This is a genomic window from Aliivibrio sp. S10_S31 (genome assembly GCF_014694495.1).
Classification (GTDB): domain Bacteria; phylum Pseudomonadota; class Gammaproteobacteria; order Enterobacterales; family Vibrionaceae; genus Aliivibrio; species Aliivibrio fischeri.
On record NZ_JAAUWR010000004.1, the window covers coordinates 1 to 57,671 of the forward strand.

General features: G+C 38.2%; 52 protein-coding genes and 2 tRNA genes (1 of these 54 running past the window's edge). 17 read left to right on the forward strand and 37 right to left on the reverse strand.

The genetic code is table 11. The features are described from left to right. The first annotated feature begins 50 nt into the window (after positions 1–50). The 4 genes from HC728_RS04340 to HC728_RS04355 all read left to right on the forward strand — a co-directional run bounded on the left by HC728_RS04340 (position 51) and on the right by HC728_RS04355 (position 4,034). Positions 51–127: transfer RNA gene (locus HC728_RS04340), tRNA-Asp, on the forward strand. Between the two features lie 636 nt (positions 128–763). Then, positions 764–1,471 (forward strand): carbonic anhydrase, encoded by a 708-nt coding sequence (locus tag HC728_RS04345; protein ID WP_017019001.1) that lies wholly within the window; start codon positions 764–766, stop codon positions 1,469–1,471. A gap of 111 nt (positions 1,472–1,582) precedes the next feature. Further along, positions 1,583–1,673, forward strand: a tRNA-Ser gene (locus tag HC728_RS04350). 474 nt (positions 1,674–2,147) lie between these two features. Next, positions 2,148–4,034 (forward strand): methyl-accepting chemotaxis protein, encoded by a 1,887-nt coding sequence (locus HC728_RS04355; protein WP_017018345.1) that lies wholly within the window; start codon positions 2,148–2,150, stop codon positions 4,032–4,034. A gap of 71 nt (positions 4,035–4,105) precedes the next feature. Here the strand turns inward: HC728_RS04355 and HC728_RS04360 are convergent, their stop codons facing one another. Both HC728_RS04360 and HC728_RS04365 read right to left on the reverse strand, forming a co-directional pair. Further along, positions 4,106–4,921, reverse strand: coding sequence for a 5'-methylthioadenosine/S-adenosylhomocysteine nucleosidase (locus tag HC728_RS04360; RefSeq protein WP_190395147.1), 816 nt, complete (start codon positions 4,919–4,921; stop codon positions 4,106–4,108). An 80-nt stretch (positions 4,922–5,001) separates the two neighbouring features. Further along, complete coding sequence (locus tag HC728_RS04365) at positions 5,002–5,502, reverse strand: GNAT family N-acetyltransferase (protein WP_017018343.1); 501 nt, start codon at positions 5,500–5,502, stop codon at positions 5,002–5,004. 320 nt (positions 5,503–5,822) lie between these two features. Between HC728_RS04365 and HC728_RS04370 the strand changes: the two genes are divergently transcribed. Both HC728_RS04370 and HC728_RS04375 read left to right on the forward strand, forming a co-directional pair. Beyond that, on the forward strand, positions 5,823–8,177 hold the full coding sequence (locus tag HC728_RS04370; protein ID WP_017018342.1) for an ATP-binding protein: 2,355 nt from the start codon (positions 5,823–5,825) through the stop codon (positions 8,175–8,177). Position 8,178: 1 nt separating this feature from the next. Further along, positions 8,179–9,060, forward strand: coding sequence for a mechanosensitive ion channel family protein (locus tag HC728_RS04375; protein ID WP_017018341.1), 882 nt, complete (start codon positions 8,179–8,181; stop codon positions 9,058–9,060). A gap of 61 nt (positions 9,061–9,121) precedes the next feature. Here HC728_RS04375 and HC728_RS04380 read toward each other — a convergent pair whose 3' ends face one another. Beyond that, complete coding sequence (locus HC728_RS04380; RefSeq protein ID WP_017018340.1) at positions 9,122–9,961, reverse strand: 2OG-Fe(II) oxygenase family protein; 840 nt, start codon at positions 9,959–9,961, stop codon at positions 9,122–9,124. A gap of 203 nt (positions 9,962–10,164) precedes the next feature. Between HC728_RS04380 and HC728_RS04385 the strand changes: the two genes are divergently transcribed. Next, the gene (locus tag HC728_RS04385) at positions 10,165–10,857 is read left to right on the forward strand and encodes an SDR family oxidoreductase (protein ID WP_017018339.1); all 693 of its coding nucleotides are present in this window, start codon (positions 10,165–10,167) and stop codon (positions 10,855–10,857) included. On the opposite strand, the gene HC728_RS04390 is transcribed toward HC728_RS04385, so the two are convergent. Beyond that, positions 10,846–11,145 (reverse strand): hypothetical protein, encoded by a 300-nt coding sequence (locus HC728_RS04390; protein WP_012533410.1) that lies wholly within the window; start codon positions 11,143–11,145, stop codon positions 10,846–10,848. The two genes, HC728_RS04385 and HC728_RS04390, sit on opposite strands and share 12 nt — an antisense overlap. Continuing rightward, positions 11,145–11,585: a YcgN family cysteine cluster protein gene (locus HC728_RS04395; protein ID WP_005419963.1), complete on the reverse strand. Its 441-nt coding sequence runs from the start codon at positions 11,583–11,585 to the stop codon at positions 11,145–11,147. Before HC728_RS04395 ends, HC728_RS04390 begins: the two co-directional genes overlap by 1 nt. A 122-nt stretch (positions 11,586–11,707) precedes the next feature. Between HC728_RS04395 and HC728_RS04400 the strand changes: the two genes are divergently transcribed. Further along, positions 11,708–11,959, forward strand: a complete 252-nt coding sequence (locus HC728_RS04400) for a YkgJ family cysteine cluster protein (RefSeq protein WP_005419964.1) — start codon at positions 11,708–11,710, stop codon at positions 11,957–11,959. Between the two features lie 21 nt (positions 11,960–11,980). Here HC728_RS04400 and HC728_RS04405 read toward each other — a convergent pair whose 3' ends face one another. Together HC728_RS04405 and HC728_RS04410 are read right to left on the reverse strand one after the other, a co-directional pair. Continuing rightward, positions 11,981–12,211, reverse strand: a complete 231-nt coding sequence (locus HC728_RS04405; protein ID WP_005419965.1) for a TIGR02647 family protein — start codon at positions 12,209–12,211, stop codon at positions 11,981–11,983. Positions 12,212–12,357: 146 nt separating this feature from the next. Then, on the reverse strand, positions 12,358–13,251 hold the full coding sequence (locus HC728_RS04410; RefSeq protein ID WP_005419966.1) for a Tim44 domain-containing protein: 894 nt from the start codon (positions 13,249–13,251) through the stop codon (positions 12,358–12,360). A 222-nt stretch (positions 13,252–13,473) separates the two neighbouring features. On the opposite strand from HC728_RS04410, the gene HC728_RS04415 reads away from it, so the two are divergent. Both HC728_RS04415 and HC728_RS04420 read left to right on the forward strand, forming a co-directional pair. Next, positions 13,474–14,073, forward strand: a complete 600-nt coding sequence (locus HC728_RS04415; protein WP_026029226.1) for a TetR/AcrR family transcriptional regulator — start codon at positions 13,474–13,476, stop codon at positions 14,071–14,073. Between the two features lie 29 nt (positions 14,074–14,102). Further along, complete coding sequence (locus HC728_RS04420; RefSeq protein ID WP_190395148.1) at positions 14,103–15,971, forward strand: MFS transporter; 1,869 nt, start codon at positions 14,103–14,105, stop codon at positions 15,969–15,971. A gap of 7 nt (positions 15,972–15,978) precedes the next feature. Here HC728_RS04420 and HC728_RS04425 read toward each other — a convergent pair whose 3' ends face one another. The 4 genes from HC728_RS04425 to HC728_RS04440 are packed head-to-tail and all read right to left on the reverse strand — an operon-like array spanning position 15,979 to position 22,405. Further along, complete coding sequence (locus tag HC728_RS04425) at positions 15,979–16,572, reverse strand: fructose PTS transporter subunit IIA (RefSeq protein WP_065604702.1); 594 nt, start codon at positions 16,570–16,572, stop codon at positions 15,979–15,981. A gap of 10 nt (positions 16,573–16,582) precedes the next feature. Further along, positions 16,583–18,277, reverse strand: coding sequence for a sugar phosphorylase (locus HC728_RS04430; RefSeq protein ID WP_017018336.1), 1,695 nt, complete (start codon positions 18,275–18,277; stop codon positions 16,583–16,585). A gap of 14 nt (positions 18,278–18,291) precedes the next feature. After that, entirely contained in the window at positions 18,292–20,940 is a 2,649-nt protein-coding gene (locus HC728_RS04435) for a glycosyl hydrolase-related protein (RefSeq protein WP_017018335.1), read from the reverse strand. Positions 20,941–20,998: 58 nt separating this feature from the next. Next, complete coding sequence (locus HC728_RS04440; RefSeq protein WP_017018334.1) at positions 20,999–22,405, reverse strand: PTS fructose transporter subunit IIC; 1,407 nt, start codon at positions 22,403–22,405, stop codon at positions 20,999–21,001. 174 nt (positions 22,406–22,579) lie between these two features. On the opposite strand from HC728_RS04440, the gene HC728_RS04445 reads away from it, so the two are divergent. Next, positions 22,580–23,227: a MurR/RpiR family transcriptional regulator gene (locus tag HC728_RS04445; protein ID WP_017018333.1), complete on the forward strand. Its 648-nt coding sequence runs from the start codon at positions 22,580–22,582 to the stop codon at positions 23,225–23,227. A gap of 140 nt (positions 23,228–23,367) precedes the next feature. Here HC728_RS04445 and HC728_RS04450 read toward each other — a convergent pair whose 3' ends face one another. The 7 genes from HC728_RS04450 to HC728_RS04480 all read right to left on the reverse strand — a co-directional run bounded on the left by HC728_RS04450 (position 23,368) and on the right by HC728_RS04480 (position 31,461). After that, a complete protein-coding gene (locus tag HC728_RS04450) occupies positions 23,368–24,111 on the reverse strand; it encodes an oligogalacturonate-specific porin KdgM family protein (RefSeq protein WP_017018332.1) in 744 nt (247 codons plus the stop codon). Positions 24,112–24,335: 224 nt separating this feature from the next. After that, positions 24,336–25,721, reverse strand: coding sequence for an o-succinylbenzoate--CoA ligase (gene menE / locus HC728_RS04455; protein WP_190395149.1), 1,386 nt, complete (start codon positions 25,719–25,721; stop codon positions 24,336–24,338). After that, entirely contained in the window at positions 25,709–26,683 is a 975-nt protein-coding gene (menC, locus tag HC728_RS04460; RefSeq protein ID WP_190395150.1) for an o-succinylbenzoate synthase, read from the reverse strand. The genes menE and menC overlap by 13 nt, the downstream gene beginning before the upstream one ends. Before the next feature lie 75 nt (positions 26,684–26,758). Then, a complete protein-coding gene (menB, locus tag HC728_RS04465) occupies positions 26,759–27,625 on the reverse strand; it encodes a 1,4-dihydroxy-2-naphthoyl-CoA synthase (RefSeq protein WP_012533733.1) in 867 nt (288 codons plus the stop codon). Between the two features lie 5 nt (positions 27,626–27,630). Beyond that, the gene (gene menH / locus HC728_RS04470) at positions 27,631–28,425 is read right to left on the reverse strand and encodes a 2-succinyl-6-hydroxy-2,4-cyclohexadiene-1-carboxylate synthase (protein WP_017018329.1); all 795 of its coding nucleotides are present in this window, start codon (positions 28,423–28,425) and stop codon (positions 27,631–27,633) included. Next, on the reverse strand, positions 28,409–30,142 hold the full coding sequence (gene menD / locus HC728_RS04475) for a 2-succinyl-5-enolpyruvyl-6-hydroxy-3-cyclohexene-1-carboxylic-acid synthase (RefSeq protein WP_190395151.1): 1,734 nt from the start codon (positions 30,140–30,142) through the stop codon (positions 28,409–28,411). Before menD ends, menH begins: the two co-directional genes overlap by 17 nt. Further along, positions 30,139–31,461: an isochorismate synthase MenF gene (locus tag HC728_RS04480; protein WP_190395152.1), complete on the reverse strand. Its 1,323-nt coding sequence runs from the start codon at positions 31,459–31,461 to the stop codon at positions 30,139–30,141. Before HC728_RS04480 ends, menD begins: the two co-directional genes overlap by 4 nt. A gap of 383 nt (positions 31,462–31,844) precedes the next feature. On the opposite strand from HC728_RS04480, the gene HC728_RS04485 reads away from it, so the two are divergent. Then, positions 31,845–33,059, forward strand: coding sequence for a pyridoxal phosphate-dependent aminotransferase (locus HC728_RS04485; RefSeq protein WP_005419982.1), 1,215 nt, complete (start codon positions 31,845–31,847; stop codon positions 33,057–33,059). A 62-nt stretch (positions 33,060–33,121) separates the two neighbouring features. Here HC728_RS04485 and HC728_RS04490 read toward each other — a convergent pair whose 3' ends face one another. Further along, positions 33,122–33,655 (reverse strand): dihydrofolate reductase family protein, encoded by a 534-nt coding sequence (locus HC728_RS04490; RefSeq protein WP_190395153.1) that lies wholly within the window; start codon positions 33,653–33,655, stop codon positions 33,122–33,124. A gap of 111 nt (positions 33,656–33,766) precedes the next feature. Between HC728_RS04490 and HC728_RS04495 the strand changes: the two genes are divergently transcribed. Next, a complete protein-coding gene (locus HC728_RS04495; protein WP_011262231.1) occupies positions 33,767–34,330 on the forward strand; it encodes a TetR/AcrR family transcriptional regulator in 564 nt (187 codons plus the stop codon). On the opposite strand, the gene HC728_RS04500 is transcribed toward HC728_RS04495, so the two are convergent. Beyond that, a complete protein-coding gene (locus HC728_RS04500) occupies positions 34,327–35,211 on the reverse strand; it encodes an AraC family transcriptional regulator (protein WP_011262232.1) in 885 nt (294 codons plus the stop codon). The genes HC728_RS04495 and HC728_RS04500 overlap by 4 nt on opposite strands. A 191-nt stretch (positions 35,212–35,402) precedes the next feature. Between HC728_RS04500 and HC728_RS04505 the strand changes: the two genes are divergently transcribed. Next, the gene (locus HC728_RS04505; protein ID WP_190395154.1) at positions 35,403–36,551 is read left to right on the forward strand and encodes an iron-containing alcohol dehydrogenase; all 1,149 of its coding nucleotides are present in this window, start codon (positions 35,403–35,405) and stop codon (positions 36,549–36,551) included. A 59-nt stretch (positions 36,552–36,610) separates the two neighbouring features. Here HC728_RS04505 and HC728_RS04510 read toward each other — a convergent pair whose 3' ends face one another. The 3 genes from HC728_RS04510 to HC728_RS04520 all read right to left on the reverse strand — a co-directional run bounded on the left by HC728_RS04510 (position 36,611) and on the right by HC728_RS04520 (position 40,457). Continuing rightward, positions 36,611–37,915: a hypothetical protein gene (locus HC728_RS04510; protein ID WP_190395155.1), complete on the reverse strand. Its 1,305-nt coding sequence runs from the start codon at positions 37,913–37,915 to the stop codon at positions 36,611–36,613. 177 nt (positions 37,916–38,092) lie between these two features. After that, positions 38,093–38,965 (reverse strand): DMT family transporter, encoded by an 873-nt coding sequence (locus tag HC728_RS04515; protein ID WP_005419994.1) that lies wholly within the window; start codon positions 38,963–38,965, stop codon positions 38,093–38,095. 94 nt (positions 38,966–39,059) lie between these two features. After that, positions 39,060–40,457 (reverse strand): coniferyl aldehyde dehydrogenase, encoded by a 1,398-nt coding sequence (locus HC728_RS04520; RefSeq protein WP_190395156.1) that lies wholly within the window; start codon positions 40,455–40,457, stop codon positions 39,060–39,062. 236 nt (positions 40,458–40,693) lie between these two features. Here HC728_RS04520 and HC728_RS04525 point away from each other — a divergent pair, with 236 nt between their 5' ends. After that, complete coding sequence (locus tag HC728_RS04525; RefSeq protein WP_190395157.1) at positions 40,694–42,040, forward strand: anti-phage deoxyguanosine triphosphatase; 1,347 nt, start codon at positions 40,694–40,696, stop codon at positions 42,038–42,040. A gap of 60 nt (positions 42,041–42,100) precedes the next feature. Here the strand turns inward: HC728_RS04525 and HC728_RS04530 are convergent, their stop codons facing one another. Further along, positions 42,101–42,724: a DTW domain-containing protein gene (locus HC728_RS04530; protein WP_190395158.1), complete on the reverse strand. Its 624-nt coding sequence runs from the start codon at positions 42,722–42,724 to the stop codon at positions 42,101–42,103. 13 nt (positions 42,725–42,737) lie between these two features. Between HC728_RS04530 and rrtA the strand changes: the two genes are divergently transcribed. Beyond that, on the forward strand, positions 42,738–43,301 hold the full coding sequence (gene rrtA / locus HC728_RS04535) for a rhombosortase (protein WP_069582477.1): 564 nt from the start codon (positions 42,738–42,740) through the stop codon (positions 43,299–43,301). Here the strand turns inward: rrtA and recR are convergent. The 6 genes from recR to HC728_RS04565 form a co-directional block, all read right to left on the reverse strand. Next, positions 43,273–43,875: a recombination mediator RecR gene (gene recR, locus HC728_RS04540; RefSeq protein WP_011262239.1), complete on the reverse strand. Its 603-nt coding sequence runs from the start codon at positions 43,873–43,875 to the stop codon at positions 43,273–43,275. The two genes, rrtA and recR, sit on opposite strands and share 29 nt — an antisense overlap. A 101-nt stretch (positions 43,876–43,976) precedes the next feature. Next, complete coding sequence (locus HC728_RS04545) at positions 43,977–44,312, reverse strand: YbaB/EbfC family nucleoid-associated protein (RefSeq protein ID WP_005420010.1); 336 nt, start codon at positions 44,310–44,312, stop codon at positions 43,977–43,979. Positions 44,313–44,417: 105 nt separating this feature from the next. Further along, complete coding sequence (gene dnaX / locus HC728_RS04550) at positions 44,418–46,553, reverse strand: DNA polymerase III subunit gamma/tau (protein WP_190395159.1); 2,136 nt, start codon at positions 46,551–46,553, stop codon at positions 44,418–44,420. A gap of 103 nt (positions 46,554–46,656) precedes the next feature. Next, positions 46,657–47,202, reverse strand: a complete 546-nt coding sequence (gene apt / locus HC728_RS04555) for an adenine phosphoribosyltransferase (protein WP_005420014.1) — start codon at positions 47,200–47,202, stop codon at positions 46,657–46,659. 197 nt (positions 47,203–47,399) lie between these two features. Next, positions 47,400–47,723 (reverse strand): DUF454 family protein, encoded by a 324-nt coding sequence (locus tag HC728_RS04560; protein ID WP_190395160.1) that lies wholly within the window; start codon positions 47,721–47,723, stop codon positions 47,400–47,402. Positions 47,724–47,785: 62 nt separating this feature from the next. Further along, positions 47,786–48,898 (reverse strand): response regulator, encoded by a 1,113-nt coding sequence (locus tag HC728_RS04565; RefSeq protein ID WP_155662946.1) that lies wholly within the window; start codon positions 48,896–48,898, stop codon positions 47,786–47,788. Positions 48,899–49,139: 241 nt separating this feature from the next. Between HC728_RS04565 and HC728_RS04570 the strand changes: the two genes are divergently transcribed. Continuing rightward, positions 49,140–50,015: a LysR family transcriptional regulator gene (locus tag HC728_RS04570; protein WP_005420019.1), complete on the forward strand. Its 876-nt coding sequence runs from the start codon at positions 49,140–49,142 to the stop codon at positions 50,013–50,015. A 59-nt stretch (positions 50,016–50,074) separates the two neighbouring features. On the opposite strand, the gene purF is transcribed toward HC728_RS04570, so the two are convergent. The 7 genes from purF to HC728_RS04605 all read right to left on the reverse strand — a co-directional run. Further along, positions 50,075–51,589 (reverse strand): amidophosphoribosyltransferase, encoded by a 1,515-nt coding sequence (gene purF, locus HC728_RS04575; RefSeq protein WP_012533916.1) that lies wholly within the window; start codon positions 51,587–51,589, stop codon positions 50,075–50,077. Between the two features lie 34 nt (positions 51,590–51,623). Then, positions 51,624–52,115, reverse strand: a complete 492-nt coding sequence (cvpA, locus tag HC728_RS04580; RefSeq protein ID WP_005420022.1) for a colicin V production protein — start codon at positions 52,113–52,115, stop codon at positions 51,624–51,626. 61 nt (positions 52,116–52,176) lie between these two features. Beyond that, positions 52,177–52,734, reverse strand: coding sequence for an SPOR domain-containing protein (locus HC728_RS04585; RefSeq protein WP_072055585.1), 558 nt, complete (start codon positions 52,732–52,734; stop codon positions 52,177–52,179). A gap of 9 nt (positions 52,735–52,743) precedes the next feature. Next, complete coding sequence (gene folC, locus HC728_RS04590; protein ID WP_190395161.1) at positions 52,744–54,024, reverse strand: bifunctional tetrahydrofolate synthase/dihydrofolate synthase; 1,281 nt, start codon at positions 54,022–54,024, stop codon at positions 52,744–52,746. 100 nt (positions 54,025–54,124) lie between these two features. Next, the gene (accD, locus tag HC728_RS04595) at positions 54,125–55,009 is read right to left on the reverse strand and encodes an acetyl-CoA carboxylase, carboxyltransferase subunit beta (RefSeq protein WP_005420025.1); all 885 of its coding nucleotides are present in this window, start codon (positions 55,007–55,009) and stop codon (positions 54,125–54,127) included. 152 nt (positions 55,010–55,161) lie between these two features. After that, positions 55,162–55,950 (reverse strand): tRNA pseudouridine(38-40) synthase TruA, encoded by a 789-nt coding sequence (gene truA / locus HC728_RS04600; protein WP_005420027.1) that lies wholly within the window; start codon positions 55,948–55,950, stop codon positions 55,162–55,164. A gap of 86 nt (positions 55,951–56,036) precedes the next feature. Further along, positions 56,037–57,671, reverse strand: partial view of a FimV/HubP family polar landmark protein gene (locus HC728_RS04605; protein ID WP_190395162.1) — the 3' end only. Its footprint extends 2,436 nt past the window's final position; the window shows 1,635 of its 4,071 coding nt (coding positions 2,437–4,071); its start codon lies beyond the right edge, outside the window — the gene reads right to left on this strand; the stop codon is at positions 56,037–56,039.

The window sequence follows — 57,671 nt, forward strand, 5'->3', positions numbered from 1 at the left end:
ATCCCTCCGCCACTTTCGAGATTCAGATAGAGTCTGGGTTTCAAAAAATTGGAGCGGTAGTTCAGTTGGTTAGAATACCGGCCTGTCACGCCGGGGGTCGCGGGTTCGAGTCCCGTCCGCTCCGCCAATACAACGAAGGCATTGTCGAAAGACGATGCCTTTTTTGTATCTGTCGAAAATGAAAATACTTCCGAGATCCAGATAGAGTCTGGATTTCAAAAATTAGAGCGGTAGTTCACATCACTGCCGTTAATTATTTCTTTAGTCTATTACGCAGGAAAAATCTTTTATATCAAGGCAGAAATTGCAGAAGCTAGTGGGCCTAACTACAAAATTTCTAACACAGATAAAAAGATTTTAACCAGTAAGAGCAAAGAGATAATTAATGATAGTGATGTCAGTTTAGACTTTCTATTGGAGAGCTTAGCGGCCTGACACGCCGAGGGTCGTGCTGCTCTCAAGGTGAGATAGAAAGTCCCGTCCGCTCCGCCAACACAACGAAGCCTTGTCAGAAATGACGAGGCTTTTTTGTATCTGTCGAAAATGAAAATACTTCCGAGCTCCAGATAAAGTCTGAATTTCAAAAAATCCATCACATCCATTCTTTAATGCTCAAAATTTGCGTTAAAACTAAGACAATCAAACAAAGCATTTCAAAGAATTAGAAGCAGGTTGCGAAACTTCATTCAAACCATTATTAACCAAAGTACATTTGTATTAGCCTAAGCTCGATTTTATAAAATAATAAGGCTAGATAAATACCATGAAAAAATTATTTACTACATTAGCTGTTCTAAGTGCTCTTTCAGCAACACCATTCGCTTCTGCATCTGAATGGGGTTATACGGGAGATACTGGCCCTAATCACTGGCATGGCGTTTGCCAAACAGGCGTAAATCAATCTCCAATTGACATTACCAATGCCATTGAAAGCGAATTAGAGCCAATTACGTTTAATTATGGTCAGGCTGGTGAAAACATCGTTAATAATGGCCATACGGTGCAGGTAAACATAAAAAAACCACAATCAATTCAAGTTGAAGGTAAGACATTTAGCCTACTGCAACTGCACTTCCATGCTCCAAGCGAGAATTTAATTGCAGGGCACTCATATCCGTTAGAGATGCACTTAGTTCATGCTGATAAAGATGGAAACTTAGCGGTTGTTGGCGTGATGTTTAAAGAAGGTAAGGCAAATCCAGAACTTGCTAAAATCTGGTCGCAAATGCCTGAATCAGGAGAAGTCACTCTTGATAAGAAATTAACACTAACGAACTTATTACCAAATGATCAAGCCTACTATCGTTTTAATGGCTCATTAACGACACCACCTTGTTCTGAGGGGGTAACTTGGCTAGTAATGAAAAATCCTATTGAGATTTCATCTGAACAATTAGCTCAATTTAGAGAACTCTACAACGGTAATAACCGTCCAACCCAGGCAATTAATGCTCGCCCTATCTTAAAATGATAACGAAAATGCCGTAAATCCACACAAAATGCTCGAATTTACGGCAAACAGTACTTAATTTTAAAAGAGTGCTTTACATGAAGGTGGGGAACGCCTATTATTCACCGCGTTGGAGGGATGGCTGAGTGGTCGAAAGCACCGGTCTTGAAAACCGGCAAGGGTTAATAGCCCTTCTAGGGTTCAAATCCCTATCCCTCCGCCACTTTCGAAGCCCTAGCAGAAATGCTGGGGCTTTTTCGTATCTGACATTCAATCATCTATTTATTCGTGATTATCATCATTACCTAGCCCGTCCAAAGCAAAAGATAATAAGATTTTTCTCTACGTTATTACTTTACTCTTACTTATTTTCTTTAACCTAAATAATTTATATTCCAATCTTTATTTATATTACTTCCCTATAAATATAATTACTATCTATTAATTATCATATTTTCCATCAAAATAAGAAAACAATTAATAACATTCGCGAAATTCAGTTTTTAATAGTTATATATTCTTATATAGAACTTTTAAATTCTCTTACAAATTAAAAATTGATAACTTTAATTTAATTAGAGTACACTCGCGAAAATTAACATATGGAAAAAGAAAGATAAATAAAGTCAACAATTCTAGCTCAGTCATAAATAAATTAAATAGATATATTATTAATTCTACCTAAGATGATCACATCATGAATCTAACATTAAAAAATACCGTTTTTATATCTACATTCTCCCTGTTATTTATAATATCAATAGTTTTAACAGGAACAGGATATTTTACATTTAAAAATTACAACATTAGCTCTACTGAAGAACATAAAAAAAATATTGGCTCTTTATTAGCTATATCATTAGAAGAAAACATAAACAGCTATTTTACTGCTATGGAAGCCTTATCTATCGACTTTGATAGCAATGGAAATATCAGTGACATAAAACAAGCGACAACAAGTTTAGAATTATTACGTAAAAGTACGAATGTACCTTTAGTCTCTATTGGACTTAAGAATGGGTTAACGTTTGAAAATGGTGCTTTTATTCCTAATTTCAATGCAAAGGAAATGAAGAGAGAATGGTATCAGCGTACATTTAATGGTGAAACTAAAGTTATCACACAAGCTTATAACGATGCCGCGACTAACCGTACTGTTTTCGCCTTTTCAAGTCCCCTTTATAAAAACAATGAAATTATTGCTGCAGTAGTTATTACAATTGAATTAGATACAATTAAAGAATTCATTAGTAAACTTACACCTGAGAATCAGGTTTTTGTCTACGATAACAGTGGATATATTGTCTCTGCTCGTAGGGACCACTTAATCAGTAAAAATATATTTTCTGAACGTCCTGAATATAAAAGCTTTATTAATAATGAACTAAACTACAACATCGATAATCGATATGTATCAGCATACAAAACAGAAGTACCATCAATAAATTGGAATGTTGTAAGTTATGAATGGGACGATGTTATTGCTCAACCAAGTAAAGACATGTTGATTGATTCAATAATATTATTTGTTATCGTATTAAGTATAGCTCTTATTCTTGTTCACTTTTTATTAATAAGATTAATTTATGCACCAATAGGTGGAGAGCCCGCTTATATTTCTTCTATTCTATCAAATATCGCAAATGGTAACCTATCTGAAAAATTCACAATTACAGGTAAGGAAACAGGGATTTACGCATCCGCTATTGCCCTTAATCAAAAATTATCATCAATAATCAAAAATAGCTTATTACTTTCTGATAGCGTGTCTTCGGCTTCCGAAGAACTAACACTAGTGATGAATGATACTTCAAACAACTCTCAACAAGAGTTAACCCAAGTTGAAGCTATCTCAACAGCGATAAACGAACTTTCGAGTACATCCAAAGAAGTAAGTATCAATGCGCTGCATGCGGAAAATGAAACACAAAACGCAATCAATAATGTAACGAAAGGATTAGAGGTTCTTAACTCTTCGATTTCGCTAGCTGGCAATATCAATGATTCTGTTCAGCAAACTGCGGACATGATCTCAGAGCTTAAAATTAACTCTAACAATATTGGAGAAGTAACAACGGTTATCAGCTCTATTTCAGAACAAACTAACTTACTTGCACTAAACGCAGCAATCGAAGCTGCTCGTGCTGGAGAGCAAGGACGAGGCTTTGCTGTTGTCGCTGATGAAGTCCGAAATTTAGCGGCAAAAACTCAAGAATCGACAAAAAACATTCAAGAAATCATTCTTAAATTACAAGAGCAATCTGAAATTGCCAATACGAATATTGCTTCGAATGTTGTTGCTATTCAAGAGTATATAAATCTGTCTGAAGATGTAAAAACTTCATTTGATAACATCGTTCTTTCTGTTCAATCAATCTCTGATGTTAATACTCTTGTAGCAACAGCTTCACAAGAACAATTAGCGGTAACAGAAAATATTGCTCAAAATACAACAGCTACTTTTGATTTAGTACACCAAAACGTATCGGCAATAAACCAAACACAACAAGCTGCTGCTGAACTTTCGCAATTAGCTGTATCACAAAAAAATGAGTTATCTTTCTTTTTAATAGATGATAAATAATACAAAGAAGTGACAATAAGATATTTAAAGCCCTAACAGAGACACTAGGGCTTTTTTATATGTGCGGGTAATTATTTTTGCTTCGCAATCCACTGCTTAACAAAATCAATTACGTATTTTTGGTTAGTAATTGCCGTTGCAGGATCAAAATCTTGATTATGTAAATCTGTGTTCGATAAGATTCGAATACCGATAAATGGTACTTTATAAGCCTCTGCAACTAATGCTGCTGATGAGCTCTCCATCTCTTCTGCCGCAGTTTGGTAGGTTTTGTGTAGCCAATTAATTCGAGCAACTTCTCGGTTCCATTCATCAGCGGTACCAATCACGCCTTTAACCACTTTGCCTTGAGCCGGATGCTTTACATTCTTATAAGCAAAATCCACTAACTCTGGCGTTGAATAAAATGCGTCATGCTCAGCAAACTTATTATCTTCTCTTAATCGCATTGTTACTGTGAAGTTTTTCCATTTTTCAGGTTGAATCCCCTCTTCTACTTTAGAGAATTCAGAGCGATTTGCTCCCATATTGAAGCTCTTAACGGCTAAAACAATATCGCCACAGTAAAGCTCTGGATCATGACCACCAGAAGTTCCTTGGTTGATAATCATGCCTGGTGAAAACTTCTCAATAGCTAGAGTTGTTGATGCTGATGCATTAGCAATACCCACTTCCGTTCTTGATACAATGACTGGGTAATCATCAATAGTTCCAGTCCAAAACGTCCAAGAGCCAAAAGTTACCTCTTGTTTATTTTGTAACTGCTCAACCATATAGTTAACTTCAACATCCATGGCACCTTGTAAAACAATAGGCTTTGGTGCTGCTGCTAAAGAAAACGAAACAAGTGTAAATAAACTAGCAAGAAAATAACGAAGGTACTGCATGTATATATCCCTAATTAATATTTTTATGATTAAAAATTTTGGCGGATAATACAGGAACACCAACAAAAAGCAATCGTTTGCTATTTTATTTCACACTCTGTCAAATTCTTGAGCATCCAAACATCACATCCATTGTGTTCAGTTCCATCAAGAGGCTTAGATAAACGCTTAAAGCCTAAATCTTCATAAAGAAAGATCGCAGACTTCATACTGGATAGCGTATCTAGGTAACATTGGGTATACCCAACTTCTTTTGCAAACTTTAAGATTTTCCCCGCAATGGTTTTACCAAACCCACGTCCTCTTGCTTCTGGTAGGAGAAACAATTTTTTCAATTCACAGACCGTTTCACTGTTATTAAATGGCGATAAACCGCAACCTCCCACCACTCTGTCATTAAGTAGTAGGATAAGATATTTACTTTTTTCTTTTGGATTATAGTGAGCACTCATTTCTAACACTTCGTCATCACTAGGTCCAAATCCTTCTCCAACAGCACCGAATTCGACACCTACATTTTTAATGATGTAGCAAATGTCATTATCGTGCTCACTAGATATATCTACGATTCGATATTTCATTTTAATTCTCCGAAATCAGCTATTTTTCATTATAGAAAAATAAATAGAACATAATGCTGCCAAAAATTGATTGTGTGGGCTCAGTACAGATTTTGATCACAGAGAAAGTTATTTCTTTTCATTAATTACATATTTTATAAATCACGAAATTAATTACATTAAATCACAACTAAATGACGCTTTTTGTTTCCGATTTGGTGTGTTTTACAAAAAAATAGATAAATTGCCACATTGATCACATTTCTCCTAAACCAACGCATTACCTATCATCAACAATGACGTCTTATTTCGTCATAAATATTGAGACTTTTTCGTTACTTATGAATAATATTGTTACTCATTTGCTTTTAGCGTTTGCTCTATTCTGTTCCTCACAAGCTTCTGCTGAATGGGGTATTAATACCTATAACCCAGTATCAATCTCGGAATCTGCACAAAAGATTGCGGCCGATATTAAACAGCTACCCGAACAGCACTTTTTCTCAAATAACGAATATCGACAAGTAAAAGAGTTGATGTCTCGAACTCTGTTTGAACAAAATAAACAATTAAAAACATTAGAAGACTCTTTAGTTAACTATCGAAATGATGCGACAGACAAAAACTGGGCAAAGGTAGAACAAAATCATCGCTCACTGACATCATTAAACGTGAGCAAAGAGAAGTTATTGCTACTTAGTGATACAAAAACACGCGACCAGCTCACTGGATTTGGCCCTCGTGGTGTTACTCAGTTTTATTCTGAATTACGTATTACAAAGCAGAATATTCAATACTATATTCACTACCAACTGCGCAGTTTTAAAAAACTACTGAGTGATTTAGCTATTTCACCAGTGCCTATGATTAGCGTGCTGTTTAAAGTGTTGTGTGTCATGTTTATCTTTAATTGGTGGATGCGTAACAGCGATCGTCTAATTCACGACTTTAAAGTGTCTAAACTAAAGAGCACTTCAAATCCAAGTTTGCTGATCCGTACTATTTGGTATTGCAGTCGTGCGCATAAAGCCATTGCATACTTGCTACTAATTACAGCGACATTACGCATTATTTCAACGTTACCAAGCTTACAGCATCTGATTTTCTTAGAGATCTTCACATGGTGGATCCTTGGGGGTTCCATTGCGGTAAGTTTTATTCTTGAATTTGCTTTCCGTAATAGCAAACACAATAAAAAAGAAAACATTGCACTTCGCTTATCCACGATTCGCCGTTATGTATGGGGGATAATTGTCGCTGGTGTTATTTTACAGATTTCATCAAGAACATTAGGGCAAGGTACCATTTACGCATGGATTAACTCCTTTGTTGCTTTGTTCTTTATCTTACTGACGATCATCAGTTTAAAGCAATGGAACAGCACTATCTTTAGTCGTATTGATCGCTTCGAAACCTATCCTATTTCGGTTCAATGGGCTATTCGAAATAAAGATTCCATGTTTATGTCTATTCCTGCAACCGCTTGCTGCGCTGCGTGGTTAATAGGCAGAACACTGCAACATCTTGTGCTTTCGACTTTGTCACAATACGCTGCATTCAGTCATGCTCTTGCTTACCTATTTAGAATAGAAGTAGCAAAACAAACGGAAGTCTCGCGTGAACAATCAAATCTTGTACGTGTTAAAGGCCCATTAGCGTTTGACTATATTGCACCGGGCTCTGAGGAATCAGAACTTATTGAGGATTACGCTAAAGATGAAATCATCTCACTGTCACGCTATTTATTAACAGATAGTCCAGCAGTATGTGTATTATCTGGCGAACGTGGCGTAGGTACGACAACGGTACTTAAACGCATTCTGAATAAAACTAAAAACGCAGTACCCATTTACATTAACTGCCCTTACGACGGTTACGCTGCACTGTTACCAGAGTTAGCTCAATTACTAGGATTAGATGCAGAATCATCTGAAAAGGACATCCTACAACACCTAAGAAACAGCGAGCAGTGCTACCTAATCGCTTTTGATAACGCACAACGATTAGTAAAACCAAAAGTGAACGGGTTAGTTGAGCTAATGAAGTTAACCAACCTACTAAGACGTGCACGTAAGAGTCACCGAGTGGTTTTATCCATTGATAAATCAAGCTGGCGTTTTATTGACCGTGCTCGTGGCGAACGTCTATTGTTTGATCTTGTTACGTTTATGCCTAAATGGACAGAGAAAGAAATTGGTCAATTACTTGATTCTCGTATCGTAAAAGAAAATAACGTAAACACTATTTCGTTTGATGGGTTAGTGCTGCCTAGACAATGGGATGAAGATAATTTAAGTGATGAAGAACGCGCTAAAAATGGCTTCTACCGTATTTTATGGGATTACTCTGATGGTAACCCTACGGTTGCGCTGCGTTTCTTTAGATTGTCACTATTTAGAGATAAAGACACCGATGCCATTTTAGTTCGTCTATTTAGGGCTCCACAATCGGATGATTTAGAAACCATGCCAAAACCAATGTTGGCCGTGCTTCGCTCTATCGTACAGTTGGAAGTCGCTTCCCCTGAAGATCTGTGTGATTGTAGTCGCCTAAGCATTGCGGAAGTCATTAGTACACTACGCTACTTCCAAAGCCGTGGTTACATAGAATGGAATGATGAAAAAGCACGTATATCGGACCACTGGTATCGTCATATTACTAACGTATTACATCGTCAACACTTACTGGTGAAATAACATGATTCGTTTATTTGTACTTTGCTTATCACTGATGGTGAGCTCAACTGCATTGGCTGAAGATCCTCAATCAATCGATAATTTACAACAATTTGCCAGTTTGATCCGTTGGAGTGGTGTTGCTGCCTCCTTCTTTATTATCCTAGGTGCGTGGTTATTCTTACGTTTCATTCAATCAATTGTGGATGGGGTAAGTAGCCAATTTGCTCAACGCCGTATGTTGATGCAAAAGCTGCAATCGTTCTTTCAATTCTTTATCTACATGTCGACAGCCGTTGCGGTTTTCATGCTGAGCTTTCGAGTTGATGATCGAGTATTAGCTTTAATTGGTGGTACGATTGCGGTATCTGTGGGTTTTGCCTTAAAAGACCTTACCGCCTCTTTCATCGCGGGCTTAACCGTAATGATTGACCGTCCATTCCAAGTGGGCGACCGAGTGACGTTTGAAGGCCACTACGGTGATATTATCGCCATTGGTCTTCGCTCTGTTCGCATGCAAACCTTGAACGACGATATTATTACCATTCCAAATAACAAATTCTTAAATGAAGTGACCGTTAGTGGCAACTACGGTGGGTTAGATATGCAGGTGGTGATCCCTTTCTATATTGGAATGGATCAAGACATCAATAAAGCACGAGATATCATCCAAGAAGCGGCGTCTTCAAGTCGTTATATTCACTTACCAAAACCGGTTGTAGTATTAGTAAAGCAGACGATTACCGATAACTATTTGGCGATTCAACTGACATGTAAAGCTTATGTGGTCGATATTAAGTTTGAAAAACTCTTTGAAACAGACATTACGTTACGTGTGATGCAAGAGTTTAGGAAAGCCAATCTCATTCCACCAACCATCGCAATACAGAGCAAATTAGCGTAATAGAAAATAAAAAAGGTAGAGTTATTAGGCTCTACCTTTTTTTATTGGATGAGGTTCAGAACTAAATAACGCCTAACTCTCGTAAACGCTCCATTAAATAGCTATTTGCAGTATGACGCTCAGACAATACAACCTCTGGTTTTGGGTGTAAGAACAAAGGTAAAGAAATACGAGACTTCGTCTTATCAGCACCTTCAGGATTAATGACTCGGTGCGTTGTTGATGGGTAATAACCACCCGATGCTTCTTGTAACATATCACCGATATTAATGATCAGATTACCAAAATCACATGGAACATCTAACCAACCACCCTCTTTTGTCTTAACTTGTAAGCCCGGCTCATTTGCTGCTGGTAACACCGTCAGTAAATTAATATCTTCATGCGCTCCAGCACGAATCGCACCAAGCTCCTCATCCCCTTCTAGCGGTGGATAATGAAGAATACGCAATAATGTTTTTTCACTTCCCTCTATCATGCTAGATAAAGATTGTGAGTACAGTGCTGATACCTCTTCTGGTGAATGTTCTTCTACCCAAGACAACAACTCAATCGCTAATGTATTCGCGTTATCGTAGTACTCTTGAATTTGTGCTTTTAATTCAGCAGGACATTGGCCGGTAGGATAATAATGATAGTACTCTTTAATGTCTTTTTTAGTATGACCTTTGGCTACTTCTGATACTGAAGCAGGAAAAAAACCATCTTGAGTATCGACATTAAATTGAAAGTTTTCTTTCTCTTGGCTATTAAAAAACGCATACCAATTATCATAAATACTTTGTACTGATTCTTGTTGAATTGGATGATTTTTTAACACTCCAAATCCAGTTTCTCTTAGCGACTTTACAAACAGCTCTGCTGCATTTTCAGCAGTGTAATCAATGGCTTCTAATTTCATAATTGTATTCTTTTTATTGTTGAGCAAGGAGTGAACTCAATAGTCTTTATTCACCTTAAGAAAAGGCATTCTGCTATTTGAGTATACAAAGCGAATTGTATTAAGATGAGGCTATAGGCTCAAGGATTAACGTCTAAAATATAGAAACAATTTGTTTACATCTAAAAACACAACTTTTCCGTGCAACAACATAAGGGATATTCATGAAACACATTTTCATTACAGGTGCTAACCGCGGTATTGGTTTATCTTTTGTAAAATACTATTTGCAACAAGGGCATAAAGTCAGTGCGACTTATCGTGATACCTCAACGGCTCAAGAGCTTCTTCAACTTGAAAATGACAATCCTGAACTTTCCTTGTATCAATTAGAACTGACTAATTACACTGCCATACAAAATATAGCAAAAACGCTTTGCCATACTCCTATAGATATTCTAATTAATAATGCCGGTTACTATGGCCCTAAAGGTTATGGTTTTGGGCACTGTGATGTTGAGGAATGGAAGAAAGTATTTGAAATCAATGCTATTGCACCACAAAAGCTCGTAGAAGCGCTCTACCCTAACTTGCAATTAAGTCGTGATAAAACCATCGTATGTATCTCTTCTAAAGTCGGCAGTATGACAGAGAACACTTCAGGTGGAGGTTATATTTATCGTTCATCTAAGGCTGCATTAAACTCTGTAGTAAAAAGCTTAAGTAATGATTTAAAACCAGAAGGATTTACTATTATTGCTATGCACCCGGGCTGGGTTCAAACGGAAATGGGTGGACCAAATGCTTTAATTTCAACAGAAGAATCTGTGAAGGGATTAACGAAAGTCATTGCCCAACTATCCATTGAAAATAGTGGGCAATTTTTAAATTTTGATGGTACTGAATTACCTTGGTAGTGGTTCTAAAATTCCGTTTCTTACCAAGCCACGTCGTACGTTTTTACACAGTTTAGCAAACTTATCAATCTCAGAGAAATTGGGCGTTTCACCACGCTCAATATAGGATTCCCAATACAAGAGTTCACTTTCAACCAGTTCAATCAATTTTCGTGGACAACCTACACACGTATCACCACATATCTGCGCTTCTGGCGCATCAAATGGAAAGTCAGCTTTCACCAACTCAATGATGTTACGCATTGCAGTTTTGCGATCTGGCTTTTGTGTTTTTACTTTTTCAGACATTAGCTTCTATGCGGATGGTTAGTGATGTGATCTTCCCAGTTCTTCACGTCAATAGCATAAACCACTTTATTTCTTACACTTTCACCAGCAGCGTGCATTGCTGATTTTGAACCTGTGATCAGCGGGTGCCACTCAGGTAACGGCTTATCTTCCGCTAATAAACGGTACGCACAAGTCAGTGGCAACCAGTTAAATTCTGCGATGTTTTCACGGCTTAGTTTTAGACACTCTTCACCTGATGTGAAACGTTTAGGGTAATCTTTACATGCACATGTTTTGCTGTTTAACCAGCTACATGCCACGTTGGTGTAGTAAACTTCATCTGTATCTTCATCCATTAATTTGTGTAGACAGCACTTACCACAGCCGTCACAAAGAGATTCCCACTCTTGTTCTGTCATTTCTTCTAATTTTTTTTGTTGCCAAAATTGCTCTGTCATTGCTTTACACTCATTATGGGAAGAGGCCGTTTTATACCACTCTGTTCCAAAAAAGCAAGTTTTGACCTAAAGATAGAAGAGTGATACCTTGCGCATCCTTTATTTTTTGCGTGAGTTTAATTATGGAATGTCGATTAGGTTGCGGTGCATGTTGCATTGCTCCAAGTATTACGTCATTTATCCCGGGAATGCCAAATGGTAAGCCTGCTGGTGTTCGCTGTGTGCAATTAAATGAAGAGAATTTATGTAAGCTTTTTGGTAAGGCTGAACGCCCAAAGGTATGTCATCAATTTAGTGCTTGTCCTGATGTATGCGGTTCAACCTCAGAACAAGCTATTCAAACCATCACTGAACTAGAGTCAATGACGTTATAATTCTTTTATAGAAGAATACGCTTACGATAGTACACGAACAACGTTTTGTACTTGCTCTGCGATTTCAATACCGTGGCTTGTTAAATAGCCACCATCTTCTTGTGTTACCAATCCTTTACTGAAAAGACGCTTCATTGCTTCAATTGCTTCGGGTGCTGCGTCTGAGTGAACCTTTAAACCCGCTTGAGTGCTTTCTAGTGGGAATTGCTTGAGAAGGTTCATTTCTTCTACGATGTCTTTATTAAATGGCATATTTATATCTCTCTTATTTATTAACTGAATTCAGCATAGACTGTCTAAAAAATATTAAAACAGAGCTGGATCACACCTATAAAAAATCCCTATAGGATTACTCACTATAGGGATATTTTTTAATCAATTTTCAGCTAGTTAAGTGCTTAAGCTTGAATACCGATAATTAACCATGGCGCATTTGGTTGCGTTAAATCACGCTCAAGGTGCCAAATATCAGTAATGTCCTCTTCAATGCCTTCTACCGCATCACGGTAGCGACCAGAGAACTGAAGACTTAATTGAGCGCGGTTTGCATCGTGATCAGCACGAACCACTTCTGCATCCACATACATTACGTCTGTGTGCTGCTCACCTTCAAGGGTTGCACGCTCTTGTACAAGGTCATTGTACAGGCTGATTGAAACATATTCTTGAATCGTCTCAAGCTGGTTATGGTTCCAAGCACCTTGTAAAATACGGTAGTGTTCACGAGAACCATTAATGAATGATTGCATATCAAAACCCGGTGGGTAGTTATGCGGAACGTCATCAGCACTTGCTGCACCAAAACCACCAGTAGGTTGTGCTGTAGCTTGATCAGCTTGGAAGTATTGTTGATTATCACGGAAACTAGGCTGTGCGTCTTGCTGACCTTGTGGGCCTGCATAAGCTGCACCTTGTCTCTGATTCATACTACCCGCCTTGGCTGCCATCATTGAGCGGAATACCTTGAATAGAATGAATGCGATACCTGCCATGATAAGAATATCCATGAATTGGATACCTTCAAACGCACCACCACTAAATAGAGCAGCTAATAAACCACCAGCAAGTAGACCACCAAGCAAGCCGCCCATTAGGCCTTTTTTGCCTGATGCACTTTTTGTTGTGTCTTGCTTACCAATCGTATTGGTATTTTGTTGTTTTTGTTTTGGCGCAGGCGCCGTTTTAAAGCTTTTACCAAATGACTTACCGCCACCGAATTTCTTTGCTTCTGCATGCGGTGCTGAGACCACAAAAACAAACATAAGGGCAACAATAGATAAAAGACGTTTCATTACCTCTTCCTTATTTTTGGAATTAATTTGGATTGATAATAGCTTGCATTGAGGAACAATGGCAGCATTAATCTTCAATAGAATGTTTCAGAGTGTTAAAACAAACAGTTATCCGTCTCAAACATGTGCACTAACTCCTAATTGACATAACTCTTACTTGAAGATTATAGCCATACATTTAAAATTAAGAACAATGTACATAATTTTATAGCTCAGGTTAATATGGCGCGCAGAAACGACCATTCTCATCAAGAAATACGCGAAATGGCATTAGATAATGTTAAATTATTTCTTAATGAGCATAGTCATCACGAACTCAGTTTACGCAAACTGGCAAAAAGCATTGGTTATGTACCGAGTACATTAGTCAATATTTTTGGTAGCTATAACTTATTGCTACTTCGCTCTATCGCGCAAACCCTTGATGAATTGATGCTTCAAATCTCACAAGGTATTGAAAACAGTGCAACCCCTGAAGAGGCACTAAAAGCCATTGCTTATTGTTATTATGATTTTGCACAGCAACAACCTAATCGTTGGAAGTTGGTATTTCAACATAATATGAATGGTGAGGCGCTGCCTGAATGGCAAGAAAACCGCATTAATCAAATGATGTCGATCCTTGAAAGAATGATCTTCAGTATTAACAATACGAAAACTCACGAAGATATTGTAGAAACAAGTCGTGTGATTTGGGCTGGTGTTCATGGTATTACGCTACTAAGCCTTGATGATTTACTTTTTTCATCAACACCGATTGATGGCCACAAACTTATTGATAACTTGCTGCTAAACTACATCAATCAATGGAAACTGCATTAACCAATATTCTTTGGTAAAAAGGATCTTTTATGGCAAAGCAAGCCAAACTACTTACACAACGTCGATTCCTCCCCTACTTTCTCACTCAATCTCTAGGGGCTTTTAACGACAACATATTTAAAAATACCCTGTTATTGTTTGTTGCTTTTGCTAGTGTCGATTCTCTACCTATATCATCTAATTTATTTATTAATTTAGCCGCTGGGTTATTCATTCTTCCTTTTTTTCTGTTTTCTGCTTTTGCTGGTGTACTGGCTGACAAATATGAGAAATCGGCTTTTATACGCAAAGTTAAACTCGCTGAAATCATTATCATGCTCTTTGGGGCTATTGCCTTTGTTTTAAAAGACTTCACGCTATTACTTATTTTATTGTTTTTAATGGGCACTCAATCCGCTTTTTTTGGTCCAGTAAAATACGCTTTACTCCCTCAGCAATTAAAAGAAGATGAGTTAGTTTCTGGTAATGCATTAGTTGAAACAGGCACTTTCTTAGCCATTCTATTTGGAACCATTGGCGCTGGCATTATTGCATCCCAAGAGAATGCGCAATATATTGCTGCTGGTGCTGTGCTTCTTTTCGCAGTACTTGGTTATTTATCTAGTCGTTTTATTCCTTATGCAAAAGCCATTGACCCAACACTTTCATTTCGCTGGCGACCAATTCAGCAAACACGGAATACTATTTCAATCGCAAAAAAAGATACGTCTGTATTTTTAGCGATTATGGGGATCAGTTGGTTTTGGTTTTTAGGTGCAAGTTACTTAACTCAGTTTCCTAATTACACTCACCATTTTTTAAACGATAATGCGATTACTGTTAGTGTACTGTTGGCGTTGTTCTCAGTTGGCATTGCAGTAGGTTCATTAGCCTGTGATGTATTATCTAAACACCGTGTTGAACTAGGCATTATTCCTCTTGGCAGCCTTGGTATTACTATTTTTGGTTTCAACCTGTTTTTAGCGACACCCGCAAATCCAATACATACCACTGATTTTTTTGAAATCTTAACGCATCCAGATCTTTTCTCTGTTTTTGTTAATCTCTTTTTTCTAGGGGTCTCTGGTGGGATATTTATTGTTCCTTTATACACGTTAATCCAAAAACGACCTCAAGCGAAACATCGCTCTCAAATCATTGCTGCCAATAATATTTATAACGCCATCTTTATGGTAACAAGTGCCATTCTTGGAATTATTTGTCTATCTGTCATTGAGTTAAGTATCCCTCAATTTTTCCTTCTTCTTGCGATATTAAATGGTATCGTCACACTCTTTTTGTTTTTCCGTGTGCCTATTTTTATTATTCGCTTTGTTTTATGGATTCTCACTCACACGGCATACCGAGTAAACCACAAACATTTGCATCATATCCCAGAAGAAGGTGGCGCTTTGTTAGTGTGTAATCACATCACTTATATGGATGCTTTTATTATCAGTGGAGCGTGCCCTCGCCCTATTCGATTTGTAATGGAAGAGGAATACGCTGAATTACCTTTAATTAAATACTTCTTTAAATTAACTAAGGTTATTCCAATTAATGCCACTAAAAGTAGCTCAATTCGACGAGCATTTATGGAGGTTGAAAACGCATTAACAAATGGAGAAATTGTGTTGATCTTTCCTGAAGGCGTTTTGACTCGTGATGGTGAAATCGGTGCTTTCTTACGAGGTATGGATATCATTTTGAAACGCTCACCGGTGCCAGTCATTCCAATGGCGCTGCGAGGCTTATGGGGAAGTTTCTTTAGTCGCCATGGCGGTAAAGCAATATTAAAACGCCCTAGTCGCTGCTGGTCTAAAGTAGAAGTGGTAGCAGGAGAACCCGTACTACCACAATATGCAACATCAAAACTGATGCGTGAAAAAGTAGCTCAATTACGCGGTGATTGTCAGTGATGATGCTTTAAAGCAACATAAATAAAAATACTGAGATTAATACACCTATACCTAATACTGCTGGGTATGCATAGCGGGTGGTATCTTTGGCGATTTCAACCTGAACGTCTATTTCTTTTTTACTCTGTTCATAATTTTTGCTGTCCTCATTACCATCAAATAATGACATAACCTCTTGTGTTGAGCTCGCAGCCAGTAACTGTTCTCTAAAATCATCTTCAACCAATAATGAAGTAAGTGTAGTTAATACCTCCATATGAGTCGACCCCGCTTCAGCTGGTGGGATTGCCAATAAGAAAATCATCTTAACTGGTTCATCACCATCTAAACCTGTCCACATCAGTTCTTCTTTTACAAACGCGCAAGCAAAAACAGGTGCTTTAACCGCTTCTGATTTTCCATGAGGAACGGCTAAGTACTCACCAAGTGCTGTTGGTCCTTCCTCCTCTCTTGTTAAAACAGCCTCTAAAAACTCTTGTTTGTTGGTCAATTTTCCATGTAGATCTAACTTATCTGTTAATGCATGAATGGCTGACAATCGATCATCAAATACGGCATCAATTAAAATAAGATCAGGTGAAGTAAGTTGTGCTAATTTCATTTTAAATTCCTTATTGCTGCATTAACCAAACAAATTGATATGGCTTTAAAGTAAACGTATTTGAAAATGATGCGTTTGTAATAACATCTACTCCTCCATCATCCAGATAAATATCTTGAGGGCTTGATGTGATATTTACTATAAATCGAATGGCTTCTTCTCCTTCACCACGTATCAAAGCAAAAATACCCTCACCTAACTCAAGTACTTTTTGTGATGATTGTGGAGAAAATGCTGAAAGCTGTTGACGTAAACCCAGTAATGAAACCATTTGGTTATACACTTTATAGCGTAATGCTTCTGAATCTTCGAGTTCTGTTTCTAACTCATCTAAATTAAATTTCTCACGATTAATACGGCGATTAATTCCTGATTCAAGCATTGCTTTTACATCATTTTCACTGCCTAACAAACTATGATAATAAATGGCAGGTACACCAATAAATGAAAGTAATATTGACTGTGCAGCTAAAAATTTATCGGATTTTTTCGTTGAATTATCATCAGGTTCCGTTAATGCACTTAAATAGTTAATATTAAGTTCATAAGGTGATTGGGTTCCATCGCCATTATCTTTATAGTTAACCCTTCCGCCCTTTCGTTCAACCTGTTTACACATCATTAATCTATCATCATTCGTTAATATCCCTTCTGTTGGACGAACTCCAATACCATCGTGACTAGCTAAAAAGTTGAAATACGTTGTTTTATGCCCTTCATGTAAACTTTGCATTGCTTCTGATGTTAACCCTTTTGCCCACATAGTCAGCATTTGACTATTTTCGCTCATAAATGCATGTAAAGTTAATGGCGGCAGCGGAAATTGATACACCATATGAGCCTCATTACCTTGCCCAAAGTAAGAGATATTTTCTCTATGAGGGACATTCGTTTCTGTGATTAATAATGTTCCAGGAATAGCCTTATCAAGAATAATTCGCCAAAGCTGAATAATTTCATGAGCCTGTGGTAAATGAATACATGATGTCTCTAATATCTTCCAAATAAACCCGATAGCATCTAAGCGAATAGAACGACCACCATTAGCAGCATACATGAGTAGAATATCTATACTCTCTAATAAAACTTTTGGATTATGAAAATTAATATCTATTTGATCATCTGAAAATGTTGTCCAAACATAAGAAATCTCGCCCGAAGCCTTATTAAATGGAGTTAAAAGTGGTAATGAGCGGGGACGCGTAACACTTGAATAATTAAGGCTAGGATCTGACTCGATAAAATACTCTTGATATTGCTCATCACCAGCTAAATAACGTTGAAACCAGTCACTACTTTTAGAAATATGATTAATTACGCAGTCATACATCAAATCAAAGTTATCTGATAATGCATTTAACTCTTGCCAACTCCCTAATTTCGGGTCAATTTTACGATAATCAACAACACTAAAACCATCATCTGAAGTATAAGGAAACATAGGTAATATATGAATATTACTAATAATGTTTTTTAAATATTTATCAGCAAATTTTTTCATTGTTGATAACGTTTTTTCTCCATCAGATGAAAAGCTATCCCCATAGGTAATAAGATAAGACGTTTTCTCATCAACCCATGATTGATAAATTGGTTTCTCTACTTTCCATTTGTTAATGAGTCCCAAAATATCTTGAGTAATCGATATCGCATTACCTTTGCCGTATATTTTTTCGACCTTGTTGAAAATAACGTTTTCTATCATTTTAATCACTCCAATTACTCTGCTGATTTAAATGTAAGACGTAAATCAATACTGTTATTAGGACGAACAATGGCATCACCCGATAATTCTTGTCCAAAATACGTTATCGCTTGTTCTCGATAATTTACCAATTCAACACTTTCACAATGTTCGAATGCTGTTAGATCAAGGTGTTGCTCACTATCTGTCGCATTGAATAAACGAACAATAACTGCATTTTCTTTATAAAAAGAGTGCCCAATACTTGATAGCTCTAACGATTGTTTAATTGAAAACAAGCTAAATAATGGTTTTCGTTTATGTGTATCGAATCTAACTTGGAAGCGTTCTAATCGATTTTCAAAGCTATTTAATGTTTGTTTTTGATAACTGAATGGAAGACCCAAGTAACAAGCCTCCAATTTGCGAATCGTACTGTGTTTTGCATCATCCGTTAAAGCAATAGCAAAACTAAATTGCATTGCTTTTTGTAATTGAGCGTCGGGTGTATGTACGACGGTATTGTTGATACCTGAAGCTCTACCAGGTCGCCATAAGAGGTCATCTTTACCAAGTACTCCCGTCGATTTAAATAAGGTCAAAGCCAATTTGTCACACGTTGAACCTTTGATGATTTGAAACTCTTTTAACCCTCTTCCATTCACAATAATCGCTTTATTATCTTGCTCTATCGCAACCGCTCCCTCAGTTGTTTCAATATCAATTGGGCATTCACGGTATGTATCTCTCCAATTATCAATATTGGTATCAACCATTCGCTCCATTACAGCAAAAGGCTGAGTACTTATCGATGTATTGGTTTGTATGTCTGAATTAATTAATACTCGAACACGATGATCTTTAATTTGATTCACTGTTGAAATATCTACTAATAATTGTTCTTGCTCTTTAACTAAGCGTAATGTGATATCAAATACCGCTGTTTCGGTAATTTTTTGGGTTTTTCTCTCAATAAGATCTTGTGGGACAGTTAAAGTTGCACGAACTTTCATGCTTTGCTCAGTTAGTCCTATATGACTTTCTAACCATTGAATAGAATTATTATAAAGAGGAATATCATTCTTTAATGGCGAAAAATCATATGAATCACCATCATCAGCTTGTTCTTCAAACTCCAACAATTTTGAAATAGTTCGACCATTCATTTTGTTTGTAACTTGAAGCTCATCATCATTAATCGTGAGTATTAGTACTTCGTTTTCAATACTATTTTTATTTTCAGATGCAACCATATGATTTTCTGATTGATTTTCTATAATTTGGAATATTTTATACCCCATTGCTGGTAATTGATTAACACAGATATTCAATTCAAAACGGTAATACGGTGGCACAGCAACTTCTTTCTCTCCATCTTTTGTTACTTCAATAACTTTTCCACCATCTAAAGTCTCTTTTTTTATAACCTCAATAGGTAATTCGATTTCTTTATCTATGATTGAAATATACTCATGATGGCTAAATACAACAGCTTTTACGACACCGTTATAAGGTGTTAACTGGCCATTAAATAACATCAACTCATTATCATGGCAGCTACTTGCAATTTCTTTCACTACAAGGTTATACAGTCCGTGACAAATTTCTTGTGCCTGTTTAAGACGATGCATAATATCTGTATTTGTTGCGTCACTATTACATCCCCCCATACTGTCATGAGCATGGCATTCCAGTATTTTTTTCCATGCAATATCAATCAACTCAGTATGTACAATGATTCCTTGAGCTTTAGCAATAGCAACAACTACTTCTAATTTTTTTAATAAAAACTGTTCAATTTCAAAATTGAGTTTCTTAATATCGTAACGAACAGATCCTATAGTTTTATGTATTCGTGCGTATCGTGGCGACTTAAATTCTCCTTGATAAGTCTCAAAGTCTTCACTGTTATTACGCAGCACATCAATAAAAGCTTCCATTGAAGAAATAGTATAAACATCGTATTCGGAAGATCGTTCTGTTGCTGAACGTAATGTTTGTGGTAGTGCAGGATCAATATTGACTTGATCTCCTCCAGATGGGATCAACACATCGTTTAATCCCGATAGAGATTTAATTTTCTCTATCATTGGAAAGATTTTTTTATCTAAATGCTCAGGGGTTGCTACAATATTCTTTGCAGCTCCATATCCATGAACTAAGTTATAAGCATAGATATCATCGCCACCAGATGAACGCCAAAAGAAATGAGATTTCTCGACTTGTTTTCCATAATCAATACCGCGCCAAAATACAATATTATCAATACCTACTCCCTTAAATAAGGTTGGCATTTGTGCATTATGACCGAAGGTGTCAGGTAAATAACCAACCTTCATGCTATGGCCTAACTCTTCCGCGACATGCATACCATACTTCAGGTTTCGAATAATCGACTCACCCATAACATTGTAAGTATCAGTCTGTGTATACCAAGGTCCAATAAACAATTTTTTATCAGTAATCAATTTCGCCATGCGATCTCGCATATGTGGCAACACTTTCAAATAATCTTCCACAATAGAAGATTGCCCATCTAAGTGGTAACAACTGTAGTCTGTTTGTGTTTCTAATATTTCAATTACTTTTGTAAAATTATAAGCTGCTAAAACGTCACTATCTTGTTGAGTAAAATACCACTCACGATCCCAATGCGTATGAGGAATTACATGTACTTTAGCCATTTGATTATCTCTTTATCTTAATTGGAATTATGAGGAGAACAGTCATCTCCCCTATTTTTTAAATGTTACTTGTATCTGGTTTAGTACAAAGCAATAACGCTATGGCAATAAAGCTTGAGCCAACAAATACAGATATGGTGTAACTGATAGGATCTGAAGATAAGAACCATCCCCATACGGCAGGTAAAGGCAAGCTCTGGAATACATTAAGTACAACGGCCAATTGAGTACCAATAATTGAGCCAAGAATCATTATTGGGATCATTTTCGGATTTTTAAGAATAAAAGGAATTGCCCCTTCAGAAATACCAATCATACCAAGCATTAATGATGTTTTACCGACCGTTTGCTCTTCATTAGAAAAAACACGTGGACGAAATTTGCCATCAAGTAATGCAGCTAGTCCAACTCCAATAGGGGGAATAACAATACCAAGTTCACGAGCGATTAAATCAAAACCATCCCCCATACCATTCAAACCAAGAGCAACCGAACCCGCAGCCTTATTAATTGGTCCACCAAGATCAAAAGCAGTACCTGCTGCAATCACCATAGAATAAATACCACGCCCTGCATCTCCAGCTTCGGTAAACAAATTAATCATGGCAATATTCAATGCACCAAAAAATGGGTTAATGATGTATTCCATGGTAAGCACCATTACAACACCAGTAACGGCTGGAACTAATAGCATGGTTTTTAATGTTGTAAGTTCTGATTTAACTTTGATGACATCATTAAGATAACGAACTAAATAACCAACCAGAAAACCAATTGCAATTGCTCCAAAGAAACCAGATGGTGCCCAACCTTCTAAATCAAAAAATCGTTTATATACTTCATCACTCATGATCCCACCGATAAACGCAGGGATCAGCGCTGGTTTACCTGCAATGGAATACGCTAAATAAGCAGCAAAAATTGGATACATAAATTTAATTGTCATGAAGCCTAATTTATCTAGCGTTTGAATTGGCGTTCCACTTATATCAATAAACTCCCCTGTAATCTTTGCTACTGCCATTAATAAACCACCCAAAACAACAACCGGTAACATGTAACTAATACCCGTCATAATATGGCCAATAGCAACTTGATAAACTGAACGTTTTTCTTCTATAGGTAATTCGTCTGTAGCATCTGACTTCTCTTTACCACGCTTCATTGCTGAAGGAAGTAATGTATCAACATGCTTTATTAATTCTTGAGTTCGCACCTTTAATGGATTGGTGTTATCAAAGCGTTCCATATCCATAATTGGCACATCTACAGCAAGAACAACCGCATCAGCAGTAGCAATATCATGCGTGGTAAGCCTATTTTTTACACCATCACTACCCTGTGTTTCTACTTTCACTTCATAGCCTTGCTTTTCAGCCCAACTTTGAATTTTTTTAGCGGCCATAAACGTATGAGCAATACCTGTAGGGCAAGCGGTCACTGCTACCAGTTTTTTTGTATTCATTTTTATACCCTGATGTAATCAACTTATATTCAGTATAGGGATCTTGAAGTATGCAGATACTGTTTCATCATACTATTCACGTATGACGATACATCTGTGACTCGAATCAAAGACTTTATTTACTATTTCAAGCCTAATACAACTTATTAACTTAAATGTAAATAATAGAGAGCGATGAATACTTTCCGAGGAATAGAGCGCACCATTTATGAATATTTAATTGGTCACGCGAGTGATTTACAAAATATTCCAGCGAAAACAATTGCAAACAAAGCATTAACAACGACAACTTCAGTTAATCGAGTTTGTAAAAAGATGGGATATGCAAGTTACACAGAGCTTCGCTACAAACTTTCTAATGAGTTAAATAAAGAGAGCAACTCACAGCAAAATGAAGGCAATGAGCAACAGCAAATCGCAGAGCTTGCAAATACCTTAAAATCCTCTCCCGTTGTGTACCTCTACTCTAGAGGTGCATCAATTGTGAGTATCACTTATTTATCTCGATTTTTATCTTTAGCGAATGTTCCACATTTAGTCATCACAGACATACATCAATTAACAAGAGCTGAATTAGGGACTCTACTTCTCGTTAGTAAATCCGGTGAAACAACAGCGGTGATAGATATGGCTTATAACGCCAAACGGAAGGGATTAAAGGTTCTCGGTATTAGTCATAAAGGTTCTACACTTGAACAAGCTTGTCATTTAAATATTATATTAGAAGAACAGGTAGATGGTGTTTCACTGTATGGTAGGGAGTCTCAAATTCATATTTTGCAAATTATTGATCAAATAGGTAAAGAATTGCTGACCTTTTAACATTAAAATTACGCAACTAAAAAACAGCGGTTAATCCCAATAATTAATAATAAGCGGTTCTATTAAGTAAAAACACTCAATAATATGTTTAGAATATTAGTAAAATTGGTATAAGTATAAATAACCGCTGTTATTTAACATTATAAATTCATAACAAAGCCGAGACGAATTGCATAATCATTTTCACGATTACCATTAGAATCTACGTAAGTTTCATCTACTGATACTAGCTCCATATATGGAGTCCATGTATCATCAATTTTATAATTAATCATCACGGTATGCTCCCAGTAATCATCACGACCAGTACCTTGATCAACACCATCTTGATAACGATAACGAGGATTATACATTAAACCCACATCACCAAAGCTTTTCGATACCCAAAGGTCAAATTGATTCGATGCACCTCGAGTTGTACCGCTTCCATCAAGATAATTTTTACCGTTTTCATCATTAGACCAATTGTAACGGTATCGGCCAGTCACTGAGATACCATTATCAAAATTCGTCCCTAACTTTAAGTATGGTCGGTATTCGGTCCAATTTGGTGCCGTTACCATAACTAGACCAGGAGACCAATACCAATCTTCATTAATGTTAAACTTATATGTCGCTTCAAATTCTTGAGCTGCGGCCTTCAAACCATTTTTATTAGAATCGTTTGAATCGTTTCCAGCAAAATAAGCATCGTTATGAATTTGCGCAGCCTCGGCACTGAAATAAAATCCAGTATCAAATGTATGCATAAATTTAACGCGACTATCTTTAATATCTGATGCAGTATTATTACCAAATCGAACATCAAGTTTTGTTTCGCTAGCAATTGTAGGATTTGCTGTTAGTGCAATAAGAGTCGAACAAAGTAGGGCTTTAATTTTCATTTTTGACCTTTTATAAATTATTTTTGCAAAGGATAACTGTTCATGGCCACTATATATATTCACTCTTTTCCTTGTAAAAAGTATTATCGTACAAACGGTGTATTAGGGTGCTACTTGAACATCAATCACACTTATTTGGCGAAAAAATAAAAGGAATGTGGAAATTTAAATAAAAAAAACAGTAACTCTAATTACTGTTTTAATATTTTCTTTATAAGTTCCGATTACGAATCAACCCACTCTTTAACCAATTTACGTGAAATTTTAATGCCAGAAATAAGCAAATGTTCTGGCATGATTTCATAGCGTATTGGTTGCTCAAATTTAGCCAATTTATCTTGAGTAAACTCGATTAACTTAACAGGGATTTTTCCTGTGTTTGAAACAAGAACGGCTACAGGTCGTTGTCCATACACCTCATCAAGTACATCGACCACAATCACATTATCGATCTCATGATGTGTCAGTAGCACTTGCTCTATTTTTTCAGGATGGATATTTTCGCCACCAGAAATAAACATGTTATCAGCACGTCCGTGAATATGGAGCTCAGCATTAATCACAGAACCAAGATCTTTAGTTTCAAACCAGCCATCTTCGTTCGCTACATCAATAATGCCTGAAGAGCGATAATAACCTAGAGTTAAACTCTCCCCTTTTACCCACACTTCGCCTTCTTCAATGCGTAATTCTCGATAAGGCAGAACATTCCCTACTCCCGGCTCACCATCTGCTCTTTTTGCTGTTACGGTTGAGCCCATTTCGGTCATACCATAACCAAGCCAACATTCGATGCCCTGTTTTTGCGCAGCTATTGTTAATTCGGTTGGAATAACACTACCACCTAGTAGAACACGTTTTAATGCGAGCTGAGATGTTTCACCACTATCTAAGATACGTTGCAGTTGAGTTGGAACTAACGACGCATGCGTAACACCAGCTAAATCATTCAGCAAGCCTTGCTCTGTTGGCATCACCAGCATTCCGCCAGAAAGTAACCAACGCCAAACAATAGCTAAGCCTGAAACATGAAATAAAGGCAGTGATACCAGCCAAGAATCACTGACATCAAAGTGTAACCAACTTAATAAACCAGCAGCTGAGTGTAAGTGGTTACTTGCACTGTGCGCGACAGCTTTAGGGTTTCCCGTTGAGCCTGATGTAAACGTTAATGTTGCTAAACGAGTTGGTTGCCATGTAGCTGCTACTGCGCCATATTCTGCGTTTATCAGTTGCAAATGATGCCATGTACCAGAGATGGTCTCTTGACCTTCACCAAACCAAATATGATTAGCAGCAATGCTAGTAACTAATTGGTGCAGCTGTTTGCTCGGTGTCTTTGGATTAATTGCAGCAAAGCGAGCTCCAATACGAACAGAGGCCAGCTGCAACCAAATTAATTCTATGCAGTTTTTAGCAATGCCAACAATCACATCATCACGCTTAACGCCTTGCTGAAGAAGGCCATTAGCATAACGATTGGTTTGTGTAGACACTTCACTCCATGTCCACACTTTATCGCCATCACGCAATGCAATGTCTAATTCTCGCTCTTCACTCCACTTAACCCAAGGCCAAGTCGTGAATGCTGGTGAGATCAGTTTTCCCATATCACCTCGAGATCCGCTAATTGTGCCACTGGTAAGTCGCAATTAGGCCAAGAAGTATCTAGCTGCATTTTAAACAGCTCGATAGTATCTAAACCCGGAATCGTTTCTGGTGTTTTCCAAGCAGCTAATCGTGCAAGTTGTGTTAATGCCAAACTTGATTCAATGCTTGAGCTGATCACCGCTTGCATACCTAATTGGTGCGCTTGTTCAATTAACGAAATACACTTTTCAACAGAACCGACTAATGTTGGCTTGATGACAATAGCAGCAACACCTTCTTGAGTTTCAACAGTAAAACCATCATCACGTACGGTTTCATCCCATGCGATTGCAATATTTGTGGCTTTAGAGAAAGCTAAACTCTCTTCTGGTGTAGTACATGGTTCTTCTAAGAATTCGATACGAGAACGAAATTGTGGATGTACGTAATTAGCAAATTGCTCTGCTTTCTTTGTAGTCCAGCCACGGTTGGCATCAAGGCGTAAAGAGAGATCAGAAATCAGCTCTAAAAACATATTCACAACCATGCCATCACGAATAGGTTCGTATAAACCCACTTTGATTTTGGCTATTTTCTTACCGCTCATTTCATTAAGCTTAACAACCAAGTCATCAGGATCGCCAGAACACAAAGGTGCAGCTTGGTAGTTACCTTCTTGTGGCAACTGTTTTTCAAGCTCTAACAAAGCCATGCTAAAGCCAAATGCAACTGATGGGCAGTTTGAATCAAGATCCAACTCTTCATTGTTTAACCATGATTGAGTTAATGAAATTAAATCTTCACGAGCTTGTTCTAGCGTTTCTTGGCTGAATTCAGGTAAAGGCGCAACCTCACCTCTTGCTGTATGTATTCCATCACTTAACTCAATGACCAATCCATCTCTTTGCTGAAGACGTTGTTCACGAAGAATTACTCCACTGTCCATAGGGAGTTGATATTGATAGATCTTGGCTGTTTTCATCTCTTACTCCAACCAATAAAAGAAAAAAGAGACTCAAAGGAGCCTCTAATACTTAATTGAATCTGTAACAGCGAATTATGGGTTACGAGGGAATTTATCGAAGTCTGGACGACGTTTTTCGTTAAACGCGTTACGACCCTCTTGGCCTTCTTCTGTCATGTAGAACATCATTGTTGCGTTACCCGCTAACTCTTGAAGACCTGCTTGGCCATCACAGTCAGCATTTAGCGCTGCTTTTAGACAACGTAATGCCATTGGGCTGTGTTGTAGCGTTTCACGACACCAACGAACCGTTTCTTTTTCTAGATCAGCAACAGGAACAACCGTGTTTACTAGACCCATATCCAACGCTTCTTGAGCATCGTAGAAACGGCAAAGGAACCAGATTTCACGAGCTTTCTTTTGACCAACGATGCGAGCCATATAAGAAGCCCCCCAACCACCGTCAAAAGAACCTACTTTAGGTCCTGTTTGACCAAACTGTGCATTTTCAGCAGCAATGGTTAAGTCACACATCATATGAAGAACATGGCCACCACCAACAGCGTAACCTGCTACTGCAGCAATCACTGGTTTTGGACAAGTACGGATTTGACGTTGGAAATCCAATACGTTTAAGTGGTGTGTACCGCTGTCATCACGGTAACCGCCGTAATCGCCACGAATCTTCTGATCGCCACCTGAACAGAATGCGTCTTCACCTAAACCAGTTAAGATGATCACACCGACTTTTTCATCGTAGCGTGCATCTGCTAACGCATCGATCATCTCTTTTACTGTGCCCGGACGAAATGCATTACGCACTTGTGGACGAGCAATCGTAATTTTTGCGATACCATCTGCTGATTTGTGGTATTGAATGTCTTCGTATTGCGCAGTGCAATCTGTCCAATTTACTGGAGCGTAAAGTTCTTCTTCTGAAATGCCAACAGTTCTTGCCATGGGATTTATGTCCATTGTTGTAAGAATGTATTAAGTACATGTGTAAAGCGTTCGGGCTGTTCCACATGAGCGTTATGCCCTGCCTGAGCAATGATTTGATACGTTAATTGACTTTGCTCAGCCAAGTGTTGAAATTTTTTATCTGCTTCACCGCAAATATAAAGAATTGGAATGGTGCTACGATGTAATGCATCAAGCAAATATGGTTGCTTAGCAAGTGACGTAGATCTCAACATCATTCCAATTGCGTGCCCAAGATTATCACTTCTCTTGGTTACTAAAACTTGTCTTTGCTCAGGGTTTAGTGAAGAAAACACCGCTTGTTGATACCAATTGTCTAAAACATCAACAATAGGTAGTTCTTCAAAGCGCTTTGCCCATTGAATATCATTTGCCAAGCGCAGCTGCTTTTCTTCTTCTGAAACTAAGCCAAAGTTTCCACCTTCAATGCACAGTCCTTTCACTTCTATCGAAGAAGGCAAAGAATACATCGCATGAAGATACATCGCTAATCGCCCACCCAACGAGTACCCAACAAAGATAAAGGTCTGATAAGGTGATTTTTCCAATTGTTCAACAATCAACTGGCAGCTCTGTTCAAATCCCTCATTGTGATCCAATAAGGTTAATTGACTGTTTCCATGTCCTGGAAGATCAATTAATAATACTGGATGCGTTTTTGCAACCTTTGTAGCAATGCTTGACCAATCTTTCGTTGATCCTAACAAACCATGTAAAAATACCACACAAGGTTGAGTGGTATTTTTCATTGTTTCTAATTGTTTAGAATAAAGCGGCATGCTGAATGGTCTGAAAAAGACGTGTTAGCTCTTCACCAGATTGACCTGCTGGTGTATTGATCTCAATTAAATGAATACCCTTTTCCAAACCATCGTTAATCATCGACATGGCACAGCTTAGTGTTTCTGGCCTATGATAGGACAAACCAAACATCGCAGCAGCATGGCTGAACTCTAGCTGATGAGGCATACGATAGAAATCATCTTTCTTTTTCTCATTCACGGGTAATAAATCAAAAATACCACCGCCATCGTTATTCATCACCACAACAACCATAGGTTGCGTCGCCTGCTTTAATAACGCTAAAGAATTCAAATCATAAAGTAATGACGTATCCCCAACTAAAGCAAGTAACGGTTTATCATTAGCTAACTGAACCCCAACGGCTGTAGCCACTAAACCATCAATACCTGACGCGCCACGATTGGTATATACATCCTTTTGGTTCAGCTCTCCTGTCATGTCCAATAAACGAACGATCAAGCTGTTACCAATAAACCAATCACAGTCATTGGCTTTTTGGCCTACGGTAAGCGCAAAGCTTAATTCAGATAATGTTTCGCTATTGCACGCCATAGAACGAGCCAGTGCCAATGCATTCTGTGATGCCACTTTAAGAGATTCACTCCAATGGACAGATGGCGCATGGTCAAATACACAATCTCGATCAGCAAGGCTGTCTGCATGTGTTTGACACCAAGTTGAAATATCAGCACGATAACGAACATGCGCATGACAACTTTCGTTTAATAACTCACTATGAGGATCTATTAAATAATAGGCCTGTTGGTAGTTTTTCAACCATACACCCAAACGTTTTGATACTAATCGAGCACCAAATTGCAAAACGCACTCAACTTCGGATAACAACTCAAAACACGCATTATTTTGTAGCCACAAATCGTAATGTGCACACTCTGAATAATAACCTGATTGTGGATCTGCCAATACTGGCCAACCAAGCTCTTTTGCTAACTGTGCTGCGCAATTTGCTTCTTCTAAAGAAACTTTACCGATAATCACAACCCCTTTCTTACGTGCTGTTTGCATCCAGTTAGGTGATAACGTTACGTGAGAAAAATATGGTGTTTGTTCGATATAAGAAGAAGACTTTGCTTTCCAATTCTGAATAGGCGTTAAATAATCAACAAGAAGGCTATCGTCTTTTTTACCATAAAACGGCTCAGGAAAAGGACAATTAATATGAATAGCCCCCCCCTGCTCTTGTTGAATAAAGCACGCTTGATCAAGACGACTTAATAACCACTGTGCCGGCACGTTTTGATTTGGAGAAGGTAATTGAAGCGAATGGCAAACGTGTGACGAGAAGATACCTTGTTGATTAATCGCTTGGTTCGCACCACAGTTAATCAGCTCTACAGGGCGATCAGCGGTGAGTAACACGAGTTTTTCTTTGGTTAACCCCGACTCAGCCACTGATGGCAATAAATTAGCGACAGCTGTACCTGAAGTAACAATAACAGCAACAGGATCATTGGATGCTTTAGCAATACCTAAAGCCAAAAAGCCCAAGCCACGCTCATCAAAATGGGTATGGATGGATAAAAGAGCATGTTCAGAAGCGGCAAGAGTTAGTGGAGTTGAACGCGAGCCCGGAGCGATGCAAATATGCTTTACTCCATTTCGAACTAACTCCTCAATAATTAACTCAGCCCAAACTTGATTTAGCATTACTTGCTGCTCAGGTTGCATCATGCGACTTGCGACTCCGTGATATCTGAACTCACATTAGTATCAGATTCTAATAAGGTACATAAAGTAGAAGTTTTTCTATCTAATTCGTCCCATTCACTGCTTGGCTCTGAACCTGGAACAATACCTGCACCTGCAAATAAATGAAGTTTATTACCCATAACCAAAGCACTGCGAATAGCAACACAAAATTCACTGCGCTGTTGACTCAAGAAACCAACTGCACCGCTATACCAACCACGGGCAAAAGGTTCATTATCAATAATGAAATCCAAAGCCGACATACGAGGTAATCCAGCAATAGCTGCCGTTGGCTGTAAATTATCAAGTAATTGAGAGTCACTGCATTCCGCATTAATTTCAGCAGAAATAGGACGTTTTAAATGCTGAACTTTGCGTAATTTCACCAATTCAGATGATTCTGCAACGTTCATTGAAAGACTGAACTTAGATAAACGGTGAACAATATCGTCCACTACTAAACGGTTTTCATACTGGTTTTTCTTATCAGCAATTAACCATGAGGCCAATTGATTATCTTCTTCTTCATCATGACCACGCCCAATCGTACCTGCTAACGCTTCGGTTTTAAGCGCATAACCATTACGTACATACAAACGCTCAGGAGTAGAACCAATAAAACAATGCTCGCTGTCTAACGCCATCATAAAATGAAAACTATGGCTATTTGACTGGCGACTTGCTTTTAAAAACTGAGCAGACGATAAATTCTGATCAAGCGTCAATGTCGTTTTACGAGCGAGTACCACTTTCTCAAACTGCTTATTTTCAATTGCAGTTAACGCTTTATTGACCATGTTTGACCAATCCGCTTTTTCAGGCGTATTGATACGTTGAGTTACTCGGCAATGTAATTCAGATAAATCCTCAAACTCTTCTGTCATTTTGTTTAATGTAGAGAGCAAACGGGAATTATCTTCTGACAAATTCACCATAATATTCCACGATGAACCCAAACGCGTAATTTCTACTTGAGGAAGAAAAAAGAAAGATGACATACAGCGACGATTACGTTCAGTTCGACCATCAAAAGATCGCCCCCCCCAAATACGTTGTTGAGGTGCGAGAACTTTTTGAGCGGTACTAGGATCGGTAAACGTCTTAACTTGACCCAATACTGCCACTTCTTCTTCACCGTCACGTGATTGCCAATAAAACTTAGGAAATACAGGTTGTGCTTCTAACCAATCAATTAGCTGCTCACCAATAGACCAATCCAGTTTTAAAGAAATTGTATGGGATGTTGTTGCCTGTGTAATTTGATGACGAATCGATTCAATGGCATCTTGAAAAGTGGACAAATTAACCTCTCTTGATCGTTTTCAGCCATCATGGCAACCGACTTGCACAAGCGGAATTGCTTGTTATTTCCTTGTATGAACTAGTGATTCTAGCAAAAGGTTTGTAAATAAAAAATAATTCACATCAATTGTATGTCTAAAAAATAAAACTCTTATCAAATTTTGCTTGTTTATGAAAATCTAAAACAAGAAAAGCAATACCTAAAAAATTCTTAAGCCACGCAAAAAAGGCGATGAAATTAAAAGAAGAGAAATTATCTATTTTTAGATAGAAATATGGCAGAAGATGTTTTTACATGATTTTTTTCTAAAAATTGGTTCTCAGCCTATTAGAAATAGTGTAATTTGAATCTATATCGTTTTTATATCATCAGGGTTTCACCATGCAAAATATTGGAATGTCATCAAAACTTAGCAGTGTATGCTACGACATCCGTGGTCCAGTTCTTAAACATGCTAAGCGAATGGAAGAAGAAGGCCACAAAATTCTTAAGTTAAATATTGGGAATCCAGCCCCATTTGGCTTTGACGCCCCTGATGAAATCCTTGTTGATGTGATTAAAAATCTACCAACATCGCAAGGTTACTGTGATTCAAAAGGCATTTACTCTGCACGTAAAGCCGTTGTTCAGCACTATCAGCGTCGCGGTCTATTAGATTTGGACGTAGAAGATGTTTACATCGGTAACGGTGCATCTGAGCTGATCGTTATGGCAATGCAAGCGTTATTAAATAATGGCGATGAGATGCTAGTTCCTGCTCCTGATTACCCATTATGGACAGCAGCAGTGTCACTTTCAGGTGGTAAACCTGTGCATTACATGTGTGATGAAGGGGCAGATTGGTACCCAGATTTAGACGACATTAAAAAGAAAATCACACCAAACACTAAAGGTATCGTGTTAATTAACCCGAATAACCCAACAGGTGCGGTATACAGTCGTGATTTCTTACTGCAAGTTGTCGAAATTGCACGTCAAAACAACCTAATCATTTTTGCTGATGAAATTTATGACAAAGTACTTTATGACGGTGCGGTTCATACTACATTGGCAACATTAGCACCTGATATCTTAACGGTGACATTCAACGGCCTATCTAAAGCCTATCGTGTATGTGGTTTCCGTGGTGGTTGGATGTTCTTAAACGGTCCTAAAGATCACGCTCAAGGTTATATTGCTGGGTTGGATATGCTTGCTTCAATGCGCTTATGTGCAAACGTACCGATGCAACATGCGATTCAAACAGCGTTAGGTGGTTATCAAAGCATTAATGAACTTCTGCTTCCAGGTGGTCGTTTATTAGAACAGCGTGATAAAGCGTATGACCTCATCACCCAAATTCCTGGTGTAAGTTGTGTGAAACCAAAAGGTGCAATGTATCTGTTCCCTAAACTTGATCCTAAGATGTACAAGATTAAAGATGATCAGAAGTTTGTGCTAGATTTCTTAATCAAAGAGAAGGTTCTACTAGTTCAAGGAACTGGCTTTAACTGGCCAACACCTGATCACTTCCGTATCGTGACATTACCACGAGTTGATGATCTAGAAACTGCGATTGGTCGTCTAGAGCGCTTCCTACACACTTACAAGCAATAAATTGTTCTTGTTATAAAAATTCAAAAGCCTGCTCACTTGCAGGCTTTTTTATGCAATAAATATTAACGCTCACGTACAAAGTGGTTCTGAACAATCGCACTAAGGAAGGTTTCGCTCTTCACAAACTTAAAGTTTAGCGGTTGTTCTAAACCAGCAAATAATGGTGAGCCTCCACCTAACAGCACAGGTATCGTGGTAATAATAAGCTCATCAATCAAGTCCTCTTTTAAAAAGTTTTGGATAGTCACTCCACCATCGATATACAAGTTTTTAAAGCCTTTAGCATGAATCTCATTAAGAACCTCTTTCAACTCACCCTTAACTAAAAAGACTTTGTCTTCATACCCTTCAGGTACAGAGGTCATGGTATTACTCAGAACAAAAACCGGTTTTGAATAAGGCCACTCAACATCAAAACTTAATACCATATCCAAAGTATTACGTCCCATCACCATGGCATCGATACGTTCAAAATGTTCGATAAATCCCATAGAGTTCTGATCTGGATTTGGAATCGCATGTAACCAATCAAGGCCTCCGTTTTTATCTGCAATATAACCATCTAAACTTGTTGCTATAAATACACTGTTTGACATGCGATACCTCGATTCTTATTTGTTAACCGTCTTTAACTTGGCTTTGATTATTTCTTTCTATATAATTATTCTACACTGTAGAAATTAATATTAGTTTAGCGAGGAATTTAAATGTCTGTCAAGGAGAAAAAAAGAGGAAGACCTAGTGGTTCAAATAAACAATTAAGCCAAAAATCCATAATGATAATGGCAAAAGAATTAATGAAATCAGAAGGAAAAATCCCAAGTATTCGCAAACTGGCTACGCATCTAAATGTTGATGCAATGGCTATCTACTATTACTTCAGCAATAAAAACGCGCTACTTGAAGCCATCACAGTGTCATTAATTGAAGAGATACATCAACCAAAAGAACAAACTGACTGGCAAGATGAATTACATCTGTTATGTGTAAGTTACCTACGCTTACTCAATACGTATACAGGACTGCTTGAGACACTACTGTCGATGACATCGCAAGGGCCTGCTGATATTTTTACCGAACGTTTTAGCATGATCATTGAGCCACTTGAACTCGATAATACAGCGAAAAAAAACGCCTTGGATCTATTAGCAGATTACCTACATGGGTTTGCTCTCGCTTTACACTGTAACCCATCGCACGAATTAGATATTTCCGAATACATCAAAGGACCGCTTAATTTTTATTGTCTTGCCCTTAAATATTCACACTAAGCCAAACAGCCCTTAGGCGTCACATTAAAATGGCGCTTAAACTCACGGCTAAATTGAGAAGTGCTGGTATATCCAACTAAATGAGCAGCGTCATTCACTCGTTTACCTTCTAATTGAATCAACTCTTTTGCTTTATTCAAACGTACTTTTTTTAAATACTGCAATGGCGACTCTAGCGTGATTTTCCTAAATGCAGAGTGAAAAGCAGAAACACTCATGTTGGCTTCTTCCGCTAAATTTTGCACAGTTAAGCTATTTGCATACGATTGATGCATCTTATTCATCGCTTTAGCAACACGAGCATACTGGCTATCATGATGCGCTAAATTAAATAATACGTGACCTTCAGGCCCAGTCAGCACTCGATACACAATCTCAGTTAATAATGCCTCTCCTAGCATTTTTGTATCTAGATCTGTATGTAATGCAGCCATTAATCGCTTACAGCTCTCCAACATATCATTCGCCATTTTTACGGATGTTAATCCAAAGCCATCTGAAGAGGTTTGTATACAAGGTTGAAACTTTGCTTCTTCTAGTTCATTTACTAAACGATGTAACAAAGCGGAATCCACATCAATACTTAAACCTAACAACGGCTCTCCATTTTCTGGGAATGCTTCGCACTCTAATGGCATCGGCACGCCCACAACTAAATAATCATCAGGGCCATAATGAACAGGCTGATTACCTATATAAATATTCTTATGCCCTTTACCAAGAACAATAATTCCTGACTGATAAACAAAAGGCTGACGTTGATTTCCTTTACTACTGCGATAAAACCACACGCCAGGAATCGCGGTTTCTTTAATACCTTCAAGATCATTAAATCCACAATGATCCGCATAGCTTTGCATCAATTCGCCCAAAGACTTCATTCATTATCCTTTATCTGATTAAGATCACATCTATTCAATTCTATTTAAAAAATACGCTTAATTGTAGAAATAGGCAATAAAAAAGCAGGAATTCGCCTTTATAGATCGCATACCAGCTACTAATATGCACTTATTGAAATAATAAGCTCTAGAAAATAGAGCATCCTTTTTGGAAGAAATGAGGTACAGCAATGAAATTCTCTTACGTTAACTCTACTCTAATCCATTTTGGCCAAGGTCAAATCGAAGCTATCGCAACATCTATTCCACAAGACCAAAAAGTGCTTGTCATTTATGGTGGTGGTTCTATTAAGCACAATGGTGTTTACGATCAAGTTGTCGCGGCTTTATCCAATCATACATGGCTTGAGTTTTCAGGCGTAGAACCGAATCCAACAGTAGAAACATTAGATAAAGCGGTCACTATCGCTAAAGAAGAAAACGTAGATTACATTCTTGCTGTTGGTGGTGGCTCAGTTATTGATGGCTCAAAATATGTTGCAGCAGCAACCAAATATGACGGTAATGGTTGGGATATCTTAATTGGTAAACACACAGTGACAGAAGCCGTTCCACTTGGTGCAATCTTAACCTTGCCAGCTACAGGTTCTGAATCTAACTCTGGTGCTGTAATTACTCAAAAATCAACACAAACCAAACTGCCTTTCATGGCTTCAGCAGTACAACCTAAATTTGCGGTTCTTGATCCTGATTCAATGAAGACATTGCCAGAACGCCAATTAATTAACGGGATTGTTGATGCTTGGGTTCATACTTGTGAGCAGTACTTAACTATGCCAACCGGTGCAATGGTACAGGATGGCTATGCCGAAACCCTACTACGCAACTTACTGACTCTCGGAGCTCAATACGATAACCGTGACAATAATGAATGGCGCTCAAACCTCATGTGGACAGCTAACCAAGCACTAAATGGCTTGATTGGTACAGGTGTTCCTCACGATTGGGCAACACATATGATTGGTCATGAGTTAACAGCGCTTTATAACGTAGATCACGCACGCTCTTTATCTATCGTTCAACCGTCTTTACTTCGTAATCAAATCGAAGCAAAACGAGCTAAATTAGAACAAATGGGTAAGAATGTATTTGGGCTTGTTTATACCGATGATTTAGCAGAACGTACTATCATTGAAATTGAAAACTTCTACCACAGCTTAAACTCTCCAACGGTATTAACGGAGCATGGTAATGATAAAGCATCTGCTATTGATGCCATTATCAAACAGCTTGAAGCTCACGGAATGGTTGCTTTAGGTGAACATCAGGCAATTACACCTGATGTATCACGTAAAATTCTTGAAAACGCTGTAAAATAACCGTCTAAATACTGACTCAGAGTAATGTGTTCTGAGTCAGTATGATTTTACAAACTAACTTATTGTTGTTTAAAGAAATCAAAGCCTGTTAAATGCTCAGCTAGTGCAGGCTCAGTTAAAATTTTATCCTGCTCTACATCGTATTTAATGAATCGAATGCCATCTGATTGATAATCATCATATTGTTCCCCATCTGGTCTCAACAAAATAAGAATCTTACCGTTTTCAAAATAATTTGAAGCCGCCGTAATGTCCCCTGCATAAGCTTCTAACGCTTTATTTCCCGTATCTTCCCATGTATCTGTTAATAAAATATGCCCATTTTCAGTCACAACCATACCTATATTGTCATCATTAGGATGATGGAACGCTGCAACAAATTTTTGATCTATATTTTTAAAAGTCACATCTGAAGAATATGGCGTTACGATAATCTCTTTATCTTGTTTTAAGTTATAAGTAAAAAAGTGCATTTTATCTTGAGACTCAGAATAATAGCCCGCAGAAATAAAGTTTGCATCCTCGCCCAGTTCTGGATAGTAATCAGAAATATTACGAGGGCCGCTTAATAAACCATTTTCATCGGCGGTAATGAAGGTATCACCCGTGAGCTTTCCATAACCACTGCCTTCATTATCATGCCACCCTGCCCCATTCACGGTTCTTGAAATACTTTCAGCTATATACCCTGGATCAGGCAAATCTTTATATTTACTTAATGGGTACCATTTTGGTACAACCGTATTCCAGTCAAAGGCTTGTGCAAAATTAACATTGTCATTTTTTGGTACAATTGAATTAAATAAATTACCCGCAAACCAAGCACAGTTTCCATACAGCGTATATTTACCACCATTCCAATCTTTTCCTATTCCTAAAAATAGCTTGGCGATCTCTTTACTCTCAACATATAGCGCCTCTTCTTTTTCCGCTATATCCTGCTTTATTTGTTGATAGTTTTTATCTTCAATATGAACACACTTTTGAAAACTAAATTCTCGACTGGCTTGGTTGCCATCGCTACCAAATCCATATCCATCAAACTGAACTTTTCCTTCATCATCTTTATAAAAAAGATCCACCCATGTATGTCCAACCGCTCCAGAATCAGCCCATTGAACCATTCTTTCTAATAATTGAACGATATTGTCATCAGGGTAATCGTGTTGAAATTGTTGATAAGTTTCTAATAGGGGAATTCGATTGGCTTTTCGATTTATTCGAATACACACTTGAGGATAACCAATATTAGGATCTCCCTCTAAAGCAACACGATGCCCATTTCGATATTCATCGGCAGTGACAACATTAGAAAAAAGAGCAAGGGAAAGCATAGTTGATGCTGTAATAATGGTTCGATTCATAATTAATCCTTAATATTATTAAGTCGCATCATTAGCCTATTTAATTATTTTTCGAAGGTCATAGAGATAATATTCAAAATGCAAATAATTAAGCATTTATACCAATTTGATTAATTTTAAATAAAAAAACCGCACCAATTAAATTGGTACGGTTTATTTTAATTCTATCAATAAAGATTATTTCTTCTTGCGTTCCCACTGTGTAATAAAGGCAACAGAAGCAATAATAATAGCAGCACCTAACCATAAACGACCAGGTGGAACCCATCCAAATACCATCCAACCAGCTAACACATTTAATGGCAATTTTGCATGATCAAAAGGTTGAACAAATGAAGCATCGGCAACCGAATACGCTTTTACAATTGCCCATTGCGCTAATGCTGTCATTACACCAGCACAAAACAGCAATAACCACACATTCATACCACTTGGAGTTTGCCATTCAGGTAGCGCTAATAAAATATTAAATGGCGTAATCAGAACCAATAAATACACAACCATGGTCGATGGTGAATCGTTTGATGACATTTTCTTCACCATTAACGAATAACAAGCCCAAAAGAAAGCCGCACCAACAGGTAATAATGTGGCCCATGTAAAGCTATCAGACCACGGCTCTAGAATGATCATTGCACCAACAAAACCAGCTAAAGTCGCAAACCAACGAGCCGCTCCTACTTTCTCTTTTAAAAATAGACCAGAACCTATGGTTGCAAATAATGGAGACGTCATCAAAAGAGCGATACCTTGCCAAATAGGAACAGGGTAAGCGAGAGCCCACAGCCATAACTGAATGCCGATAACTGATAAGAATACACGCAGAGCATGCATACCAAAATGTTCAGTTCGAAGTGAATTACGAAGACCCAATGTTCGTAGGTAAGGTAAAATAACAACCAAAGCAATAGCGTATTGAACCAAAGCAACCATGGTCGATGGAAGACCAAAATTCATACTTACATATTGAGCAATACTGTTTACTATCGCAAAAGCAAGTCCTGCGGTAAGCATCCAAGAAGCGCCTTGAACCGGTTGATGTTGAGACATAAAGGGCAATTCACATTAAAAAAGGGAAGCAGATCATACGACTGTTCCCCTCATTTGCCAACTGCTAAACCACAACAAAAGTCGACTAACTGGCCTATTTCATAAATTTTAATCCTAATACTTTAAGCATCGACTTTTTATGCTTCAATAATAACCGTGCTCTTGGCAACCACGTTGGCGTTGATAACACGGTTTTAGCATGTGAAAACGTAATAAAACCTTCTATGCCATGATAGCTTCCCATACCAGAATCACCGATTCCACCAAATGGGGCATCATCAGCAGCAACATGCATCATAGTATCGTTGATTGCCACACCACCACTGTGTGTATTTTCAATAATCTGTTTAATTAACAGTTTATCGGAAGACATCACATACAGAGCTAATGGTCTCGGTCTCTGCTTAATATAATCAAATGCTTCTTCAATGGCCTCATAGCCAATGATGGGTAAAATTGGTCCAAATATCTCTTCTTGCATCACTAGCATATCGTCATTAACGTCAGTAAGCAGGTGTGGCAAAAACGAACGCCCTTCGGATTGAACATCACCTTCTATCGAAGTGAGCGTCGCTCCTTTTTCTTTAGCATCCGTAAGATACGATTCTAAACGTTCATACTGAGCTTGATTAATAATATGGCTATATTCGCGTTTTCCTTTTTTTTCAGGGAATGCCTGTGAAAATCGACGAACATACAAAGAGATAAACTTTTCGACCTTATTTTTAGGAATGAAGACATAATCAGGTGCTACGCATATTTGCCCTGCATTCATTGATTTTCCAAGCATAATGGCATCAACCGCCGATATTAAATCCGCATCATCAGCGATAATAACAGGTGATTTCCCGCCAAGTTCAAGCGTAATAGGCGTAAGATTTTTGGCTGCTGCACTTGCAACTAATTTTCCTACTTGAGTTGAGCCCGTAAATAATAAGTGATTAAAAGGTAACTGAGAGAATTCAGCAGCAACCTCAGCGGCACCTTCAATGATGCATACATGTTCAGATAAATCGGAAAAGACTCGACGAAGTACTTGATTGGTTTCTAGCGTATATTCACTCAATTTCACCATCACTCTATTACCTGCAGCAATAGCGGTAACAATTGGCGCTATACTTAAATAGATAGGAAAATTCCAAGGAACAATAACGCCTATCACGCCTAAAGGTTGGTAAACGACTTGTAATCTTGATGGAGAAAGCAATAAACCAGCACTTCGTTTTTGGGGTTTTAACCACTTTGATAAACGTTTGGTCGTGTAATTAATATGCTGAATTGACGGCATTAAATCACAAACAGTGGAGTCAAAATGACTTCGATATCCATAATCTTTTTCTAATGCGCTCGTTATATTTTCTTTTTCAGATAATAAAGCCTGTTTTAATTGGCCAAGCAACAACAATCGCTCATCTTTTGATAAATATGGTGATGCTTGATACGCGTGTTTAAGCTGTTCAAATTGATCTAGCAAATTAGCAACACTACTCATATTATTATTCCGTTCAACAAAGTGATTTTCATTATAACAATTCGTATACATGAACAAAATAATACAAATATAACTGTGTGTTCTTGCTCTATATTCTCTGATATATAAGCGGATTAATTCAGCGATATCCGCATAAATAATGTCGAGTTAATATCTAGAATTGCTATAAACCATTGATCTTTTTGTAGCAAGCCTGTAATGATATAGAGGTAGAAATAACTTCGAGAACAATAATAATGAATAAACCGAATGAAATTACTCCATCCCCTCACTGGGAAGATCGTATCAGTAACGAACAAAAGTTACGACGTAATGATCAGCGCAGCGTTTTTCAACGAGATCGTGCTCGTATTCTTCACTCTGCTGCTTTTCGTCGCCTTCAAGCTAAAACGCAAGTACACGGCCCAGGTAGTGCCAATGACTTTTATCGCACTCGATTAACCCATTCTCTTGAGGTCTCTCAAATAGGTACAGGGGTTGTCGCACAGTTAAAGCTTAGACAGCCTGAGTTTCGTGCCCTTTTAACCTCAACTAGCTTAATGGAAAGCATTTGTTTGGCTCATGATATTGGCCACCCACCTTTTGGTCATGGTGGCGAAATCGCTCTAAATTATATGATGCGTGATCACGGTGGTTTTGAAGGTAATGGGCAAACTCTACGAATTTTAAGCAAGTTAGAACCCTATACTGAGCATTTCGGTATGAACTTAGCCAGAAGAACCTTGTTGGGGGTTTTAAAATACCCTGCATTTCTTGATCAAGTTCATTCAACAGAACGCCCGCAAGAAGTAAGTAATGTTCGTCATTTAAAATCCATAGATTGGCATCCACCCAAAGGGGTTTATCGTGATGACGCAGATATTTTAAATTGGATTTTAAAACCGCTACCGGACGTCGATAAAGCGCTATTTTCTACTTTCCGTTTTCAGCAAGAGAGTCAACACACACACCGTAAAACTCGCTTTAAATCTATAGATTGTTCCATCATGGAACTGGCTGACGATATTGCTTATGGCGTTCATGACCTAGAAGATGCGATTGTAATGGGAATTGTTACTCGTAATCAGTGGCAAGAATCAGTCGCGAGTAAATTAGCAGAATGTGGTGATGAGTGGTTTGAGGCCAACATTGAAACCATCAGCGATAAACTATTTTCAGGCTTACAGTATCAACGTAAAGACGGCATCGGCAGTATCGTAAATGCGCTATTAACATCGATTACCATTAAACCGACCACCTTTAATGATGAACCAGAATTTGAATCTGAATTGCTGCGTTGGAATGCTTTTTTAAGTCCTTCTATGAGTTATGCCTTAGAAGTATTGAAAAAGTTTGTTGGTCAATTCGTAATTCACAACTCTGAAATGCAGCGTATTGAATATAAAGGCCAACAAATAGTCATGGAGATATTTGATGCTCTCAATTCAGATCCTGAACGCTTGTTACCAGAAAACGACAAAAGAGAATGGAGAGAAGCGAAAGAATCTGGTGCTAATGCACACCGTGTAATTGCTGATTATATCGCTGGTATGACCGATGGCTATGCTCAGCGTTTATATAATCAACTCTTTGTTCCGATTTAAGAATCAATACCAATTCAAATAAGTATTAATATTTACTTACTTGGATTGGTATATTACAAGCTATGAACGGTAGTTCTTCTCAAATACACCTTCTGGCATTTGGCTAATATGAAACTCAATCATGTTATCAAATGCCGTTAAAATCGAATCAAATTTTTCAACATTATTTGACGCCACACAATCATTATCTAGCTGAGTTAAAATGTGGTATCCCGCTTCCGCTGTTGATAATGCATTGTCTTTTGGCGCTTTACGAACTCGATAATTACCAGATAAATCGGTATTTAAATGCACCTTAAGTAAGGAATGCAAATTGGTGGATAACTGCCACATTTTATATGCTTTTTTCCACGTACCATCTAATAGAATAACGCGTTGTTTCTTTTGAAGAAGAGCTTTATCTGTACCAATAGCTTGGCTTTCATTATCTAAAAACAACACTTGATGATGATAGCTATCGTCAGCTAATAATTGGTTTAACTCAGAATGTTCTGAAAAATTCTCACCGATAAAAGTACGACAATTCGCCAAACTTAAAGATAAAATTTTCGCTGTTCCTAATGGGCGCTTAGCTTCTGTTGGATGCTGTAGTATGATTAATTCAATATCCGTGCTAATGGGTGTGATCCACTCACATATACAGGCTTTTTTTGTTTTTAAGCATTGAAGACAAAATCGAATCACAAGGAACCTTTACTTGTTTAAATTATTACTTCCCATTCTGATTGGGCTTGGTATTGCTCAATTTAGTATGGTATCGGATATATTGGTATGGGATCGCTATCTGATAGAACATGGCGAGCTTTGGCGTATCGTAACAGGGAACTTTACCCATACGAATTTAGCACATTTAATGATGAATTCTGCTGCTCTCGCCATTTTTGGCTATATTTTTAAGGAATTACTTACCCTTAAAAAATTATCGATTTTACTGTTTTCTATCAGTTTACTAACTGGACTAGCACTACTCTTTACGCCAATACAAGCTTATGTTGGACTCTCAGGCGTATTACACGGGCTGTTTGTTTGGGCTGCCATCGAAGACATAAAAAATAAACGTCAAACCGGATGGTTACTACTGCTAGGTGTAATTGCTAAAATCAGTTGGGAGCACTATTTTGGAGCCAGTGCATCAACCATCTCATTAATAAATGCAAAAGTAGCAACAGAAGCGCATCTATTTGGAGCAATCGCAGGCGGACTACTCCAAATTCCAGCTCTATTTCTCAAAACTAATAAAGCTTCTGACGGCCTAAAATAGAGTGAGATAACGTTGTACCATCAACTAATTCTAATTCACCGCCCATTGGAACACCATGTGCTATTCGACTAGCAGGTACTTGGTGCTCTTGGCAAAGCTCAGCAATATAGTGTGCCGTTGCTTCCCCCTCAACCGTTGGGTTAGTTGCAAGAATAACTTCTTTGATATCACCACGATTCAGACGATGATCTAATAAATCTAAACCAATATCGCTTGGACCAATACCATCCAGTGGCGATAAATGTCCCATTAGTACAAAGTAACGCCCAGAAAACTGCCCTGTTGCTTCTACTGCAACAATATCTGCAGGACTTTCAACAATACACATTTCACCACTTGCTTGACGCTTTGGATTCAAACAAATGGCGCAGGTATCTTCCTCAGTAAATGTTCGACATTCCGAGCAATGACCAATCTCAGACATCGCTTGAGAAAGTGCATCAGCTAACTGCATTCCCCCTTGGCGATTACGTTGAAGCAAGTGAAAAGCCATTCGCTGAGCTGATTTTGGGCCAACGCCTGGTAGGCATCGTAATGATTCCATTAATTGTTCTAGTAAACCACTGGTTCGCATAGTTTCTTATATTCCTAAAAAGAAAAAGGCAGCCACTGAGCCGCCTAATTATTCCAAGACTAATAATGCGTTATTAATCTCAGCTTTATCATAAAGATAAATTAGAATGGCATTTTAAAGCCCGGTGGCATTTGCATTCCACCAGTTACACTTGCCATTTTTTCTTTTTGTGTTTCTTCAATGCGACGAGATGCATCATTGAACGCTGCTGCGATCAAATCTTCTAGCATTTCTTTTTCGTCTTCTTCCATTAGGCTTGGATCGATTTCAACACGACGAACACTATGAGAACCAGTGATAGTTACTTTAACTAGACCAGCACCTGATTCACCAGTTACTTCCATGTTTGCGATTTCTTCTTGCATCTTCTGCATGCGATCTTGCATTTGCTGGGCTTGCTTCATCAAGTTGCCCATGCCGCCTTTACCACCGAACATAATTATTCTCTCTTAAGTTTACTTCTTTGTTACTAAAAAAATGGGGGTTAAATTTTTGTTTTCAACCCACTCTAAATTTTAAATTAGATTGTATGAACGCTTATGTTAAATAGGTCTCACACTTTCTTGATCCATCTCTGCCCCAAATCTCTGAATAAAGAAATTGACGTGTGGATCTTGCTGCAAACTCTGATAAGCCGTTTGCAATTTGGTTTGATACATTTGCTCACGCAGCTCTAAAGGTGTTGTGCCTTCATCACTAATATCGATGGTTACCGTCACTTCTCGATTTAATGTTTGTGTTAGCGCTTGAGTGATCAGCTCATTGGCTTTGTCGCCATTTAAATGCGATTGAGCTGCTCGTAAATGTAACTTAATTTGGTTATCTTGCTCAACAAATGCTGAATTTAAAACAAGCTGCTGTACTAACTTTGGTAATGTTAATGACATTGCTAAAGCAGACCAAGTATCTTGTTTTGATGACTCTTCAACAAGCAATTTCACCATTTCAGGCGTTTTTTCATGCTCTAGCGCTTGTTTTAGTTTCGTTGGAGTAACATCACTCACCACTTTTTTCATTTCTGGTTGAGTTGATTTCCAGCGATACGGCTCTTCTGGTTTTTTCTCTTGTGTTGCGGAATTTCCAATTTGCGACACCTGAGCACGAGGCGCTAAATGTTGCTTTTCAGCAATACGCTCTAACACTGAACTCGTTTTTTTCTTATCGGATGCCGCACTAGCCTTTTTTGAGCCAGTACCTGTATTGGTTAAATTGTTTTTTGCACTACGCAATTGGTTACGAACACCTAATAGTCCACTTCGTGGAGCTGGCGTCTCTTGCATAGGAGGCTGCGCTGAAGAAGAATGTTGAGGTGCTTGTGACGCAGATTCACCTGACGGCGTTCCCATAGGAGGCGCATCATACATTGGTGGTTGCTCAGAATGCATTGGTGGTACATTCGCAGGCGCATGACCTTGCTGCGTTTGCTGTTGCATTGCTGGACGTTGTTGAGACGTCATTGGTCTTTGTGCTTGAGGCGCAACATTAACAGGAGCTGAAGGGGAAGGGGCTTGTTGCTGCACTCTTGGTGCCGTATTGATTGCTTGAGGTTCTGTTGATGGCACCGCAATTGGCTGTGCTTCTAATGCCTGAGCGTGTACGGGACGGAATGCTACCATTCTCAATAACATCATCTCAGCACCGGTTCGCTCATTTGGAGCTAATGGCAAGTCTTTACGGCTTTGCAGTACAATTTGATAAAACAATTGCACTTCTTGAGGAGATAATTGTGTACTTAAAAGCTCAATACGTTCAGCATCTGGCTGTGTTTTATCTAGAGTTGCAGGCAACGCTTGATACATAGCTAATTTATGAAGCTGATTAGCTAACTCTTTCGCTAATCCATCCCATTCAACACCAATATCGGCAAGATCATTTACGCAATTCATGAGTGTCTGCATATTCTTAGTGCTGATCGCCTCTAGAATACGAATTGCCTGATCGGTATCTAAGGTTCCGAGCATTGCCGATACAATTTCAGCCGTCACTGAACCGTTACCAAGCGCAATAGCTTGATCGGTTAAACTTAATGCATCACGCATACTACCGTCAGCGGCATGAGCAATAAGCCCAAGAGCTCGAGCTTCTTTTGAGACTTCTTCTTTATCAAGAACAAAGTCTAACTGCTCATGAATTTGGTCCACACTGATGTGCTTAAGGTGAAACTGTAAACAGCGAGAAAGGATCGTTACAGGTAGCTTCTGTGGATCCGTTGTTGCTAGTAAGAATTTTACGTATTCAGGCGGCTCTTCCAATGTCTTTAATAAGGCATTGAAACTGTGGCGTGATAACATATGAACTTCATCGATCAAATAAACCTTAAAGCGACCACGCGCAGGCTTGTATTGAACGTTATCTAATAGTTCACGTGTATCTTCCACTTTCGTTCTAGAAGCTGCATCGATTTCAAGTAAATCAACAAAACGTCCTTCGTCGATTTCTTTACATGTAGAACACACACCACACGGTGTTGATGTGATCCCTTCTTCACAGTTCAAACCTTTAGCAAATAAACGCGCAATCGTGGTTTTACCCACACCACGTGTTCCGCTAAATAGATAAGCGTGATGAAGTCGATTATGGTCAAGTGCGTTTTCCAACGCAGTAAGCACATGAGGTTGGCCAACAACATCTTTAAAATGATGTGGTCGCCACTTCCGTGCCAATACTTGATAGCTCATAGAATACAGCCCAAAATAAAATAGTTCTAAATCGTAGCACAGCAAAAAAATGAGATCTTCCTTGATAGAGAGATCTCACGTAATTAACTGTGTATATGAAGAATTAGTGACCAGCAAACTCACAAATGCTGTATACGTTTAGACCTAGGCCTTCTAAACGTGCTTCGCCACCAATTTCTGGAAGATTAATAACAAATGCGGCATGCTCAACTTCACCACCAAGTTGGCGGATCAGTTTTACCGTTGCTTCAATCGTTCCACCCGTTGCTAATAGGTCATCAACAACAAGCACCTTGTCACCTTCAACGATCGCATCAGTATGAATTTCTAATGTATCCGTACCGTACTCTAAATCGTAAGTTTGTGCGATTGTTGGACGAGGCAATTTACCTGGTTTACGAACAGGAACAAAGCCAACACCTAACTCTAATGCTAATGGCGCACCAAATAAGAAACCACGAGCTTCTGTACCAACGATTTTAGTAAAACCGCCTTGCTTATACTTTTCAACTAATAGTTGAATTGTTGCTTGGTATGCTTTTGGGTCTTCCATTAAGCTTGTTACATCACGGAACATAATGCCAGCTTTAGGGTAATCAGGAATTGATTTAATACTGTTCTTAATCAGTGTTAGTGTTTCTGTAGACATGGTTATTTGACCTGCTTTGCCTCTATTCGGGCTTAAAAATAAATTAACCGAGCAATGGTATTCACTTTCTTATCCATGAGCAAGTATTACCAAACAAGGTGCGTAGTTGATCAAAGAGTTAATACAAATCTACCCCGAGGTAGGAATCCTTGAAAAACAGACCAAAAGCACAATAGCAAAACAAAATAGACCTATTTTTACCCATAAAATAGACCTATTTTTACCCATAAAAGTGGAGCAAGAGCAATTGAAATAACAAAACTTAATATTATCAAAAAGAAAGCTTTTTTCTTTATTGATTTTTTAATCGTTTTTTTCTCTTGCCACTCCACTATCGGAGGGCCTAAAGATGGATGAGTGATCAACCAATGGTTCACTCGCGGCGATGCTTTCATAAAACATGCACTGGCTAATAACAAGAAAGGCGTGGTTGGTAAAAGTGGCATAATAACACCGATTAAACCTAGAATAAGCGATGTTAATCCAGTAACAAACCAAAATACTCTACGGGTAAAATGCAAATCAGCCTCTAAATAATCAAAAAGTTAACCAGAATGTAAACAAGCATCGACTTTAATCAATTCTAAAACGATGTCAATTCTAACTTAAAGCTGCTGCACCCTACGTTATTTAATGAAAGGCTATTCGCTCCTTCTTTCACAGAAAAACGATGGACTTGGTTACTTGACGCATTAATCGTTAATTGATTATTTGCCCGGAGCACATTACGTTGATTATTACTCTCCCAGATCGCATCAAGACCAGCTGATAAAATAAAAACCGCTTGCTCGGACAAATCCACATAACCAAAAACGCCCGACATAGCTTGGCTATTCTCCATTGTACTCATGCCTTTTTCTATTGATGCAACCATTGCAGAAATCGTATTCGTTGACATCTGTTGGTCTCGAATAAAATCATTAAAGAACGCTCTAATTAATAAACAAGAAATAACACCGTTTTCTCCACCTGAATCGGAATCAACAAGATAGAAAAATAAACGACCATCCAATAACCATTCATAATCAAAGATTAAAGGCATACCATCGGTTGACTGCAATAAACGATAACTTAATTTCCAGTTAGCATGCTGAGCTTCACTCTCTGGCAATAACTCAAACAATAATTCTCGACCAACATTAGGCTCTTCTTGTAAATACTCTAAATGCCAATGCAGTTCATCATTACAGCTTTTATCAAGCTCTGATGTTCTGAACCACTGACTAGAAAAATCTTGCATTCTTAACGAACTTTCTTCACTTAGCTTTAATGCTGAAGAGAGCGATTTAATTAAAATTGATACATCACTAATTGGTTTAACCAGAAAATCTTTTGCTCCAAGACGCAACACCTTAGCGACATCTTGCATATCACCGCTACCTGAAATAACAATGATTGGAAGCATTGGGTATTCCAATACTGCTTCCTCTACAAATTCGATGCCATTCAAAATAGGCATGGCTAAATCACACAGCAATACATCAGGTAAAGAATGCTTAAGCATTTGTAAACCTTCAAGGCCGTTGTTCGCTTCTTTAACATTGCACGAATATGTTTCTAAGACCGCTCTTATCATTGAGCGAAAGATTGGATCATCATCAACAATTAAAATATCTTTGTTTCTTAATAGATCTTCTACAGGAGTGTTCCCCTCTCCTTCCTTTCTTCTTGTTGCCTGCTCTACTGACACTGACATACGACTACCCTCTGCACGCACCCAAATTCAATACCTATTATTTTTATTATCTAAAATAAATTTAGTTCGAGATCCAAGCGAGCACAAATAATTTTAGCTATCATTATTAATAAAATGCTAAATTAGCCGTGAATTTGGACTTTTATTTACAGATTTTCATTTTAGTTGACTTATAACAACACCAATTCACGCATTTTTGTTACACTTTAGCGCTCTAAAGAACGGAGAGTATCTTAATATAATGAAATTAGATGATTTAAATTTGTTTCGACAAGTGGTTGAAAATGGCAGCTATACTGCAGCTTCAAGAAAAACCCTAATTCCTGTTGCGACAATTACTCGTCGGATTCAAGCTTTAGAAGATTCTTTAGATATTCGCTTACTCAACCGTCATGCTAGGAAATTATCTCTTACTGAAGCTGGTCAAAAGTTTTACGATGAATGTGCCCCTATTCTAGCGACATTGGTAAACACCAGTGAATATCTAGGTGAAGAATGTCGTGGTGCAGCAGGAAAGCTAAAGATTGCAGCCCCTTCAAACCTAACTAAACGCATGATCCAACCCATTTTGAATAAGTTTATGCTGCTTTATCCTGATATTAGCATCAACTTAACCATGAGCAATCAACCCGAGCAGCTTGACCCTACTGATTGGGATATTATTTTCCGCGTTGGTAAGCAGCGAGATTCTTCTCTTATTGCTCGTCAAATTGGCTCTTTGGAAGATATTTTAGTTGCAAGTCCAACTTACTTAGAAAAAAATTCTGAACCAACTCATGCGCAAGAACTGCATAAACACAGTCTATTGAAAGGCAACCCTTTAATGCGTTGGCGCTTAACCAACAGAGATGGTGAATCAGTTACAATTACCGATGCTGGACGTTTTGAAGCAAGTGAACTAAATGTAATTCGTATGGCGTGTTCAAATGGATTGGGTATTACCTTAATGCCAGATATCATGATCAGCCAATACCTAGAGGAAGGTTCGCTTATTCGAGTTCTAAGTGATTGGTCTGCTAACCCTCGTGATATTTACATGATATACAACTACAAAGATCATCAACCTGAAAAAGTACGTCTGTTTATTGATTTTGTAAGTAATCACATTCCTGATTAATGTATTACATACAAAAAAAGCCTGTGAAATCACAGGCTTTTTTTATTCTGAACGAAAAATTAAATCTCTTCGTTATAAATGTCGAGACTTGCTACATTTTGTGCTTCGTTATCTTGTTTTGCATCATCATTACGTAGGCTTTCTAAGTACTCTAAGTAATTTTGATCAACATCACCCGTAACATAATGCGCATTGAAAACCGATGTTTCAAATTTCTCAATCTCTCTGTTACCACAACCAACCGCATCAACTAAGTCCGAAAGGTCTTGAAAAATAAGAGCATCAGCACCAATAGCCTTACAGATCTCATCCACTTCACGACCATGTGCAATCAATTCATTTGCACTTGGCATATCGATGCCATATACGTTAGGGAAACGAATCTCAGGGGCCGCTGACACCATATAAACGTTCTTAGCACCAGAATCACGAGCCATTTCAATGATCTGCTCTGAGGTTGTTCCACGCACAATAGAGTCATCAACCAATAAAACGTTTTTATCTTTAAATTCAGAACGAATCGCGTTTAGTTTGCGACGTACAGATTTCTTACGCTCTTGTTGTCCTGGCATAATAAAAGTACGGCCAACATAACGGTTCTTAACAAAACCTTGACGGTAAGGTTTATTAATAATTTGTGCGATTTCTAATGCGATATCACACGATGTTTCAGGGATCGGCAGTACCACATCAATATCAAGATCTTCCCATTCACGTTTAATTTTTTCACCCAAACGCTTACCCATTTCAACTCGAGCACTGTATACCGAAATTTTATCGATAAAAGAATCAGGGCGAGCAAAGTAAACAAACTCAAAAATACATGGGTTTAGTTTAGGTTCATGTGCACATTGTTGTGTATATAGCCCACCTTCAAATGGAGCATAAATTGCTTCACCAGGTGCAACATCACGAACAAAATCGAAACCGACAGCATCTAAAGCTACAGACTCTGAAGCCACCATATATTCTGTACGGCCTTCAACTTCACGTTTACCTAGACATAATGGACGAATACCATTTGGATCTCGGAATGCAACCATACCGTGTCCAATAATCATTGCGGTTACCGCATAAGCACCACGAATTTGCTCGTGAACTTTAGTGACTGTTTTAAAAATATCTTCTTGAGTTAATGGGTAATTTTTTGATTCATCAAGATGGTGCGCAAAAATATTTAATAACACTTCTGAATCTGAAGTTGTATTAACATGGCGACGTTCTTGTTCAAATAAAGTCTCACGGATTTCGTTAGCATTGGTTAAGTTACCGTTATGCGCGAGGGTGATACCAAATGGAGAGTTAACATAGAAAGGTTGCGCTTCTGAGGCACTAGAACTACCTGCTGTAGGGTATCGAACATGGCCAATACCAACGTTACCTTGTAGGCGTTGCATGTGTTTTGTTTCAAATACATCCTTCACCAAACCGTTCGCCTTTCTCAGACGGAAACGATTGCTTTCTATGGTAATAATACCAGCAGCATCTTGGCCACGATGTTGTAGCACTGTTAAAGCGTCATAGATTGACTGGTTTACTGGTGTTGCGCCCACGATTCCAACAATACCGCACATGTCCTAGAGTCCTCAATTTGCTAAAAAACTGGCGCTATTTAGCGCCAGGAAGAAAACTTGATGTATCCTTTAAGTAATCGAAGAACCACTCAATTACTACCGAAAATTGCGGTATTAATTGTGATTGCTTCCACCACTCTGAATCTGATAAAGAAGTAAAGGCATCAATAAAGAATAAAACAGCTGCTATGATTAGCACACCTCTTAATCCTCCAAAGACAATCCCTAAAATCCTATCGGTTCCTGACAACCCTGTTTTTTGTACTAATTGACCTACTACGTAGTTAACAACCGCACCAACAATTAAGGTTGCCACAAACAAGGCAGCTATTGCACTGCCATTTCTTATCATTTCGTCATGAATATTTGTAAAGTAAACCGCTAGTTTTGGATAAAAGTTGCTGGCAATAAAAAATGCACCAAACCAAATAACCAAAGACAACGCTTCTTTTACAAAACCTCTAATCAAACTGATTAAAGCTGACAGGCTAATAACGCCTAAAATGACAAAATCGATCCAAATCATAATTTATCTTTTCTCTGTTGCTGCGCATTTTAACAGAAAAATCCGCTACGCAAACGTTTTCTTATGGGTTTAGTGGTGTAAATTTGAGCAATTGACCATTTAAGCCAGTTATTTCTTTTAATTTTGGCAGTTGCTTTTCTAGATCAGGTTTAGAAACATCTGGACCAACAGCAACTCGAACTAAATCACCTGGTTGTGGATCTTTAGGGAAAGTATGTGCTTGGTAACCTTGCTTACGTAACTTAAGAGCAAGATTTTTTGCGTTATCTGCATTTCTAAATACACCAAGCTGAATGATCCATGCGCTTTTTGCATAATCCACTTTAGAAAGTTGTGGTTGTTTTTTCTCAACAATCGTCAACGTTTCCTTTTCAGGCTCAGTAGGTGAAGATTCAATAGTTACTTCGACAGGTTCATCTGGAAGTTCCGCATCAAAATCAACCGGCTCTTGAATCTCAAATTGCTCTACATCTTTAGAAAGCTCAGGCTTAATTGGAATGCTTGCAAATTCTTCTTGGTAATGTTTTTTCTTACCATCAAATAGATCAGGTAAAACAATTACCCCAATAGCAACCAATATTATGGTTCCGACTAAACGTCGTTGAAATGGACTAGACACTCATGTTCCTCATGCTTCTTTTTTCCAGTAATCCCATACTTCACCGACCGTATGGAATGATCCGAAGACTAAAATTAAATCATCATTTTCTGCCTGTTGTAATGCTACTTTAAAAGCATCAACAGGTGATGAATATTCTGTTATTTCTTTTGATAAAACAGCGGTTAATTCACTTGCATTAGCCGCTCTTGGCCCTGATAACGATGCAGGATACCAAACATCAATCACTCCCGTGAACTCGCCTAAGGTCGATTTAATGTCTTTATCATGTAACATCCCTACTACTGCATGGATTTTCTTATTTGGGAAACGCTGTCTTACTTGCTGTACAAGATAGTGCGCCGAATGTGGGTTATGCGCAACATCAAGTATAATCGTAGGCTCAAATTCAGAATTACCACGAGTTAATCGCTGCATTCTTCCAGGTAACCTTGCTGTTTTTAAACCTTCAACAATATTAATATCACTCAATTCTAATCCTGAAACACCTAAAGCCATAATAGCCGTCGCTGCATTCGCCAATGGTAAATTAGGTAATGGTAAGTTATCTAAATCAAATGCCCCACTCTTCCACGACCACGTTTGAGTATCTGCATGCACGTTATAATCAAATTGATAGCCAACCTGATATAAATCAGCATTAATATCATCAGCATGGGCTGCAACACTTGAGGGTGGATTAGGTTGACCACAAATAGCTGGTTTTTCTGAACGAAAAATGCCCGCCTTTTCAAAACCAATCACTTCAATATCATCACCCAACCAATCAACGTGATCAACGGCTAGGCTTGTAATAATTGACACGTCATGATCAACAACATTAGTTGCATCTAAACGTCCACCAAGACCAACTTCAAGCAAAACCACATCAACTTGATGCGCTTTAAAAGCCCAAAGAGCAGAAAGCGTTCCGAATTCAAAAAGACTAAGTGAAATATCTTTACGCCACGCTTCAATAGCAGCAAAAGACTGAGAAATAAGAGAATCAGATAAGTCGTTACCATTAATACGAATACGTTCGTTGTAACGAATAAGATGAGGAGAACTATAAACACCAACACGATAACCAGCATTGATTAAAATAGATTCCATTAATGCACAGGTTGAGCCTTTACCGTTCGTTCCTGCAACTGTGATTACCGTTGGTGCTGGTTTAGTTAATTTTGCACGTTGTGCAACACGCTGAACACGGTCTAAACCTAAATCTATTGCACTGGTATGAATGCTTTCTAAATAACGAAGCCACATCGACAAATCAGATGTGGCTTTCGGAGAATCAAATGTTGTCATAATTCAACTACTTCACTAACGAATATAGTGACAGTATATATGACTTAGGTTGCTGTTTTAAAGTAAGAACTAACAACCTTGGTCCCATTTGATTTAATTCTTAGTGCGAACCATCAACAGGAACAACTAATGGTGACTCTTGATTCGTCATTTTAGCCATTAACCCACCGATACGTTGACGCATTTCACGACGATCAACAATCATGTCAATTGCACCATGTTCAAGCAAGAATTCACTACGTTGGAAACCTTCAGGAAGATCTTCACGTACAGTTTGCTCAATAACACGACGACCAGCAAAACCGATTAACGCTTTTGGTTCACCGATATTGATATCACCTAGCATTGCTAAACTTGCTGACACACCACCCATTGTTGGGTCAGTTAGTACAGAGAAAAATGGTAGGCCTTTACGAGACAAACGAGCTAGAGCAGCACTTGTTTTTGCCATTTGCATTAGAGACATAAGAGCCTCTTGCATACGTGCACCACCACTTGCAGAGAAACATACAAGAGGACAGTTATTTTCAATTGCAGCATCTACCGCTTTAACAAAGCGAGCGCCAACAACAGAACCCATTGAACCACCCATAAATGAGAATTCAAATGCACATGCAACAACCGGTAATTCTAATAGAGTACCTTTCATTACCACTAGAGCATCTGTCTCATCACTTGATTTCTGTGCAGCAGAGATACGATCTTTATAACGTTTTGAATCTTTAAACTTTAAAACATCTTTTGGTTCTAATTCAGCACCAATTTCAACACGACCTTCTGCATCTAAGAATGTTTCAAGACGCTTACGAGCTTTCATTCGCATATGGTGGTCACATTTTGGACACACTTCTAGGTTACGCTCTAATTCTGCAGAATAAAGAACTTGTTCACATGACGTACATTTCGTCCAAACCCCTTCAGGGATCGATGCTTTACGTGAACTAACAATATTGCTTGTATTAAAAATCTTTTCAAGCCAACTCATGGACGACCTTTCTATTAGTGATCTCTCGCACCATCGCAAGAGAATAAAATTCAATTAAATAGATTAAACCATAAATATCCGCCAGTGTAGATAAAAAACTGGTTGTACCTATTTTCAATATTGAATCCATCTCTACTTTTCGTAGTTATAAATCAATCATTATCCAGAAATAAAGGACCTAGTGGTACTCGCGGTAATTCCCATTCTAGCGGGTAGTCAACATCCACAAGATACAAACCTTCAGCTTTAGCCGTAGCCCCTGCCAGTTTTCGGTCTTTAGCTTCTAGTAGCCATTTAATCCATTCTGGTTTTTGTTTTCCTTTGCCTACTTCAATTAAGCTGCCGGTAATATTACGAACCATATGGTGAACAAAAGCGTTCGCTTTAATATCAATAACAATAAAATCACCGTGACGAGTGACTTTGAGGTGCATTAAATTACGCCAAGGTGAACGTGATTGACAATGAACGGCACGAAATGACGTAAAATCATTTTCACCTAATAGATACTGTCCTGCTTCATGCATGAGATCAGCATCTAACGCATCATGATAATGGCTAACACCATGCCCTAAAATTGCAGGACGCAAACGGTTATTATAGATGATATAGCGATAACGACGAGCTGTAGCAGTAAAACGAGCATGAAAATCCTCATTTACCTCTTTTGCCCAACGAACAGCGATGTTCTTTGGTAAGTTCGCATTCGCCCCCATCATCCATGCGGCTAATTTGCGAGAACTTGTTGTATCAAAGTGCACGACTTGTCCTGTACCGTGAACGCCAGCATCCGTTCGACCTGCACAATGAACTTCAATAGGCTCATTAGCAACAATCGTTAATGCTTTTTCCAGTTCTTCTTGGACACTGTTTACATCTCTTTGACGTTGCCAACCGTAATATTCGGCACCATCATATTCAATACATAGAGCTATTCGCATGATTTCTTTTCTTTTAATTCAATTAGACATCATTATAAAAAAAGGCGGAGCTCACTGCCACCGCCTTTTTAATATTGTTTCTTAAGTTAGCCGATTTGTTTCATTAATTTTTCAGCTTCGATTTTTAAGGAAACATCATCACTACGAAGAACGTCCTCAAGCAACTCTAAAGCGCCTTTATCATCAGACATTTCAATGTATGCTTTTGCTAAATCTAGTTTACTTTGAGCATCGCTGTTTACATCAACATCATGTTCTGCAACGTTGCCTAGCATGTCTGGAAATTCATCCAAACCTACATCTAGATTTAAATCTTCTTCTTCAAAGTCATTTTTATCGCCCTTTTCAGTTTCAGCAATCAATGCTTCAATACTTAAAAAACGATTCTCGCCATGAGGGTCATTTTCAACATTAGGTTGCTCTGACCAATCTTCATCTTCAAGATCTGATTCTGTATTAGAGTGCCCATCAAGACTGAAACCACTCCAATCACTACCACCATCCTCAAGCATACTGTCGATATCTAAGCCAGCGCTATCTAAATGAGTTAATGCTTCTTTCTCTTCATCAGATACTTGCGAAGTAAAATTAAACTCTTCACGAGATGGAGCGATTTCTGTTTCTTCCTCAGTTGAATCAAGATTAAACGCAGAATCATCGATTTCATTGTCATCACCACCTAGAGCTGCTAATGCATCTTCAATAGATAATCCGTCAAACTTTGTATCTTGCTCTTCTTCGTCGCCATCTAAATCCAATTCAGATACAGAGCTCTCTTCTTCACTCTTTTGACTAAAGTCCGTTGCATTTTGTTCTACAAAATCATCTAGAGAGAAATCATTATCATCTTCATCGTCAGTTAATTCTGTAAGTTCAACTGGATCTTCCTCTAAATCAAGCAGGCTTTCATCATCAGCTAGCAGTGAATCAAGATCGTCTTCATCAAGCGTATCTTCTGCTATTACTTCAGACTCTGTTGGCTCTGCAAGTTCAGAAACGTCTGTCTCTTCTACTTCTGACTCAAGCTCTTCATCAAATGAGAATGCGTCTTCACTGTTTTCATTTAACGCTTCATCTTCATTTAATACGTCAAGATCAACTGACTCTTCGTCTAAATCAAGTAGACTTTCATCATCAGCTAACAGCGAATCAAGATCATCTTCATTAAGCGTATCTTCTTCAAGAGCTTCAGTATTTTCAACATCAGATGTCACCGATTCTTCAACAGTATCTTCTGCTATTACTTCAGATTCTGTTGACTCTTCAAGTTCAGAAACTTCTGTCTCTTCTACTTCAGACTCAAGTTCTTCATCGAATGAGAATGCATCTTTACTTTCTTCATTCAGCGCTTCACCTTCATTTAATGCGTCAAGATCAACGGACTCTTCGTCTAAATCAAGTAAGCTTTCATCATCAGCTAACAGCGAATCAAGCGTTGCTTCATCAAGATCATCTTCTTCAAGAGCTTCTGTGCTTTCAACTTCAGGAGTTACTGTTTCTTCAGTAACATCTTCTGCCATCACTTCAGGTTCTGTTAGCTCTGCAAGTTCAGAAACGTCTGTTTCTTCTACTTCTTCAGACTCAAGTTCTTCGTCGAATGAGAATGCATCTTTGCTTTCTTCATTCAGCGCCTCACCTTCATTTAATGCTTCAAGATCAACTGACTCTTCGTCTAAATCAAGTAAGCTTTCATCATCAGCTAGCAGTGAATCAAGATCGTC

What these genes read in the sequence shown, in the direction of transcription:
- HC728_RS04520 (WP_190395156.1), bottom strand. Translation starts at nt 40,457, where the DNA reads ATGAGTAGTGTTGCTAATTTGCTAGATCAATTTGAACAGCTTAAACAC.
- HC728_RS04355 (WP_017018345.1), top strand. Translation starts at nt 2,148, where the DNA reads ATGAATCTAACATTAAAAAATACCGTTTTTATATCTACATTCTCCCTG.
- folC (WP_190395161.1), bottom strand. Translation starts at nt 54,024, where the DNA reads ATGACAACATTTGATTCTCCGAAAGCCACATCTGATTTGTCGATGTGG.
- recR (WP_011262239.1), bottom strand. Translation starts at nt 43,875, where the DNA reads ATGCGAACCAGTGGTTTACTAGAACAATTAATGGAATCATTACGATGC.
- HC728_RS04515 (WP_005419994.1), bottom strand. Translation starts at nt 38,965, where the DNA reads ATGTCTCAACATCAACCGGTTCAAGGCGCTTCTTGGATGCTTACCGCA.
- HC728_RS04380 (WP_017018340.1), bottom strand. Translation starts at nt 9,961, where the DNA reads ATGAAATTAGAAGCCATTGATTACACTGCTGAAAATGCAGCAGAGCTG.
- HC728_RS04505 (WP_190395154.1), top strand. Translation starts at nt 35,403, where the DNA reads ATGAAATTCTCTTACGTTAACTCTACTCTAATCCATTTTGGCCAAGGT.
- HC728_RS04410 (WP_005419966.1), bottom strand. Translation starts at nt 13,251, where the DNA reads ATGAAACGTCTTTTATCTATTGTTGCCCTTATGTTTGTTTTTGTGGTC.
- HC728_RS04345 (WP_017019001.1), top strand. Translation starts at nt 764, where the DNA reads ATGAAAAAATTATTTACTACATTAGCTGTTCTAAGTGCTCTTTCAGCA.
- menE (WP_190395149.1), bottom strand. Translation starts at nt 25,721, where the DNA reads ATGGGAAAACTGATCTCACCAGCATTCACGACTTGGCCTTGGGTTAAG.
- HC728_RS04485 (WP_005419982.1), top strand. Translation starts at nt 31,845, where the DNA reads ATGCAAAATATTGGAATGTCATCAAAACTTAGCAGTGTATGCTACGAC.
- menH (WP_017018329.1), bottom strand. Translation starts at nt 28,425, where the DNA reads ATGCCGCTTTATTCTAAACAATTAGAAACAATGAAAAATACCACTCAA.
- HC728_RS04395 (WP_005419963.1), bottom strand. Translation starts at nt 11,585, where the DNA reads ATGACAGAGCAATTTTGGCAACAAAAAAAATTAGAAGAAATGACAGAA.
- HC728_RS04525 (WP_190395157.1), top strand. Translation starts at nt 40,694, where the DNA reads ATGAATAAACCGAATGAAATTACTCCATCCCCTCACTGGGAAGATCGT.
- menD (WP_190395151.1), bottom strand. Translation starts at nt 30,142, where the DNA reads ATGATGCAACCTGAGCAGCAAGTAATGCTAAATCAAGTTTGGGCTGAG.
- HC728_RS04570 (WP_005420019.1), top strand. Translation starts at nt 49,140, where the DNA reads ATGAAATTAGATGATTTAAATTTGTTTCGACAAGTGGTTGAAAATGGC.
- HC728_RS04365 (WP_017018343.1), bottom strand. Translation starts at nt 5,502, where the DNA reads ATGAAATATCGAATCGTAGATATATCTAGTGAGCACGATAATGACATT.
- menB (WP_012533733.1), bottom strand. Translation starts at nt 27,625, where the DNA reads ATGGCAAGAACTGTTGGCATTTCAGAAGAAGAACTTTACGCTCCAGTA.
- truA (WP_005420027.1), bottom strand. Translation starts at nt 55,950, where the DNA reads ATGCGAATAGCTCTATGTATTGAATATGATGGTGCCGAATATTACGGT.
- HC728_RS04385 (WP_017018339.1), top strand. Translation starts at nt 10,165, where the DNA reads ATGAAACACATTTTCATTACAGGTGCTAACCGCGGTATTGGTTTATCT.
- HC728_RS04510 (WP_190395155.1), bottom strand. Translation starts at nt 37,915, where the DNA reads ATGAATCGAACCATTATTACAGCATCAACTATGCTTTCCCTTGCTCTT.
- HC728_RS04495 (WP_011262231.1), top strand. Translation starts at nt 33,767, where the DNA reads ATGTCTGTCAAGGAGAAAAAAAGAGGAAGACCTAGTGGTTCAAATAAA.
- HC728_RS04375 (WP_017018341.1), top strand. Translation starts at nt 8,179, where the DNA reads ATGATTCGTTTATTTGTACTTTGCTTATCACTGATGGTGAGCTCAACT.
- HC728_RS04500 (WP_011262232.1), bottom strand. Translation starts at nt 35,211, where the DNA reads ATGAAGTCTTTGGGCGAATTGATGCAAAGCTATGCGGATCATTGTGGA.
- menC (WP_190395150.1), bottom strand. Translation starts at nt 26,683, where the DNA reads ATGAAAACAGCCAAGATCTATCAATATCAACTCCCTATGGACAGTGGA.
- HC728_RS04360 (WP_190395147.1), bottom strand. Translation starts at nt 4,921, where the DNA reads ATGCAGTACCTTCGTTATTTTCTTGCTAGTTTATTTACACTTGTTTCG.
- HC728_RS04400 (WP_005419964.1), top strand. Translation starts at nt 11,708, where the DNA reads ATGGAATGTCGATTAGGTTGCGGTGCATGTTGCATTGCTCCAAGTATT.
- purF (WP_012533916.1), bottom strand. Translation starts at nt 51,589, where the DNA reads ATGTGCGGTATTGTTGGAATCGTGGGCGCAACACCAGTAAACCAGTCA.
- dnaX (WP_190395159.1), bottom strand. Translation starts at nt 46,553, where the DNA reads ATGAGCTATCAAGTATTGGCACGGAAGTGGCGACCACATCATTTTAAA.
- HC728_RS04420 (WP_190395148.1), top strand. Translation starts at nt 14,103, where the DNA reads ATGGCAAAGCAAGCCAAACTACTTACACAACGTCGATTCCTCCCCTAC.
- HC728_RS04425 (WP_065604702.1), bottom strand. Translation starts at nt 16,572, where the DNA reads ATGAAATTAGCACAACTTACTTCACCTGATCTTATTTTAATTGATGCC.
- HC728_RS04390 (WP_012533410.1), bottom strand. Translation starts at nt 11,145, where the DNA reads ATGTCTGAAAAAGTAAAAACACAAAAGCCAGATCGCAAAACTGCAATG.
- HC728_RS04490 (WP_190395153.1), bottom strand. Translation starts at nt 33,655, where the DNA reads ATGTCAAACAGTGTATTTATAGCAACAAGTTTAGATGGTTATATTGCA.
- HC728_RS04435 (WP_017018335.1), bottom strand. Translation starts at nt 20,940, where the DNA reads ATGGCTAAAGTACATGTAATTCCTCATACGCATTGGGATCGTGAGTGG.
- cvpA (WP_005420022.1), bottom strand. Translation starts at nt 52,115, where the DNA reads ATGATTTGGATCGATTTTGTCATTTTAGGCGTTATTAGCCTGTCAGCT.
- HC728_RS04565 (WP_155662946.1), bottom strand. Translation starts at nt 48,898, where the DNA reads ATGTCAGTGTCAGTAGAGCAGGCAACAAGAAGAAAGGAAGGAGAGGGG.
- HC728_RS04405 (WP_005419965.1), bottom strand. Translation starts at nt 12,211, where the DNA reads ATGCCATTTAATAAAGACATCGTAGAAGAAATGAACCTTCTCAAGCAA.
- HC728_RS04445 (WP_017018333.1), top strand. Translation starts at nt 22,580, where the DNA reads ATGAATACTTTCCGAGGAATAGAGCGCACCATTTATGAATATTTAATT.
- HC728_RS04440 (WP_017018334.1), bottom strand. Translation starts at nt 22,405, where the DNA reads ATGAATACAAAAAAACTGGTAGCAGTGACCGCTTGCCCTACAGGTATT.
- HC728_RS04450 (WP_017018332.1), bottom strand. Translation starts at nt 24,111, where the DNA reads ATGAAAATTAAAGCCCTACTTTGTTCGACTCTTATTGCACTAACAGCA.
- accD (WP_005420025.1), bottom strand. Translation starts at nt 55,009, where the DNA reads ATGAGTTGGCTTGAAAAGATTTTTAATACAAGCAATATTGTTAGTTCA.
- HC728_RS04545 (WP_005420010.1), bottom strand. Translation starts at nt 44,312, where the DNA reads ATGTTCGGTGGTAAAGGCGGCATGGGCAACTTGATGAAGCAAGCCCAG.
- apt (WP_005420014.1), bottom strand. Translation starts at nt 47,202, where the DNA reads ATGTCTACAGAAACACTAACACTGATTAAGAACAGTATTAAATCAATT.
- HC728_RS04370 (WP_017018342.1), top strand. Translation starts at nt 5,823, where the DNA reads ATGAATAATATTGTTACTCATTTGCTTTTAGCGTTTGCTCTATTCTGT.
- HC728_RS04430 (WP_017018336.1), bottom strand. Translation starts at nt 18,277, where the DNA reads ATGATAGAAAACGTTATTTTCAACAAGGTCGAAAAAATATACGGCAAA.
- HC728_RS04415 (WP_026029226.1), top strand. Translation starts at nt 13,474, where the DNA reads ATGGCGCGCAGAAACGACCATTCTCATCAAGAAATACGCGAAATGGCA.